Raw genomic sequence first — 55,838 nt, forward strand, 5'->3', positions numbered from 1 at the left:
CGGGCCTATCTGAAGGATCGCGTCTCCGAAACGCTCGGCCTGCTCTATGCCGACCATTTCCCCTATCGCCAGATGGCGACGGCCCGCGGCGTGCGGCGCTCGCCGCTGCATGAGCACCTGAAGGCGCGGGGCGCGGTGTTTGGCGAAGTGGCCGGTTGGGAGCGCGCCAACTGGTTCGCGAAGGAAGGGCAGGAGCGGGAATACCGCTATTCATGGAAGCGGCAGAACTGGTTCGAGAACCAGAAGGACGAGCACCTTGCCGTGCGCAACGGCGTCGGCCTCTTCGACATGACCTCTTTTGGAAAAATCCGCGTCGAGGGCCGCGATGCGCTGGCCTTCCTGCAAAAGCTCTGCGCCAACCAGATGGACGTCGCCCCCGGCAGGATCGTCTATACGCAGATGCTCAACGAACGCGGCGGCATCGAGAGCGACCTGACGGTGACGCGCCTTTCGGAGACGGCGTTCTTCCTCGTCGTGCCCGGCGCGACGTTGCAGCGCGATCTCGCCTGGCTTCGCAAGCACTTGAAGGACGAGTTCGTCGTCATCACCGATGTGACGGCGGCCGAAAGCGTGCTCTGCGTCATGGGGCCGAAGGCGCGCGATCTCATGCGGAAGGTCAGCCCGAACGACTTTTCCAATGCGGCGCATCCCTTCGCCACGGCGCGGGAGATCGAGATCGGCATGGGCCTCGCCCGCGCGCATCGCGTCACCTATGTCGGCGAACTCGGCTGGGAGCTCTACGTCTCCACCGACCAGACCGCCCACGTCTTCGAGGCGCTGGAGGCGGTGGGGGCGGATGTCGGGCTGAAACTGTGCGGGCTGCATACGCTCGACAGTTGCCGCATCGAAAAGGCGTTCCGGCATTTCGGCCATGATATCACAGACGAGGACCATGTGCTCGAGGCCGGCCTCGGCTTTGCGGTGCGCACGAAGAAGGGTGATTTCATCGGCCGCGACGCGGTGCTGCGCAGGCAGGAGTCCGGCCTTAAGCGCCGCATGGTGCAGTTCAGGCTGACCGATCCCGAGCCTGTGCTCTTCCACAACGAAGCGCTGGTGCGTGACGGCAAGATCGTTTCGACCATCACCTCGGGCAATTACGGCCACTTCCTCGGCGGCGCGATCGGCATGGGCTATGTGCCTTCAGCCGGCGAGAGCGAGGCGGATGTGCTCGCCTCGAACTACGAGATCGAGATCGCCGGTATCAGGGTGAAGGCGGAAGCCTCGCTTCAACCCCTGTACGATCCGAAAGCCGAAAGGGTGCGCGCATGAAAAACCTTGCCGACCGTCACCAGCGATTTTTCGATCTGCACCAGTCGGGCTGCTTCGTCATCCCCAATCCCTGGGACATGGGCTCCGCCCGCATGATGGCCGCCTCCGGCGCCGTGGCGCTCGCGACCACCTCGGCCGGCTTCGCCTTCACGCTCGGGCGTCCCGACATGGGCCGCGTGACGCGCGAGGAAGCGCTGAAGCACGCGGAAGACCTGGTGCGCGCCACGCCGCTGCCGGTCTCCGGCGATTTCGAGAACGGCTTTGCCGATGCGCCCGAGGGCGTCGCCGAGACGATCCGGCTTGCCGCAGAGGTCGGGCTTTCCGGCTGCTCGATCGAAGACACGCAGATGGTGGACGGCAACCCCGCCTATGCCTTCGATCTCGCCGTGGACCGTATCCGCGCCGCGGCGGATGCCGCCCGGTCGCTCGGCCGGCCCTTCATCCTCTGCGCCCGGGCCGATGGCGTGATGAACGGCGTCTACGATCTCGACGAGGCCATCCGCCGCATCCAGGCTTACGAGACGGCCGGCGCGGATCTCGTCTACGTGCCCGTGCCGCCGGGCGAGGCGGAACTGCGCCGTGTCGTGCAGTCCGTCTCAAAGCCGGTCAATGCGCTCGCCGCCGGGCCGCTGCGCCAGCTCACCGTGCCGCAGCTTGCCGCTATCGGCGTGCGCCGCATCTCGCTCGGCTCGATGATCGCCCGCGTCACCCATGCCGCCATCGCCGAGCAGATGGACGCCATCGTCAAGGATGGCAGTTTTGCAAAATTGTCGGCCGCCGCGTCGGGGGACCTCATCAACAGAATGCTGGCCGCCGGTGCGGGGGAGACGGATCATGAGTGAACAGGCAGTTTTGTCCCGGCGGTCCGGTGGGCGTGCGGCGCGCGTCGCGATGCGCGCGGCACCCCTTGCGGAAAACGTCCGGCCGGTGCGGCCGGGCCTGCCGGGCGGCCAGTACAAGCCGCTGACGGAGGCGGGCGTGCGCCGCATCCACGAGGCGGCGCTGGATGCGCTCGAAAATATCGGTCTCGCCAATGCGCCGAAATCCGGCATCGAGATCATGACGGGCGCGGGCGCCATTCTCGGTGAGGACGGACGTTTGCGCTTCCCGCGCGCGCTGGTGGAGGACATGCTGGCCCTTGCGGCGCGCGACATCACGCTTTACGGCCGCGATCCGAAATACGATCTCGAACTGTCGGGCACCCGCGTCTATTACGGCACGGCGGGCGCGGCGGTGCATATCGTCGATGTGGAGAAGCGCGAGTACCGCGAATCGACCGCGAAGGACCTCTTCAACGCCGCCCAGCTCGTCCATCATCTCGATAACGTGCATTTCTTCCAGCGGGCGATGGTCTGCCGCGATGTCGCGGACAATTTCCTGATGGACATCAACACGCTCTACGGCTGCTGCGCCGGCACTTCCAAGCACGTCGGCACCAGCTTCTCCGATCCCTCCCATGTTGCCGGCTGCTTCGATCTCATCCACATGATGGCCGGCGGCGAGGACAAGTGGCGGGCGCGGCCCTTCGTGTCGAATTCCAACTGCTTCGTCGTGCCGCCGATGAAATTCGCGGAAGAGAGCTGCATCACCATGGAGGCCTGCATCCGGGCCGGCATGCCGATCCTGTTGCTCTCGGCCGGGCAGGCCGGCGCGACGGCCCCCGCTCCGCTCGCCACCGCCATCGTGCAGGCGGTCGCCGAATGCCTTGCCGGCGTCGTCTACGTCAATGCCATGGCCCCCGGCCACCCGGCGATCTTCGGCACATGGCCCTTCGTTTCGGACCTGCGCACCGGCGCCATGTCCGGCGGCTCCGGCGAGCAGGCATTGCTGACGGCCGGCTGCGCGCAGATGCACCAGTTCTACCGGCTCCCCGGCGGCGCGGCGGCGGGCATTGCCGATTCCAAGCTGCCGGATATGCAGGCGGGCTGGGAACAGGCGATCTCGAATGTCATGGCGGGTCTCTCCGGCCTCAACATGGTCTATGAGGCCGTCGGCATGCATGCCTCGCTGCTCGGCTTCTGCCTTGAAAGCCTCGTGCTCGGCGACGACCTTTTGGGCCAGGTGCAGCGCTGCGTGCGCGGCATCGACGTGACGGAGGATTCCGTCTCGCTGGAGACGATGCGGTCGGTCTGCCTCGAAGGTCCCGGCCATTATCTCGGCGATCCGCAGACGCTGTCGCTGATGCAGACGGAATATATCTATCCCGCCGTCGCCGACCGCACGAGCCCCAAGGAATGGGCCGAGATCGGCCGGCCGGACCTTGTGCAGAAGGCGATCGAGCGCAAGAACCGCATTCTCTCGGAGGCCGGCGGCCCGCTCTTCGATTTTGCGACGGACCAGGCGGTGCGGGAGAAGTTCAAGATCTACTTCTGAAGCAAGTCCATTAAATGCTGGGATTAAACGCCTAGACTCTGCGATCGAAATGGGTGCGCAGCGAGACGTGCGTCTGCACGGTCGCGATGCCGGGCGTCGTCGCGATCTGGCGGCGCACGGTGTCGAGTTCGCCGTTCGAAGTGCATTCGACAAGCAGCATCAGGTCCGTCGGTCCGGCGAGCGACCAGCAGGTCACGACGTTCGGAATGCCGGTGAGATGCGGCACGATATGGTCGCAGTTGCGGCCCTGCTGGAAGCCGACGGCGATCAGCGCCTCGACGCCCGGTCGTTCCCGGTCGATACCGAGCTTCACGGTATAGCCGGCGATGACGCCCTTCGCCTCCAGCCGCCGGATGCGCTCGTGCACCGCGCTTCGGGAAAGCCCCGTGTGGCGCGCAAGCTCCACGAGGCTTTGGCGCGCGTCGGCGCGCAGCGCCGCGAGCAGCAGCCTGTCCTTCTCGTCCAGTTCGTTCATCCGGAAAAACCTCCATCCGGCCGGACGATCGTCCGGCGCTCCGGCTCCTTGCTGCGCGAAACCGGACGGAAAAGCAACTATTCGTCGGTCATCGCTTCATGGAGAAACCGATGCCGACCCTACCTGACAACGCCGTCCTGATCCCGATCGACATGCAGCAAGCCTTCGACGCCGCGCCCTGGCCGCGGCGCTGGAACGAGAAGCTGGACGACAACGGTCTGGCGCTGCTCGCTGCCTGGCGCGCCGCCGGGCGGCCGATCATCCATGTGCGCCACGACAGCGTGGAGCCGGGCTCCACGCTGCGCCCGGAGGCGCCGGGCAACGCGCATCGCCCCGGCTTTGCGCCGCAGGCGGGCGAGCCGCTGGTGACGAAGAGCGTCAACGCCGCCTTCATCGGCACGGATCTCGACTTGCGCCTGCGCCGGCTCGGCGCGGAGACGGTCGTGCTGTTCGGCGTTTCCACGGATATGTGCGTATCGACCAGCGTGCGCGTCGGAGCGAACATGGGCTACCGGGTGATCCTCGTCGAGGATGCCTGCGACTGCTTCGACCTGCCGGACGGCGCAGGCGGGACGATCGCCGCGCGCGACGTGCACCGCGCCCATGTCGCGACGCTGCGCCATGAATTTGCGACGGTGCGCAGTACGGCCGATGTCGTCGCCGCGTTCTGATTTCTCGACTTTGGCGCATTCTCCCACGCCGAAGCGATACCGCTTCGGCTGGAAACGTGTCAGCGGGTCACGGCCCTGACGTCGCGCACGCCAAAATCCCATTCGGGGGCGGTGACGGGGTTGAGATCGATGCCGGGGAAGACGGCGAAGGTCGAGAAAGCGGCGCTTTCGCCCGGCTGGACGCGCAGCACGATCAGCGCGCTGTCGCGGCCGACCTCGCGGCAGGTGCCGCCGGGGCAGTCGGAGAGAACCACGTCGAGGCGGAAAGACTGCATCGGCACGGGGCCCTTGTTGGCGATGCTGCCGGTCACGCGAAAGCTCGTCTTCGTCTGGCCGGCGCTGGCCTGCATTTCGGCAAGCACGACCGTCTCTTCCGAAAGCACCGGTGTCGTTGCGTTGGGGGTGACGGGGGTGCCGGAGGGCGCGCGTTCGTCGACGAACCAGATGAGGAGCGCGCTTGCTAGGCCGATGGCCACCACGATGGTGAGGACGGGTTCGACCCAGCTTTGGAAGCGCCGGAAGCGCAGTGCGAGATAGAGTATGGCCGCTGCCGCGACTGCGAATGCCCAGATCATTCAGGTCCTCCTGGGCATGATATAGCCTGCGGGAGAAGGGACCGAAAGGCCGGTCCCCTCACTTTGCCTTGAGGCTGATCCAATAGGCGCCGTCGAAAGGCACGGCGGCGAAGCGTTCGTTGATTTCCTTCAATGTCGCATCCGGGTCGATGTCGGCAAAGATGTCCGGGCGCAGCCAGTGCGCGAAGGCCTCGGCGGCGAGTACGTTGAGCGGGACGGTGTTGAAGAAGTTCCACAGACCGTGCACGCGGCCGTCCTTCACCGCCTTCAGGTCGGAGAGGATCGGCGCCTTGACGGCGCGGGCGAGCGTTTCGCGCGCCTCTTCAGCGGCAACGCCGGGACCGACCGAGAACGAGCTGTAGGTGCCGCCCGGCGACGCGGTCGCGATGTAGACGTCGGGATTGGCCGCGATGATGAATTCCGAACTGACGATGCCGCCCTGCGCCGGCAGGCTTTCGGCGATGTTGCGGCTGCCGGTGATGGCGATGAAGGCGCCGAGACCGCCCGTGCCATAGGCGTAGCAGCATTTTTCCGGGTTGGGGAAGGCGTCCATCAGCACGGTCGGACCCGGCTCGGGGTGCTGGGCGACCCGGTCGCGGATGCGCTTGACGCGGGCATCATAGAAGTCGGCGAAGGCGTTGGCCTGTTCCTCGCGGTTCAGCACCTTGCCGAGCAGGCGCATGGTCCCGGCGGTGTTCTTCAGCGCGTTGCTGTTGAAGTCGACGACGACGACGGGCACGCCCATCTTTTCCAGGTAGTCGATCGCCTGTTTGCCGAGTTCGGTATCGGCCTGCCAGTTGGCGAGGATGGCAAGGTCCGCCTTCAGCGACAGCATGGTCTCGAAGGAGAGCGCTCCGTTTGCGCCGATGACCGGGACGTCGACGATTTCAGGGAACTTCTCCTTGAACCGTGCATAGATCTCCGGATTGTCGCCCTGCATGTCGCTCGACCAGCCGGCGAGGATGCTGACCGGGTTCGGATGGATCAGCGAGAGCGCGACGAGATCGAAGCCGCTGCCGAGCAGCACTGCCTTGGGCTGGGCCGGAATGGTGATCTCGCGGTCGAAGGCGTCCTTGACCGTCAGCGGATACGTCACCTCGGCACGGGCCGGCAGGATGGCGAGGAACAGGAGGACGACGGCGATGAGGGCGGAAAGGCGTTGGGTCATTGTTTTCTCAGTTCCGGCAGGGCGCACAGCTCGCCGCAGCCTGGAATGCCGGGCAGCATGTAGCGCAGGCAGCAGACCTTGCGACGGCAGTGGATGACACCTGCTTCCATCTCGTGGCGCAGGCATCCGTGGAAGGGGTTGCGGCTGCCGTTCGCCAGCAGCGGGCAATCGAAGAGGGGACGCGAGGGCCAATGGTCGCCGTCTTCGGGCGGCGCATGGTCCGTCGCGTTGAAGGCATAGTCGATGTAGACGGCGGCATTGTTCCAGGCGAGCTTTGGGGCAATGCCGGTCTTTTCCTTGAACAGGGCGACCGCGCGGGAGAGGTGGCAGTCTACCAGCGGCGTGACGAAGTCGACGAGATCGTCTCCCTCGCTCCAGTCGCCTTCATGCGGCAGGCCGAAGGCCCGGGGCAGGCCGTCCTCGCCGATGGCGATGGTCATCGCATCGAGGGCGACGGGCAGGGTCCGCTCCGCGCGGCGCGCCACGACATAGGGGATGGTGAGGGCGGAGAAATAGTAGAGCGACCAGAAGGAGGCGGCGGCACGCCGGTCTGCCTTGTCATGGCTCTCCGCATAGCGGTCGATCGTCCGGGAAAACCCGTCTCCCTCCAGGAACGCGCAGAGCGGCATGGCGCCATCGAGATCCGACGAGAGCATCATCTTCTCGCCGCACCAGGCATGTTCACCGCTGAAGACCGCCTTCAGGCCTTCGGGCCGGAAAGCGGTCTCGCCGTCCTGGGAGGGAAGCGCCGTCAAGCGCTTACCAGGAGTATTTCAGGCTGCCGATGATCGTGCGGCCCTGGTCGCGGTAGCAGAAGCCGGCCGAGCAGACGGCATCCTGGCGGTCGAAGAGGTTCGTCGCGTTAACCTGCAGCTTCAGGCCGGCGAAGTCCTTGTCGATGGCGGCGAAATCGTAGTCGATCGACGCATCGACGAAGGCGCGCGCCTTGTTCTTTATGCTGTTGGCGTCGTTGCCATAGCTTTCCCCGGTGAAGCGAACGCCTGCGCCGAAGCCGAGGCCGGCCAGCGCGCCGTCTTCCGGCATGGTGTAATGCGCCCAGAGCGATGCCATGTGGCGCGGTACGGAGGAGACGTCGTTGTTCACGGTGCCGGCCGGGCCATCGATGATCTTCGCCTGGGTATAGGTATAGGAGGCGATCAGCGAGAGGCCGTTGTCGAGGCTGGTTGAGGCTTCCAGTTCCAGGCCGCGCGAGCGCAGCTTGCCGCGCTGGACCTGGATGTTGGCCGGACCGCTCGGCAGGTCGACGACTTCATAATAAAGTCCGTTCGTCTGGTCGATGTTGAAAAGTGCGGCCGTCAGCAGGGTGTTGCTGTCCGGAAGCAGGTACTTCACGCCGACTTCCTGCTGCTCGCTCTCGGTCGGCTTGAACGGGTTGCCGGTGGCAAGGTTCACGCCGGCATTCGGCGAGAAGGCGGTCGAGTAGCTGGCATAGGGGGTGAAGCCCCATTCGGTCTCATAGGTCACGCCGGCGCGCCAGGTGAAGGCGCGGTCGCTCTGGTTGATCGTGCTGAGGGCGCCGGAGGCGAGGTCCGTGTTGTCGGTGTCGGTGGAGACCCAGTCGTAGCGGCCGCCGAGCGTGAAGGTCAGCGCGTCGTAGCGGATCTGGTCCTGCAGGTAGAGGCCGGTGATGAACTGGTCCTGCACGCTCTTCGTCTGGAAGCCGATCGGGTCCGTTGGGCGACCGCGTGTCGGGTTCTTGGTGTCGAGCGGCGGCGTTGCGCCGTAGCCGTTCAGCGATTTCCAGTAGATCTTGGTGAAGTCGATGCCGGTGAGCAGCGTGTGCTCCAGTGCGCCGGTGTCGAACTTGGCTTCCAGCTGGTTGTCGATCGTGTAGGTGTTCATCCACTCTTCGTACGTGCCGGCGCTGCTGTCGAGCAGCGTCGGGTCGGCCGCGTTCGGCTGGTAGGCGAAGGCCCAGTCGGCGTCGACGTTCAGCCAGGAGGCGCGGGCGTTCTGGCGGAAGGTGAAGACCTCGTTCAGGCGGTGCTCGAACTCGTAGCCGATGCGGCCCTGGTTCTGGATCGAGTCGTTGTAGGCCGGGTTGCCGGCGAAGATGTCGCTGACCTTGCCGGTGGCGGCGTCATAATAGTAGGCTGCGGTGCCGCCCGTCTTGGTGCGGGAATATTCGCCGAGGATCGTCAGCTTGGTATCCTCGTCCGGCTTCCAGGTGAAGGCCGGCGCGATATAGGCGCGGTCGTCGGGAACGCCGACCTGCTCGGTGTCGGCGCTGCGCAGGAGGCCGGTCAGGCGATAGTAGACCGGATCCGCCTCGTTGATCGGGCCGGAGAGGTCGAACTGGCCCTGGTAGCGGTCGTGGCTGCCATACTGCACCTGGATCTCGCGCAGCGCGTCTTCCGTCGGGCGCTTGCTGATGAGGTTGTAGAGGCCGCCGGCGCCGGATGCGCCGTAGAGTGCGGAAGAGGGGCCACGCAGGATCGAGACGCCTTCGAGGCCGTAGGGCTCGGTCTTGAACAACGAGGAGCCCGCGCCCGGCTGGCGCAGGTTGTCGCGGAAAACGCCCGTATAGGTCACGTCGAAGCCGCGCACGGTGAACGAGTCGAAGCGCGGATCGAAACCGTAGCCGCCGACGCGCGTGCCCGGCGTGTAGGCGAGCGTTTCCAGCAGGGTCTGCGGGTTGCGGTCTTCCAGCTGCTGCTGCGTGACCGAGGAGATCGACTGCGGCGTCTGGATGAAGGGCGTATCGACCTTTGCGCCCGTCGCGCTGCTTTTGCCCACATAGCCGTCCGCCGTGATGACGCCGCCGCTGCCGCCGTTGACGACGATGTCTTCGAGAACGGTCGCACCGCCCGCTGCCGTGGCCGCCTGGTCCTGTGCAAGGGCGACCGTGGCGAGCGTGAGGAGAGACGTGCCGGCGAGCGCCAGGCGGGACATCGTGCGGGAGGGCTTGTGCATGCGGGAACTTTCTGACGAAGCGGATCGATAATGTGACCGTTTTTATCAGGATTTGTCCGGCGGCAAGAAATTATATGACTTAAGTGCTCATGATTTAACCGATGTTGCCGATATGCAACGCAGGTTGTGGATGATCTGCACTCAGAAGGCGAGGCTGCCGGCCATCACTGCAAGCACAAGGAAAATCAGGAAGATGATGAGGGCGATGGCGAAGAGCACCTTGGCAATCGTCGCCGTGGCGGCCGACACGCCGGAGAAGCCCAGAAAGCCTGCGATCAGCGAGACGACAAGGAAGATAAGGGCCCATTTCAGCACGGCGATGCCTCCGATTGTGTCGGAGTAAAGACGCGTGACGGACAAAAAAGTTCCGGGGCAGCGGGAGCGCCCCGGAAGGTGGCCGCGCTCTTGGGCGGCTGGGAGGATTAGTCGTGACTGATCATCACGTGGCGCACGGCGGTGTAGTCCTCCAGTGCATAGATCGACATGTCCTTGCCGTAGCCCGACTGCTTGACGCCGCCATGGGGCATTTCGGTGGTCAGCATGAAGTGGGTGTTGATCCAGGTGCAGCCGTATTGCAGGCGGGCGGCGGCTTTCATCGCCTTGCCGATGTCCTTGGTCCAGACGGAGGAGGCGAGGCCGTAGTCGCTGTCATTCGCCCAGGCGACGGCCTGGTCCGCCTCGGAGAAGCGGGTGACGGAGACGACGGGGCCGAACACCTCGCGGCGCACGATCTCGTCGTCCTGGGTCGCGCCGGCCACCACGGTCGGCTGGAAGAAGTAGCCGTCGTCGCTGCCGGCCCGGCCTCCCGTGGTGATCTCGATATGCTTCACCTCGGCGGCGCGCTCGACGAAGCTGGCGACGCGGTCGCGCTGGCGCCTGGAGATCAGCGGGCCGATCTCGTTCTGCGTGTCGTCGGGGTCGTTGTATTTGATGGTCGAGACGGCGGCCGAGAGGTCGGCGACCAGTTTTTCGTAGATGCCGTCCTGCGCGTAGATGCGGCAGGCTGCCGTGCAGTCCTGGCCGGCATTGTAGTAGCCGAAGGCGCGGATGCCCGAGACGACGGCGTCGAGGTCCGCATCGTCGAAGACGACGACGGGGGCCTTGCCGCCGAGTTCCAGATGGGTGCGCTTGACCGTCTTGGCGGCGGCGGCGAGCACCTTCTTGCCGGTCGCCACGTCGCCGGTGATCGACACCATGTTGATCTTCGGATGGTTGATCAGCGCATTGCCGACCGTCTCGCCGCGGCCGAGCACGATGTTGACCACGCCTTCCGGCAGGATGTCGGCAAGCAGCTTCGCCATCTTCAGCGCCGTCAGCGGCGTCTGCTCGGAGGGCTTGAAGACGACGGTGTTGCCGCCGGCAATGGCCGGGGCCAGCTTCCAGGCCATCATCATCAGCGGATAGTTCCATGGCGCGATCGAGCCGACGATGCCGATCGGGTCGCGCCGCACCATGGAGGTGAAGCCGGGCAGGTATTCGGCGGCGACCGGGGCGCTCAGCGAGCGGATGGCGCCGGCAAAGAAGCGCCAGCAATCGACGATGGCGGGCAGTTCGTCATTGCGCGCGGCATTGATCGGCTTGCCGCAATTGAGCGATTCCAGCGCTGCGAAGGCATCGGCGTCCTTCTCGATCGCGTCAGCGATCTTCAGGAGATAGCCGGAGCGTTCGGCGGGCGTGGTGGTCGCCCAGGAGACAAAGGCCCTTTCTGCGGCGTCGACGGCAGCGTCGATCTGGGCGTAGGAGGCTTCCGGCAGGTCGACGATCTTCGCGCCCGTCTTCGGGTTCAGGATGTGCTCCTCGGCCTCGGTGCCGGCTTCGAAACGCGAGCCGATCAGCATCTGGGTGTCCATCGTGGTTCTCCCTTATCGTTGGTTCATTTGCCGGCGCCGGCGACCTGGTCGCCGTCGCGGGTGAGGTAGTAGGCGCCGAGGATCGGCAGGAAGGTGACGAGCACCACGACCATGGCGACGACGTTGGTCACCGGCCGCTGGCGCGGGCGCACCAGTTCCTCCAGCATCCAGATCGGCAGGGTCGATTGCTGGCCGGCGGTGAAGGTGGTGACGATCACCTCGTCAAAGGAGAGGGCGAAGGCGAGCATGCCGCCGGCGAGCAGGGCGGTGCCGATGTTCGGCAGGATGATGTAGCGGAAGGTCTGGAAACTGTCAGCGCCGAGGTCCATCGAGGCCTCGATCAGCGAGCCCGAGACGCGGCGGAAGCGGGCGACGGCATTGTTGTAGACGACCACGACGCAGAAGGTCGCGTGGCCGAGCACGATCGTCCAGAAGGAGAAGGGGATTTCCGCAAACGAGAAGGCCGAGCGCAGTGCGATGCCGGTGATGATGCCGGGCAGGGCGATCGGCAGGATGACGAGCAGCGAGATCGTCTCCCGGCCGAAGAATTTCGTGCGGGAAACGGCGGCGGCGCACAGCGTGCCGAGCACCAGGGCGACGGCGGTCGAGATGGACGCGACGCGAACGGAAAGCCCCATCGCCTCCCAGACATCCGGCCGGTTCCAGGTAACGGCGAACCATTGCAGCGTATAGCCCGGCGGCGGGAACTGGTAGCTCTTCTCCTCCGTCGTGAAGGCATAAAGGAAGATGAGCAGGATCGGCAGGTGCAGGAAGAGAAGGCCGAGGCCAGCGGCGATCTTCAAGCCGAGCGGGGCCGAGGTGTTTTTGTCAGAGCGCATCGAAGGCTCCCTGTCGCTTGGCCATCCAGAGATAGAGGCCCATGATGACGATCGGCACGACGGAGAAGGCGGCGGCGAGCGGGATGTTGCCGGCCGTGCCCTGCTGGGCATAGACCGCCTGGCCGATGAAGAGCCGCGACGAGCCGATGATCTGCGGGATGATGTAGTCGCCCAATGTCAGTGAGAAGGTGAAGATCGAGCCGGCGATGATGCCGGGCAGCGCCAGGGGGAAGAGGACATGGCGGAAGGTCTGCGCCGGGTTGCCGCCGAGATCGGCGGAAGCCTCGATCAGGTTGCCCGGCACGCGCTCCAGCGCCGCCTGGATCGGCAGGATCATGAAGGGCATCCAGACATAGATGAAAACGATGAAGGTGCCGGTATAGCTGATCGACAGCGACGAACCGCCGACGACGGGCAGCGCCAGCCAGGCATCGAGCAGCCAGGAAAGATGCAGCTTGGCGAAGGCCCAGGTGACGATGCCTTCCTTGGCGAGGATGAGCTTCCAGGCATAGACTTTCACGAGATAGCTCGACCACAGCGGCAGCATGACGCCGAGGTAGAAGACGACCTTCCATTTTCCGCGGGCATAGCGCGCCGCGTAATAGGCGATCGGAAAGGCGATGGCGGCGGAGGCGAGCGTCACCAGAACGGCCATCAGCACGGTGCGCAGGATGATGTCGAAATTCGACGGGATGAGCAGCTGCTTGTAGGTGGCGAGCGTGAACTCGTAGTTGATCAGCCCGGAAAAGTCGTCGATCGAGAAGAAGCTCTGCAAGAGGAGCGCGAAGAGCGCGCCGAGATAGATCACGCCGAGCCAGAGGAGCGGTGGCGTCAGCATCAGGAACAGCAGGATCCTCGGGTTGCGCCAGAAGAAATCCGAAAGCCGCCCGGAGGCGCCTTCGCGGCGCGCGAGGATGGAGGTGTCGGCGGCGACGCTCATTGGGCACCGTCCATCGCGTGCAGGTCTTCCGGCAGGAAGGAGAGGGTGACCGTCTCGCCCTGTGCAGGGACCGTGAGGGATGCTGGGATCATCGCTGCGATGCGGGCGCCGGCGGTCTCCACCGTCACGCGGTTTGCCGCGCCGAGGAAGCTCGTCGCTGTCACGCGGCCGGAAAACTGCTTGCGGCCCGGACCGGTGTCACCCAGCGCGATCGCCTCCGGCCTGAGGCTCGCATAGCTCCGGCCGAAGCCGAGCGTCGCCACGAAATCGGGCGGCAGCACATTGGAGGAACCGACGAAATCGGCGACGAAACGCGTCTTCGGCCGCTTGTAGACCTCTTCCGGCGTGCCGAGCTGCTGGATCTTGCCCTCGCTGAAGACGGCGATGCGGTCGGCCATCGACAGGGCCTCGCCCTGGTCGTGGGTGACGAAGACGAAGGTGATGCCCAGCGACTTTTGCAGACTCTTCAGTTCCTCCTGCATCTGCTCGCGCAGCTTGAGATCGAGCGCGCCGAGCGGTTCGTCGAGAAGGAGCACGCGAGGGCGATTGACGAGCGCGCGCGCCAGTGCCACGCGCTGGCGCTGGCCACCGGAGAGCTGGCCGGGTCGGCGTGTGCCGTAGCCCGGCAGTTTTACCATGGCGAGCGCTTCCTCGGCCGCCTTCAGCCGCTCCGCCTTGCCGACGCCCTTGACCATCAGCCCGTAGGCGACGTTTTCGAGGATCGAGAGATGCGGGAAGAGGGCGTAGTCCTGAAAGACCGTATTGACGTTGCGCCGGTAGGGCGGCACGCCCTCCGCCGTCTCGCCAAAGATCTCGATATGGCCCGAGGTCGGCTGCTCGAAACCGGCCATCAGGCGCAGGCACGTCGTCTTGCCGGAACCGGACGGGCCCAGCATGGCGAAGAACTCACCCTCGGTTATTGCGAGGTCCACGCTGTCGACGGCACGCACGGCGCCGAAGTGGCGGGAGACTTGCTGAAACAGGACGGCGGTCATGGGGGCTCCGGGTGTCTTGTGTTCTGCCCCTCGTCCGCCTGCCGGCACCTTCTCCCCGCAAGCGGGGCGAAGGAGGCATGAGGACGCGTTCCCGCTACCGATCAACCGTCGGGGCGAACGAAGTATCTTGGGGCACGTTCCCTCTCCCCGCCTGCGGGGAGAGGGTTAGGGTGAGGGGCTATTGCGGCCTCACCGGCCGCCGATCACGCCGATATAGTCGGAGACCCAGCGGTGGTAGGGCACGCACTCGCCCTGGCTTTCGCACTTGGTCACCGGCGTGCGCCAGAAGGCGATCTTCTCGAAGTTCTCGAACCCGTTGGTCTTGCAGCCTTCGTCGGTCAGCAGCGCATTGCCCTTGCAGGCGGCCGGAACGGAGGGAACTGCGCCGAACCAGGCGGCGGCATCGCCTTGCACCTTGGCGGACAGCGAGTGCTCCATCCACATATAGGCGCAGTTCGGATGCTGGCTTTCGGCATGCAGCATGGTCGTGTCCGACCAGCCCGTCACACCCTCTTCCGGGAAGGTCGAGGCGATCGGCTGCTTTTCGGCCTGCATCAGGTTGACCTGGAACGGCCAGGAGCCGGAGGCGACGACGCCTTCGTTCTTGAAGTCGTCGATCTGGATCATCGCGTCATGCCAGTAGCGGCCGACCAGCGTGCGCTGCACGCGCAGCAGGTCGAGCGCGGCCTTGTACTGGTCTTCGTTGAGTTCGTAGGGATCCTTGATGCCGAGTTCCGGCTTGTGCTTCATCAGGTATTGCGCGGCGTCGGCGATGTGGATCGGGCCGTCATAGGCCTGTACGCGCCCCTTGTTCGACTTGCCGTCCGGCAGCGTCATCTCCTCGAAGACGACGTTCCAGCTTTTCGGGGCTTCGCCCTTGAAGGCCTCGGTGTTGTACATCAGGACGTTCGGCCCCCAGAGGTAGGGTGTGCCGTAGTGCACGCCGTTCACGGTATGCCAGGGCGCGTTCTGCAGGCGCTCGTCGATGGTCTTCCAGCTCGGGATGAGATCGGTGTTGATCGGCTGGACGCGCTTGCCCGCGACGAGGCGGAGCGACGCGTCGCCCGAGGCGGTGACGAGGTCGAAGCCGCCCTCGTTCATCAGCGCCACCATTTCGTCCGAGGTGGCGGCAGTCTTAACGGTGACCTTGCAGCTCGTCTTCTTCTCGAACTCGGTGACCCAGTCATAGTTCTTGTCCGTCTCGCCGCGCTCGATATAGCCGGCCCAGGCGACGATGGAGACTTCGCCTTCGCCGGCGCCAAGTGCCTTCAGCGGTTCCTGGGCGATGGCGGCGGTGGTGAAGGCGAGCGAAAGGGTAAGCGCGGTGCAGGAATGCAGAAGTCGCGTCATGACAGTCTCCCGGTTTGATCCGCTTTGCTGCGGTATTGTTCCCGGATGAAAAGGTGCCGCGATTTCGCCGCTTTCGCAAATTCATTAATCAGAATGTCGCTATCGGAAATTCCGAAATCGTAGGTGTTATCTTCCCCGCCCGCTCCTCAGCGCCTCCGCCAGCCCCACAAAATCCCGCGCCGCCTGCGGCAGGCTGGATCCCTTGCGCCAGACCATGCCGACCTGCACGACCGGTAGCGCGCCGGAGACGTCGCGGCTTTCGATGCGGTCGCCTTCCAGCGACCAGGGACGGTAGACAAGGTCGGGCAGGAGCGCGATGCCTGCCCCGGTGGCCACGAGGCTGCGCACCGCCTCCACCGAGCGGGTGCGGAAGGCGACATGCGGGCGGGCGCCGAGTGCGGTCAGAAGCTTGCCGGTGTTCTCCTCGATTTCATCGACCGTCAGCATGATCAGCGGTTCCTTCGCGATGTCGCTGACCGAGATGATGTCGGCCGCGACGAGCGGGTGGCCGATCGGCAGCCAGAGGCGATAGGGCGAGGTTTCCAGGATTTCCGCCTGCAACGCCATGCGGTCGCGCAGGTTCGAGATGACCATGACGGCAACGTCGAGCTCGCCGCCGACCAGGAGATGCTCGAGATAGGAGCCGTTGTCCTCGATGGCGCTCACCTCGATGCCGGGAAAGGCGCGGCGATAGCGCGAGAGCAGGTCCGACAGCACGTAGCCGGCGACGAGGGACGTGACGCCGAGATTGAGCTGGCCCTTTTCCGCCGTGCGGTTGTCGGAGAAGGAGCGACGGGCGTCCGAGACGTTCGACAGGATTTTTGTGGCGTGACGCAGGAACTGGTGGCCGTTGTGCGTGGTCGTCAACCCGCGCGGATGGCGCTCGAAGAGTTCGACGCCGAGGTCGGATTCGAGCTCCTTGATGGCCTCGGTGATCGAGGATTGCGAGATCGAGAGGATTTGCGCGGCGCGCGTTACGGACCCTTGTTCCGCGACGGCGACGAAATATTGCAGTTGCCGGAAGGTGAATGCCATGGCGGCAGTTAATATGCCCGGCGCGGGCGAAGCAAGCCGCGAAAATTCCTTGGGAAAGCCGCGGATGGGACAGGCGTGCGGGAGGCGCGCTGCTATGATCCCCGCCGCAAGCATCTTCAGCCAGGCGGCACTGTCGTGCCGGCTGATGCTGCGACCGGACAAGCCCCCGCAGCCGTTCCGCCGAGCCGAAACGGTGCCGGCAACGAGGAGCCGCCATGACCGAACGCCCCATGCCGACCGAGGAGGGCATTCTCGCCTTCCACAAGCGCTGCGAGGGTTTTTATCCCGCCGATGCCGTCGATGCGGATATCGGGCAGCAGCGCGGCTGGTACGATGCGCTCTGCGCCGCCTTCGACGCACCGCCGCCTGTGGGCATGACCAAGCAGGACAGTGTCATTGCGGGGCGCATTCCGGTGCGCCGCTACCGCCCGGCGGCGATGACGAGCGCGACACGGCTTTTCTACATTCACGGCGGTGGCTTCGTCGTTGGCTCGCTCGGCAGCCATGACGCGATCTGCGCCGAGCTTTGCGAGGCCGCGGGCGCCGAGCTTGTGTCCGTGGATTACCGCCTGTCGCCGGAGCATGTCTGGCCCGCCGCCTTCGACGATTGCTGGGCCGTGCTGATCGAGCTTCTACTGGAAAATCACCCGGTCGTGGTGATCGGCGACAGCGCGGGGGGAAACCTTGCGGCCGGCATCGTGCTGAAGGCACGCGACGAGGGGCTGAAGGGCATTGCCGGGCAGGCGCTGGTCTATCCGGGTCTCGGCGGTGACCTTGCTTCCGGTTCCTATCTGGAAATGGCCGAGGCGCCGGGCCTTTCAACTGCCGATGTCGCCTATTACCGGGAGGTCTACAAGGCGCCGGAGGAGGCCGCGCACGCCTTCCCGCTGCGGGCGGAAAACCTTGCCGCCCTGCCGTCCACCTTCATTACCGGTGCTTTTTTCGATCCGCTGCGCGACGATGCGCGGGCCTATGCCGCGCGGCTGGCGCTCGCTGGCGTGCCGGTGGAGTTTCGCGAGGAAAAGCAGATGATCCATGCGTGGCTGCGTGCCCGTTTCATGAGCGCGGGGGCGAGGGCCGGTTTTGCGGCGCTGTGCGATGCCGTGCGCCGGATGGCCCAACCATGAGCGGTGTTACCGATCTCGACGAACTGCTCGCGACGATGGAGCCGGCACTGGCCGAAGGCCGCTTCGTCTATGCCTCTGTGCCGGGCGACGAGTTCGCCCGGTGCCTCCTGCGTGCGCCGATCGGCGTCTTCCGGGAGGCGGAGGGCATGACGCTGATCCTGCCTTTCGAGGCGGCGGACGGGCTGGCCACCAGCGCTCCGATGCGCATGATCACGCTCACGGTGCATTCCTCGCTGGAGGCAGTGGGACTGACGGCGGCCTTCGCGACGGCGCTGACGACGGAAGGGATCAGCGCCAACGTGGTTGCCGGTTACCATCACGACCATATATTCGTGCCGGAGCGGGATGCCGAACGGGCACTCGAAACGCTGCGGGCGCTGTCCCGCACGGCGCGTGAAAAGGGAGACAAGTGATGCGATTTTTGCGGCTGGCTAGCGCGGTTCTGGCTTTTGGTCTTTTGGCGGGGGGGCCGTCCGTCTCCTTTGCGGAGGATGCGCCGGCGCCCCTTCCGTCCTGCGCCCTCTCCGGCTCGAAGAGCGTCTTCATCGGCGGCGCGCCGGCGCTTCGGCTTTCCGACGTGGTGAACTGCCCGCCGGAACTTTACGAGATCGTGCCGAGCATCATGATCGAGGGCCAGCCGATGGTGAAATTCCGCTCGGGCGTTGGCGAGAAGGGCAATTGCACCGCGCGGGGCGATGAGACCGTGTCGGTGGAGGGCGAATCGGCGAGCCGTCTCGGGGATGTGACCTGCACGCAGAATTGAATGTTCGGAGGATTTTCCCCTCACCCCAACCCTCTCTCCGCAAAGCGGGGAGAGGGGATCTACCCTGTTAACGGGTGTTGGTTGGGGAAACCGGTGCGGCATATCCCCTTCGCCCCGTTTGCGGGAGAAGGTGGCCGGCAGGCTGGATGAGGGGCGGCTCTTGGAGTTGCCGTAAAAGGAAACGGGCGACCTCCGCCGCCCGCTTTTGTCAGTTGCCGGCGCTTTCCATACGCCGCGTGGTCAGCACCTTCTCCAGCCAGCCGATCTCCATTTCGGGAACGGATTTCAGCAGCAGGTCCGTATAGTCGTCGAAGGGCGGAGAAAGCACCTTCGATTTCGGGCCGAAGCGCACGAGTTTGCCCCGGTGCATCACGGCCACCGAATCGGCGATGGCGCGCACGATGGCGATGTCGTGGGTGATGAACATGTAGGAGACGTGGGTCTCGTCCTGAAGTTTCAGCAGCAGTTTCAGGATGCCTTCGGCCACCAGCGGGTCGAGGGCGGATGTCGGCTCGTCGCAGAGGATGAGTTCCGGCTGGGCCGCCAGCGCCCTTGCGATGGCGACGCGCTGCTTCTGGCCGCCGGAGAGTTCGGCCGGATAGCGGTCGGCGAAGCGGCCGCCCATCTCGATCTGTTCCAGCAGTTCCTTCACCCGCTCGGTCTTCTGCTGGCCGCGCATGCCGTAGTAGAAGGTGAGCGGCCGGCCGATGATGTCGCGCACTGTCTGGCGCGGGTTCATCGCGGTGTCGGCCATCTGGTAGATCATCTGGACGCGGCGAAGCTCGTCGTTCGATCGGCCTTTCAGCGCCTTGGGCAAGGGTTTGCCGTCGAAGCTGATCGTGCCCTCTTGCGGCGGGAGCAGGCCGGTGATGACGCGGGCGAGGGTGGACTTGCCGGAGCCGGATTCGCCCACCACCGCCAGCGTCTGGCCCTTCGGCAGGTGCAGCGAAACGTTCTGCAGCACCTTGAAGCCGTTGGAATAGCCGGCGGTGACGTTTTCGACCTTCAGAAGCGTGTCTGACTGGTCGGGCGCTTCGTCCCGCTTGGTGCCGCGCACGTTGACCAGCGCGCGGGTATAATCCTGCGTCGGCGCCTCGATGATCTGCTTCACCGAGCCGTATTCGATCATCTTGCCGTGGCGGAGCACCAGGATGTCGTCCGTGATCTGCGCCACGACGGCGAGGTCGTGGGTGATGTAGAGCGCAGCGGTGTGGGTCTCCTCGATGGCGTGCTTGATGGCGGCGAGCACGTCGATCTGCGTCGTCACGTCGAGCGCGGTGGTCGGCTCGTCGAAGACGATGAGTTCCGGGTTGGGGCAGAGCGCCATGGCGGTCATGGCGCGCTGGAGCTGGCCGCCGGAGACCTGGTGCGGATAGCGCTGGCCGAAGGTTTCGGGGCTGGGCAGGCCAAGCACCCTGAACAGGTAGAGCGCGCGCTTTTCCGCCTCCGCCCGGCTCATGATGCCGTGTTTCAGCGAAGCCTCGATCACCTGTTCGCCGAGCCGGTGGGCAGGGTTGAAGGCGGCGGCCGCCGATTGCGCGACGTAGCAGACCTTGCAGCCGCGCACCTTGCGGATGCCCGACGGCGAGAGTTTCAGGAGGTCCTCGCCGTTGAGCTTCACCTCGCCGCCGGTGATGCGCACCCCGCCGCGCCCGTAGGCCAGCGCAGTGAGGCCGATGGTCGACTTGCCCGCGCCCGATTCGCCGATGAGGCCGAGCACCTTGCCCTTCTCAACGTCGAAATTCACGCCTTCGACGAGTGTCACGGTTTTTGGCGGTTCGCCCGGCGGATAGCTGGTCGCCTCGATCTTGAGGTTTCTGACGGAAAGCAGGTCAGGCATCGCCGCGGCCCCCCTTGAGGCTGGAGGTACGTTTCATCAGCCAGTCGACCACGAGGTTGACGCAGATGGCGAGCCCGGCAATCGCCCCGCCCGGAATGAGGGCGGCGGAAATGCCGAAGATGATACCGTCCTTGTTGTCCTTCACCATGCCGCCCCAGTCGGCGGCCGGCGGCTGGATGCCGAGGCCGAGGAAGGAGAGCGTGGAGAGGAACAGGATCGAGAAGGCGAAGCGCAGGCCGAACTCGGCAAGCAGCGGCGAGAGCGTGTTGGGCAGGATTTCCCGAAAAATGATCCAGCCGGTGCCTTCGCCGCGCAGCCTTGCCGCCTCCACGAATTCCATGACCGCCACATCGAGCGCGACGGCGCGGCCGATGCGGTAGACGCGGGTTGAGTCGAGGATCGCCATGACGAGGATGAGGATCCAGAGCTGCTGCGGCAGAACCGCGAGCACGACGAGCGCGAAGATCAGCGTCGGGATCGCCATCATCAGGTCGTTGAAGCGGGAAAACGCCTGGTCGACGAGCCCACCCGTCACCGCCGCCGTGAAGGAGAGCAGCATGCCGAGCGAGAAGGAGAGGATCGTTGCCGCCAGCGCCACGAAGATCGTGGTGCGAGCGCCGAAGATCAGTCGCGAGAAGAGGTCGCGGCCGAGATTGTCGGTGCCGAGCAGGAAATCGCCGCCCATCGGCTGCCAGACGGAGCCGACGATCTCGCTTTCGCCATAGGGGGCGATGAGGGGGGCGAAGAGAGCGCAGAAGACGGCGAGCAGGATGCCGATGATGCCGACCCAGGCGCTGATGGGGATGGTGGAAAGTCTCATCGCGGATGCCTCAATCTGGGGTTCGCAACGATCGCAAGGATATCGGCGAACATGTTGAGGAAGATGTAGAAGGCGGCAAAGATCAGCCCGCAGGCCTGCACGACGGGCATGTCGCGCACCGTCACGGCGTCGACCATGTACTGGCCCATGCCGGGATAGACGAAGACGACCTCCACGACGACGACGCCGACCACGAGATAGGCAAGGTTCAGCGCGATGACGTTGATGACGGGCGCGACGGCGTTCGGCGCCGCGTGCTTGGCGATGATGCGCAGGCCGGAAAGGCCCTTGAGTTCCGCCGTTTCGACATAGGCAGACGACATGACATTGAGGATCGCTGCCCGGGTCATGCGCATCATGTGGGCGAGCACGACGAGGACGAGCGTCGCCGTGGGTAGGGCGATGGCGGAGAGGCGTTCGCCGATCGTCATCGATTCATAGACGGTTGCGGGGAAGGTCGCGACACCCATCTGCACGGCGAAGAACAGGATCAGGAGGTAGCCGACGAAGAATTCCGGCAGGGAAATCGCCGCCAGCGAGATGACGTTGATGATCTTGTCGGGCATGCGGTTTCGGTATTGCACCGCGAGCATGCCGAGGCCGACCGCGAGCGGCACCGAGATGATCGCCGCGAAGAAGGCGAGGAACAGCGAATTGCCAAGGCGTTTGCCGATCTGCTCGCCGACCGAGTTTTTCGAGGCCCAGGAATTGCCGAAATCACCCTGGATGGCGCCACCGAGCCAGTTGAAATAGCGTGTGGTGGCGGGCTGGTCGAGACCGAGATCCTTGCGGATGTTCTCGATGGCCTGCGGCGTTGCGGACTGGCCGAGATAGGTCGTCGCAAAATCGCCCGGCAAGGCTTCCACGCCCCCGAAGATCATCAGGGACACGGCGAAGAGCAAGGCCACGCTGAGCGCGAAGCGTTGCGCGATGAGCGCCACCAGGGGGCTGCTCTTGCTGAGTTTCGCCCAGAACGAAGGCGTGCCTTCGTCTATGGGGGCTCCCGTGGACGCAACCGACCCGGCAACGCCGGCAGACTGCGGGGCTTCGCCCGCAGTCGCCGTTGCTGTCAGCTCCGGACCGTGCGCCGGTCCGTTGCCGGTCATCAGGCGTCGAGCCACACGCGGGTTGCGACATAGCCGTTCGACATGTCGTTGCCGATGTCGTGCACGTAGCCTTTCACCTGCTTGGAGGAGGCGTTCACGAAGTCGTTGAACATCGGCAGGATCAGGCCGCCTTCGTCACGCACCATCATGGCCATGGCGCGGTACATTTCCTTGCGCTTGGCTTCGTCGAGTTCCGAGCGGGCCTGGAGCACCATCTTGTCGAAGTCTTCGCGAAGGAAGCGTGTGTCGTTCCAGTCGGCCTTCGAAAGGTAGGCTGTCGAATACATCTGGTCCTGCGTCGGACGGCCACCCCAGTAGGAGGTCGAGAAGGGCTGTACGTTCCAGACGTTCGACCAGTAGCCGTCGCCGGGCTCGCGCTTCACCTCGATCTCGATGCCGGCCTTCTTGGCGCTCTCCTGGTAGAGCACGGCTGCGTCGACGGCGCCCGGGAAGGCGACATCCGACGTGCGCAGCAGGACGGAGCCGCTGTGGCCCGATTTCTTGTAGTGGAAGGCCGCCTTGTCCGGATCGTAGGCGCGCTGTTCGATGCCCTCCGGGAAGAGGGCATAGGTCTCGTTGATCGGGAAGTCGTTGCCGACCTTGCCATAGCCGCCGAGCACCTTTTCCAGCATGGTCTCGCGGTCCATCGCGTATTTCAGCGCAAGGCGCAGGTCGTTGTTGTCGAACGGCGCCGTGTTGCAATGCATGATGAAGACATAGTGGCCGCGGCCGGAGGTGGAGAGCACTTCCACGGTCGGTGCGCGCTTCAGGAGGTCGACGGTCTTCGGATCGACGCGGTTGATATAGTGCACCTGGCCGGAGGAGAGTGCGGCGATGCGGGCCGTCTTGTCGTTCATCGCGATCATTTCGATCGTATCGACGAAGCCGCGGTCCTGACGCCAGTCGTCCTTGTTGCGCTCGAAGGTGGCGCGCACGCCCGCTTCGAAGCTCGTCACCTTGTAGGGGCCGGTGCCGATCATGGCGTTCGGATCGTCAAGGCCGCCATTCGGCTGGATGACGAGGTGGTAGTCGGTGAGCAGCAGCGGCAGGTCGGCATTGCCTTCGGTCAGCACCAGCACCAGCTTGTCGCCGTCGGCCTTGATTTCCTTGATCGACTTCATGACGCCGAGCGCGCCCGATTCCGACTTCTCGTCCGTGTGGCGCTGCAGGGTCTTGATGACGTCGTCGACGGTCAGTTCCTTGCCGTCGTGGAATTTGACGCCCTTGCGGATGGTGAACGTCCAGGTCGAGGCATCGGCGGACGGCTCCCAGGATTCGGCGAGCGCCGGCACGGGCTTGCCGGTCAGCGGCTCGGATTCGACGAGCATGTCGCCCCAGTTGCGACCGACGACGAACATGAACTGCGAGAGCGCCTTGGCGGGATCCTTCGAGTCGGTGGCGGCCGCGCCTTCAAGGCCGAGCTTCAGGTTGCCTCCGCGCTTGGGCTCCTGCGCGCGTGCCGCGGTGTCGAACATCGTGCCGGCGACGGCGAGCGTGACGCCGAAAGCGGCGGCGCGGCCCATGAACTCGCGGCGGTTCATCTTGCCGAGCGAAACCTGGCTGGTGAGATATTTGGTGTAATCAGTCATTCCCCTGTTCCCTTTTGCTGGCCCATTAGGTGGGCATTTGTCGTTATGATTGGCAGAATTTCTGTTTTTCGCCTCTAAGGCAACCTTACGGCCGGCATTTTATGCCGACAGAAGCGCATTTCCGTCCTCCGAAAGCCTCCTCCCTGCGCCGCAATGCGGCTCGTCGTTCCATAAATTTACCCACGCATTAGCCGCGTGTAACGCCCTAAATTATCTATTCCTTCCATAAGTCTTATTTATGGAAGGATACGGATTGCGCCCGATGCAGGGGCGCAGTCCTCATCGTCCCTTCCAGACGGGATCACGTTTTTCCGCGAAGGCGCGGGCGCCCTCGAGCTGATCTTCGCTGGAATAGAGAATATCGACCGTGCGGAACTGCCGCTTGGTGATCTTGTTCATGGTCGCCTGGAAGGTCTCGCCCTCGGCGGCGCGCACCACTTCCTTGATGGCGGCATAGACGAGCGGCGGGCCGCTTTCGAGCAGGCGTGCCAGTTCCCAGGCGCGGTCGAGCAACCTGTCGGCCGGCAGGATCTCGTTGACGAACCCCCAGCGATGCGCCTCCTGCACGTCCAGCCATCGGCCGGTCAAAAGCATGTCCATGGCGATGTGGTAGGGGATGCGCTTCGGCAGTTTGATCGAGGCGGCATCCGCCACGGTGCCGGAGCGGATTTCCGGCAGGGCGAAGGTCGCGTGTTCGGCGGCGAGGATGAGGTCGGTGGAGAGCGCGATTTCGAGGCCCCCGCCGCAGCAGATGCCGTTGACGGCCGAAATGATCGGTTTGTTGAGGTCACGCAGTTCCTGCATGCCGCCGAAACCGCCGACGCCGTAATCGCCATCGACCGCATCGCCGTCGGCGGCAGCCTTCAGGTCCCATCCTGGACAGAAGAATTTCTCCCCCGCGCCGGTGATGATGGCGACACGCAGGCTTTCGTCGTCGCGGAAATCCGCAAAGATCTTGCCCATGATGCGGCTGGTCGCAAGATCGATGGCGTTCGCCTTGGGGCGATCGATGGTGACTTCGAGAATGCCGCCCTCGCGGCGCTGTCTTATCGGTCCGGTCATGGATTTTTCCTCAGACGGATCAGGGCATCGGCTGCGACGACACCGTCGCCTTCCGGCAGCACCATGATGGGATTAACGTCCAGTTCTTCGATTATTGAAGCGTTTGAAACGACATAGGATGCCGCTGATGCGACGGCCGCGACGAGGGCGCCGATATCGCCCTTCGGCGCGCCGCGGTAGCCGGCGAGCAGTTTTGCGATCTTGAGGCTGGCGATCGCCTCCCGGATCGCCTTTTCGTCGGTCGGCAGGGTCAGGATCGCGGTATCCTCGAGCAATTCGACGAGGATACCGCCGGCGCCGATGGTGAGGACAGGCCCGGCGACCGGATCGCGCATCGCTCCGACGATGAGTTCGGCGACGGGTTTTCCCACCATCTTTTCCACGAGGAAACCGGAGGCGACGTCCGCCATGGTTTTTGCCGCGGCCAAAACGGCTGCGCGGTCCGCAAGGTTCAGCTTGACGGCGCCGGCCTCGGTCTTGTGCGCGACGCCGAGGCCCTTCAACACGACCGGGAAGCCGAGTTTTTCCGCGGCATCGGCGGCGGCCTCTGCCGTTTCTGCGGTAAGGCCCTTTGGAACGGCAAGGCCATGGGCGGCGAGCGCCTGCTTGGCCTCGTGTTCGGTGAGCGTGGCGGTTTCTCCTTCGCCGCCTACGGTCTTGAGCAGCGGCGCGGATTGCGGCCGCGCCCAGGCTTCGCCGATGCCGGCGGCGGCGTCGGCGGCGGCAAGCGCCTCTTCGATGCCGTAGAAGGGCACGACGCCGTTCTGCATCAGCATTTCGGCGGTTTCCTCCGGCATGTTCTCGGCCATGCTGGCGACGATGCCGGCATGGGCGCCCGTGGCCTTGGCGGCGTCGATGACGGCGTGGCAGGTGGTGATCCAGTCGCTCGCGTCGCAGCGGTCGAGACGCGGGAAATCGAGAACGACGAGGTTGAGGCCGTAACCCCCCTCCATCATGGTGGTGAAGGCAGCAGTCTGTTTTTCGCGGTTGCCCCAGACGAAGGTGTGGTAGTCGAGCGGGTTGGAGATTGTCACCATCTGGCCGAGCGTTTCGCGCAGCGGCTGGCGCTGGACATCCTTCAGCGCACGGTAATTGACCTTCCGCTTCACGCCGGCGTCAGCCATCAGCGAGGCTTCGCCGCCCGAGCAGCTCATCGAGGAGATGTCGAAGTTCGGCAGCGGACCGGCGACATGCAGCAGCTTCAGCGTTTCCAGGAGTTCCGGCAGCGTCTCGACGCGCCCGATGCCGAGGCGGGCGAGCAGGGCCGAGGAGACGGCGTCGTTGCCGGCAAGCGAGGCGGTGTGCGAGACGGTGGCAAGCTGCGCCTGTTCCGACTTGCCGACCTTCAGTGTGACGACGGGCTTTTTCAAGTCGCGTGCGCGCTGGCCGAGGCGTTCCAGCGCTTCGAGGCTGTCGAAACCTTCGATATGCAGGCCGACGGCGGTGACGCGCGGGTCTTCGAGCACCGCTGAGGCGAGATCGGCAAGACCGGTCTGCGCCTGGTTGCCGGCGGTCAGGATATAGGCGAGCGGCAGGCCGCGCTGCTGCATGGAAATGTTGCAGGCGATGTTGGAGGATTGCGTGAGGACGGCGACGCCCTTTTCGGCCCGCAGCATGCCGTGCTGGTCGGGCCAGAGCAGGGCGCCATCCAGCATGTTGATGAAACCGTAGCAGTTCGGCCCGAGGACCGGCATGTCGCCGGCGGCCGCCACCAGCGCCTTCTGGAGGTCATCGCCATCGGAAAGCTCGCTGACGGCCTCGCGGAAGCCGGAGGCGTAGCAGACGGCCCCGCCGGCGCCGCGCGCCGAAAGATCGCGGATGATGCCGATGGTGAGTTCCCGGTTGACGCCGACGAAGGAGGCGTCCGGCGCGCCAGGCAGGTCGGCGACGGAGCGGTAGCATTTGCGGCCTAAAATTTCGTCCTCGCGCGGGTGCACCGGCCAGATATCGCCGGAAAAGCCCATCTTGTCGCACTGGAAGATGACCCGCCGCGCCTCCTTGCCGCCGAAGACGGCGATGGATTTCGGGCGGATGAGGCGGTCGAGGGGGGTGTTGCGGGCAATGCCTGCCATGCTCACGCCCCCAGCGGCCGCAGCAGGTCGCGGCTGATGATGTGCCGCTGGATTTCCGAGGTGCCGTCCCAGATGCGTTCCACGCGGGCATCGCGCCAGAAGCGGGCGAGGGGCAGGTCGTCCATCAGGCCCATGCCGCCAAAGATCTGGATCGCCTCGTCGGTGACGCGGGCGAGCATTTCCGTGGCGTAGACCTTTGCCGAGGCGATCTCGCGGTTGGACGGCAGGCCCTGGTCGAGCCGCCAGGCGGCCGACAGCGTCAGGAGGTCGGCGGCGTCGATCTCGGTGATCATGTCGGCGAGCTTGAAGGAAACGCCCTGGTTGGCGCCGATCGGCTTGCCGAACTGCTTGCGCTCGGCGGCGTAGTTGAGGGCGTAGTCGAAGGCGCGGCGGGCGCGGCCGACGGAGGTGGCGGCGACCGTCAGGCGTGTCGCGTAGAGCCAGTCGTTGGCGATATCGAACCCCTTGTGCACTTCGCCGAGGATCTGGGCGGAGGGCAGGCGGCATTCGTCGAAATTGAGGATGCAGTTCTTGTAGCCGCGGTGCGAGACGGACGTGTAGCCGTCGCGGATCTCGAAACCCGGCGTGCCGCGGTCGACGAGGAAGCAGGTGATCAGCTTCTTCTTGCCGCGCGGCGTGTCCTCCTCGCCCGTCGCGATGAAGACGATGACGAAATCGGCGATGTTGGCATGGCTGATGAAATGTTTCGTGCCGTTGACGACCCAGTCGTCGCCGTCCTTGCGGGCGAAACATTTCATGCCGCGCACGTCCGAGCCGGCGTCCGGTTCGGTCATGGCCAGCGCGTCGAATTTTTCGCCGCTGACGGCGGGCAGCAGGTATTTTTCGCGCTGCTCGTCGTTGCAGGCCATCAGGATGCCGGAGGGGCGGCCGAAGAAGACGGTCAGTGCCATCGAGCCGCGGCCGAGTTCGCGCTCGACGAGGGTGAAGGAGGTGTGGTCGAGGCCGGCGCCGCCGACCTCTTCGGGCATGTTGCAGCCGAAGAAGCCGATTTCCTTGCACTTGCGCGCGATCTCCTGGCCGAGTTCCGGCGGCACATGGCCGGTGCGCTCTACCTCGTTTTCGTGCGGATAGATTTCCGTTTCGACGAAGGCGCGGACCGTGTCCACGATCATCTGCTGTTCGTCGGTGAGTGCGAAATTCATGGTGTTCCCTCGTTCTTCTTGGTTTGCCCCTCATCCGGCTGCCGCCACCTTCTCCCCGCACGCGGGGAGAAGGATATGCCGCGCCGTTCTCCTCCGTTCCCAAGCCTGCTTGTGGCAGGTCCCCTCTCCCCGCTTGCGGGGAGAGGGCTAGGGTGAGGGGCAGCTTTACTGCGCTTTCTTCTGCCCGACGTGCCGTCCAACCCCTTCCGGCGCCGGCAGCCCGGCATGCGCTTCCATGATCGGCGCGATCTTCGCCAGCACTTCGGCCGGCGCGTCGATGCTCTTGCCGGCCTTGCTATCGACATGCAGCACCATCTGCTCGGCGGTCGCGATGACGTCGCCGGTCGCGGCGCCATGGATGCGGGTGAAGTAGTGCATGCGCTTGTTGTCGAAGGAGAGCAGTTGCAGCGTCGTGTAGAGCGCCTGGCCGAGCTTGGCCTCGCCGAGATGGCGGATGTGGGTCTCCACCGTGTAGTAGCTGTGGCCGGCCTCGACATAGTCGAAATCGACGCCGACCAGCCGCAGCAGCGCGTCGGTCGTATCGCCGAAGAGCTGGAGATAGCGGTGCTCGGTCATGTGGCCGTTGTAATCGACCCAGGCGGCGTTGACCTTGGTATCGACGAGGCGCAGCGGTTCGCTCGTGGAAACCTCGACCTTGGCCTTGCCGGCCTTGGCCCAGAGATGCTTTTCGAACTCGGCGAGCAACTTGCCCGAACCCCAGCCGCGGCCGTCGTCGCCGGCCTTCAGGGCGTGCATGATGCCGACGAGGTTCTGGTCGCGGATGCGCTCCAGTTCGCGGATGCCGCGGGCGCCGGATTGTGCATCGGACTGGTCGGCGATCTTTTCGACCAGCGCGTCGTCGAGGTCGACGACGTCGGTGAGTTTCGTCCAGGGCCAGGAGAGGCAGGGGCCGAACTGGGCGAGGAAGTGGCGCATGCCCGCCTCGCCGCCGGCGATGCGATAGGTCTCGAACATGCCCATCTGCGCCCAGCGCATGCCGAACGAATAGCGGATCACGTCATCGAGCGTTTCCGTGTCGCAGATGTCGTCCTTGATCAGCCAGAGGCCCTCGCGCCAGACGGCTTCCAGCAGACGGTCGCCGACGAAAGCCTCGATCTCCTTGTTGATGATGACGCCCTTCATACCGATCGGCGCAAGCTTGGCCTTGGCGTCTTCGAGCACGGCGCGCGAGGTCTTCTCGCCGCCGACCAGCTCGGCGAGGGGCAGCAGGTAGACGGGATTGTAGGGATGCGCCACGAACAGGCGTTCGGGGTGCTTCATGTCGCGCTGGAGATCGGTCGGCATCAGGCCGGATGTGGAGGAGCCGATCAGCGCGTCGGGTTTTGCCGCCGCGTCGATCTTCGTCAGCACGCCGCGCTTCAGCTCCAGCCGCTCGGGCACGCTTTCCTGAATCCAGTCAGCGTCTTCCACGGCTTCTTCCAAGCTCTTGCAGAAGGTGATTTTGCCCTTCGGCGGCAGCGGCGCCATGGTGAGCATGCCGTAGGCGCGCTCGGCATTGGCCATGACTTCGCCGATGATGCGCTCGGCCTCCGGATGCGGATCGAAAATCTTCACATCGATGCCGGCGAGCGCGAAACGCGCGACCCAGGCGCCGCCGATGACACCGCCGCCGATGCAGGCTGCCTTGTTGATGGTGGTCATGCTGTCCGTTCCCTCATGTTCTTTTCCGTGTGCACGGTTTGCTTGCCCCTCATCCGGCTGCCGCCACCTTCTCCCCGCAAGCGGGGAGAAGGGAAATGCCGCGCCGCGTTCCTCCATCCCGACCGTTCGGTTTGGCAGGTCCCTCTCCCCGCTTGCGGGGAGAGGGCTAGGGTGAGGGGCAGCCCGGTCCGTCAGCCCCGAGGCGCCCGCTTCGTTAGTTTCAGCTTCTCGCGCACTTCCGCCGGGCCGATGACCCGTGCGCCCATGCTTTCGATGATGTTGACCGCCTTGTCGACGAGCTGCGCATTGGTGGCGAGCTGGCCCTTGCCGACATAGAGATTGTCTTCAAGGCCGACGCGGACATTGCCGCCGGCAAGCACGGCTGCAGCCGGATAGGCCATAGCGTTGCGGCCGATCGAGAAGGCGGAGAAGGTCCAGGACGGCGGCACGTTGTTGACCATCGCCATGAAGGTGTTGAGGTCGTCGGGCGCGCCCCACGGAATGCCCATGCAGAGCTGGATGAGCACCGGGTCCTCGATGACGCCTTCCTCGACGAGTTGCTTGGCGAACCAGAGGTGGCCGGTGTCGAAGGCCTCGATCTCCGGGCGCACGCCGAGATCGGTCATCATTTTGCCCATGGCGCGCAGCATGGACGGCGTGTTGGTCATCACGTAGTCGCCGAGCGAAAAGTTCATCGTGCCGCAATCGAGCGTGCAGATTTCCGGCAGGCATTCGGCGACGTGGGACACGCGCTCGGTGGCGCCGACCATGTCGGTGCCGTTGGGGTTAAGCGGCAGCGGCTGCTCGGTGTTACCGAAGATCATGTCGCCGCCCATGCCGGCGGTGAGGTTTAGGACGACGTCGACTTCCGCGTCGCGGATGCGCTCGGTTACTTCGCGGTAGAGGTCGTTGCGGCGGCTCGGCGCGCCGGTTTCCGGATCGCGCACATGGCAGTGCACGACGGCGGCGCCGGCCTTGGCGGCCTCGATCGCCGATTCGGCGATTTGTTTCGGCGAGCGCGGCACATGGGGGGATTTGCCGGCGGTGTCGCCGGAGCCGGTGACGGCGCAGGTGATGAAGACGTCGCGGTTCATCGTAAGGGGCATTGTCGTTCTCCCAGTATTCTCGTTGGGGCCATTACGAGCCAAAAGCAGGCGCAACGCTTTCACTTTTCGGATCCATCCTTGACAATTTGAGAGATCAACGGACAAGCTTCCGCCATGCTCGATTCCTCCGCCGACACACTCGACATCGATATCCTCGTTCTGCCCGAGACAAACCTCATCCTCGTCGCCTCGGTCATCGAGCCGCTGCGCGCCGCCAACCGCATTTCCGGCCAGGCGCTCTACCGCTGGCGGATTTTTTCGCCTGACGGGGCGCCGGTCGAGACGCGCAGCCGCATTCCCGTGCCGGTCGACGGCCTGTTCCGGCCGGAGAAGGAGACGCATCCGCTCTTCGTGCTGTCCTCCTATCAATGGCAGATGAGTGCGACGCCTCTGTTGCGGCGCCAGCTTTCGCAGACGGCGCGCCATCGCAGCATGATGGCCGGCATCGAATCGGGGAGCTGGCTGCTTGCCGAGGCGAGCCTCCTCGACGGTCATTCCGCCACCGCCCACTGGGAGGACATGGAGGATTTCGCCTCGGCCTATCCGCAGATCGGCGTGGTGCGCGAGCGCTACGTCATCGACGGAAAGCGCATCACGACCGGCGGCTCACTGCCGACACTCGACCTGATGCTGGAGATCATCCGCCGCCGGCAGGGCTATTCGCTGGCGCTGGAAGTGTCCCGGCAGTTCATCTACGAGCACGAGCGCACCGGCGGCCTGCTGCAGGTGCCGGCGCTCGGCAACATGCGCGTCGCCGACCAGCGCGTCAGCCAGGCGGTGCGGCTGATGGAGGAGACGGTGGAGGCGCCGCTGACGCTGGCACGGCTGGCAAAACGCGTCGGCATCAGCGCCCGCCATCTGCAGGATCTTTTTCAGGAAACCATGGGCGTCGCGCCGCACCAGCACTATCTGGCGCTGCGCCTCAATGCCGCCCGGCGCAAGGTCATCGAAACGAAAACCGAGTTCGCCGACATCGCGGCGCTCACCGGCTTCAACTCTTCCTCCGCCTTCTCGCGCAGCTACCGCGCGCACTACCATGAAAGCCCGACGGAGACGCGGCGGCGGCTCAGGGCCGGGGCGAAAGGTTAGGGTTTCGTCAGAAGTCCCAGCATCGTCTCCGCGGCCTTGCGGGAGAGGGCGTCGCGCGGCCAGACGAGGCTCAGCGATTGCTGGTAGGCGGCATCGAGCGGCAGCAGCACCGGCGGCGGGTTGATGTTGGCGACCGAATGTTCCGGCAGCACGGAGAGATGGCCGTGGTCGAGCACGAGGTTGATGATGACGGGGATCGAATCCACCTCGACCAGCGTCAGGCGGGCGCGTTCGGCCGGGGAGAGCGTCGCTTCGAGGAAGCGGTCCGTCATCTGGCGCAGGCCGCTGCGCGGGCTCGGCACGGCGATGGGGTAGCGGCCGAGCAGCGTGGAAAAATCCACGGAACCATCAAGTCCGCGCGGGCCGGCGAGCGCCAGTTGCGAGCGGCCGATCAGGCTGCCCTCGAATTCGGCGGGGTAGCGGTCGGTGTCGAGCAGGATCAGGTCGAACCGGCGATTTTTCAGGCCCGAGACCAGTTCGTCCGCCGTCGTCGAGGAGAGGAAGAGCGGCTGGCGCGGCCGCGCCCCGCGCCATTCCACGGTGAGGCGGGCGAGCATGGCGGCGATCTCGCTTTCGTGGCCGAAGGGAATGACCGCGCCGAGCCGCCAGGTGGCGGCGCTGCGGCGGAACCGTTCGGCCGAGGCGGTGAAAAGCAGTTCCCAGGCTGCGCCGATGCGTTCAGCGAGCGCCAGCGCCTCAAGGCCGGCGGGCGTGCAGCTTATGCCCGTCGCCGAACGGTCGAGCAGCTTGCAGCCGATCGCGGCTTCGAGATGGCTGAGCTGCCGGGTGAGCTGCGGCTGGCCGAGGCCGAGGCTTTTGGCGGCGGCGTTGATGCTGCCGGCCCGGGCTGTGGCCGTGAAGCGGGCGAGGGCGGAAAGCGAGATGGCCGGCGTGGTCTGCACGCCGCCGAGGGCGGCGAGCGCTACGGCGGCGGCGGCAATCTCGGCAAAACGCGGCAGGCGGGCTTCGGCGTCGAGCGTCGGCACCAGCGCCTGCCCGTCGCGCCGCACCAGCGGCACGGAAAGCACGGCCTCGACACGGCGCAGCGCCGCGCTGGCGCTGGAGGCGGGACGCCCCATCGCGGCGGCTGCCCTGCGGATGCCGCGTTCTTCGAGAATGCTGTGCACAAGGCAAAGGGTGGATAGATCCACGGGCGGGTCCTTCAGTCTGTTCCGTCTGTTCGACCTATAGCATGAACCGTACGGATTTTGGGATATGGGTTCGGCCCGCGTTCCGCATAACATCCGTATTCAGTTTTTCCGCATTCCGGACAGGCCCTTTTCCTGGAATCGCTTTCGAAACAGGCTTTTTGAAAATGCTCGCTTCCGCCGACATGCTCTATCTCACCGGCCAACCGCTCGACTTCGCGACGCTCGAGGCGATCGGCACCGGCGCGCGACGGCCGGTCGCCTGCGAGATCGGCATGGGCCGCGTCGGCACCGCCCGCCGCATCGTCACCGACCGCCTCGCCACCGGCCTGCCGATCTACGGCGCCAATACCGGCGTCGGCTCGATGAAGGACAAGCTGTGGACGGCCGACGATCTCGTCGAGTTCAACAATAACCTGGTAAAAGCCCATCATTTCGGCACGGGCGAACCCTTCTCGCTGCCGATCGTGCGCAAGGCGATGGGCATCCGCGTCAACACGGCGCTCGGCGGCTATTCCGGTTGCAGCCCGGAGCTGATCGACGCCTTCCTTTCGCTGCTTGAACGGGATGTCGTGCCCGTCGTGCGCCGGCATGGCTCGATGGGCTGCGCCGATATCGGCCTGATGGGCCAGATCGCGGCGGTGCTGACGGGCGAGGGCGAGGCTTGGTATGGCGGCGTGCGCCTGCCGGCCGCCGAAGCCTTGAAGCGCGCCGGCCTGACGCCCTATCGCATGCAGCCGCGCGATGCGCTGGCCGCCCTCAGCGTCAACGCTATTTCGCATGCCGCCGCCGCCAATGTGGTGCGCGAGGCGGCCAAGGCGATCCGCAACCTCATGGTGACGGGCCTGCTGTCGTCGCTGGCGCTCGGTGCCTCGGCTGATCCGTGGCGGGTCGCCGCACGGTTGTCCGCCCACGGCGAGGCGCTGGCCGGCACCTGGTTCGAGGCGCAGGCCTCCTCCGGCCATTGGCCGAAACCCTCGGCGATCCACGATCCGCTCAGCTTGCGCATGACCGCGCAGGTGTTCGGCGCCTGCCTCGATACGCTGATGAACGCTGCCGAGCGCATCGTCGAGGCGACGGCGCAGTCCGACGACAATCCTGTCGTGCTCGACAATGTCGTGATGGCCTCCGGCGGCTCGCTGCCGCTGTCGACGACGCTCTATGTCGAGGCGGCGCAGACGGGGTTCGCCCATCTCGCCCGCAACGTCCTGAACCGCTGCGTGCTGCTGGCCAACGGCGTTCGGCGCAACCTGCCGGTCAATCTCGTGGCGCCCGGGGAGACCGCGACCGGCTTCGGGCCGCTCCTGAAACTCGCCGTCGAACTCTACATGCGCATTCAGTCGCTGGCGGTGCCGATCTCGGCGCAGTCCATCGTCGTTGCCGGCGGGCTGGAGGAGGAGGCGACCTTCCTGCCGCTGATCGTCGAGCGCATGGAAAGCCAGGTGCGGGATCTGCGCCAGCTCGCTGCGCTCGAAGCCATGCTGTCCGCCCAGGCGATCGACCTTGCCGGCGACAATGTCGAGGGCGTCGTCGCCATCGCCTATCAGCGCACGCGGGCGATCAGCCCATTCTACCGCAAGGACCGGCCGCTTTCGGCCGAAATCGAGGCGCTCGACCGCGATCTCGCCAGCCCCGAGGCGCTCGCCGCCTTTGTCGAGGCGGCGCCCATGGCGCAGTTCGACGGCTTCTTCGCCCTCAAACCCTGACGGAGATTTTTGATATGGCCGATTTCGATCTCGTTCTCAAAGGCACCGTCGTTCTCGCCGACCGTATCCTCGAGGGCGGCCATGTCGCGGTGCGTGACGGCAAGGTGGCGCATGTCGGCCAGGGCGCAATGCCGGCGGCGAAGGAGCGGCACGATCTCTCCGGCGCGCTGATCCTGCCCGGGGCGATCGACGCGCAGGTGCATTCGCTCTCGCAGAAGAACCAGGAGGATTTTGTCTGGTCGACGCGCTCGGCGGCGGCCGGCGGCGTCACCACCATCGTCGACATGCCCTATGACGAGGGCAATCTCGTCTGCTCGGCGGAGGCCGTGAAGATCAAGATCGACCATGCCTCACCGCAGGCGCGTGTCGATTTCGCGCTTTACGGCACGGTCGATCCGGAAGAGGGGCCGGCGCGCATCGCCGAAATGGTCGAGGCAGGTGTCGCCGCCTTCAAGTTCTCCACCTTCGGCACCGACCCAAAACGTTTTCCGCGCATTCCCGCCGCGCTTCTCGAAGATTGTTTCCGCGCCATCGCCCCGACGGGCCTGACGGCCGGCGTGCACAACGAGGACGACGAGGCGGTGCGTGCGGCGATCGCCAAGGTGAAGGCCATGGGCATCACCGATTACCGCGCCCACGGCCTGTCGCGCCCGCCGCTGACGGAACTGCTCGCCTCCAACCAGATTTACGAGACCGGCGCCGAGACTGGCTGCCCGGCCCATGTGGTGCATTGCTCGCTCGGCCGCGGCTACGAGATTGCCGCCGCCTACCGGGCCCAAGGGCACCGCGCGACCATCGAATGCTGCATCCACTACCTGACGCTCGACGAGGAGAACGACGTCGCGCGGCTCGGCGGCAAGGCGAAGATCAACCCGCCGATCCGCCCGCGCGCCGAGGTGGAAAAGCTCTGGCGGCATGTCGCGGAGGGCAATGTCACACTGGTCTCCACCGACCATGTGAGCTGGTCGGAGGACCGCAAGACCAATCCGGATATGCTGGCGAATGCGTCGGGCGTGCCGGGGCTGGAGGTCATGGTGCCGCTCTTCGTCAAGGGCGCGCTGGAGCGCGGCATTCCGCTGACGCGCGCGGCCGAACTGATGACTCTGAACCCGGCCCGGCATTTCCGGCTGGACCATGTGAAGGGCGCGCTGGAGGCCGGCAAGGATGCCGACATCACCGTGCTGACGCCGGAACCCTACAGCTATGACGCGGCGGCAAGCGGCCACAACGTCGTCGGCTGGTCGCCCTATAACGGCATCCGCCTGCCGTGGCGCGTCTCCGCAACCTATCTGCGCGGCAAACTCGCCTTCGACGGCAAGGCCGTGCTTGCCGAGCCCGGCGCCGGCGCCTTCGTGCGGCCGCTGCCGACGCTCGTTTCCGCGAGGGCCTGACCATGGCCCGCGCCACCAATCTGCCGGTCGATCCCGCCCGTATTGCGGATGTGATCGACGGGCTCGCCCGGCTTACCGAGCCCGGCCGGCCCTATACGCGGCGTGCCTTTACCGCTCTGTTCCCGGCGGGGCGGGATTTTCTTGACGAAACGTTTCGGGCGGCCGGGCTCGAAACGCGTATCGATGCCGCGGGCAACCTGATCGCCCGGCGGCCGGGCAGAAAACCCGGCCTCGGTACGATCATGCTCGGCTCGCATTCGGACACGGTGCCGGACGGCGGGCGCTATGACGGCATTGCCGGCGTGGCGGTGGCGCTGGAAGTGGCGCGGGCGCTCGCCGATCAGGGCATCGACCTGGACCATGATCTTGAGGTCGTCGATTTCCTCGCCGAGGAGGTCTCGATCTTCGGCGTCTCCTGCATCGGCAGCCGCGGCATGGCCGGCGTGCTGCCGCAGGACTGGTTCTCGCGCGAGAGCGGCGGGCTGACGCTGGAACAGGGCATTCGCGATGCCGGCGGCGATCCGGCGCGCCTGCAGGCGGAGGCGCGCAAGGATATCGCGGCCTTCCTCGAACTGCATATCGAGCAGGGGCCGGTGCTGGAGACCGAAAAGCTCGATATCGGCGTGGTGACGGCAATCGCCGGCATCACGCGCATCGAGATCGTCGTCGAGGGCCGGGCGGATCACGCCGGCACCACGCCGATGGGCAGTCGCGCCGATGCGCTGGCCGCGGCCGCGCGGCTGGTCACGGATATCGAGGCGTTGGCGAAATCGCTTTCCGCGGGGCCGGGCCATTTCACGGCGACGGTCGGCGAATTCTCCATCGAGCCGAACGCCGCCAATGTGGTGCCCTCCCGCGCGCGCCTCCTGATCGACGCGCGGGCGGAGCACCGCACGGCGATGGATCTTTTTGCCGCCTCCGTCGACCAATTGGCCGAGCAGGTCGCGCGGGAGACGGGCGTGACGATCGCTGCGCCCCGCCGCATCTCCGACAACATGCCGACGCCGGGCGACCCGCTGCTGCTCGATGTTCTCGACGCGGCCTGCGAGGCGGCGGGGGCAAGCCATCGGCGCATGGCCTCAGGCGCGGGGCATGATACGGCCTTCATGGCGAAGATTACGCGCGCGGCGATGATCTTTGTGCCGTGCCTTGGCGGGCGCAGCCATGCGCCGGAAGAGTTCGCTGAGACGGACGATATCGCACTCGGCGCCGCGGTGCTTTTTAACGCAGTGATTCATCTGGATAAGACATTGAGTCAGGAGGACGTCTGATGGGCCGGATTCTAAAGGAAAAAGACGTCGAGGCCGCGGTCAAGGGCGGCTCGGTCTATGCCGCCGGCGGCGGCGGCTGGGCGGACCATGGCCGCATGCTCGGCTATGCCGCGGTCTCGATCGGCAAGCCGGAGCTGGTCTCCATCGACGAATTGTCAGACGACGACTGGGTGGCGACGGCGGCCGCCATCGGCGCGCCGGCTTCCACCACGCCCTGGGAAATGCGCGGCGTCGACTATGTGAAGGCGGTGGAGCTTTTGCAGGAGGCGCTCGGCGAAAAGGTTTCCGCGCTGATGGTCGGGCAGAACGGCAAGTCCTCGACGCTGAACGGCTGGCTGCCCTCCGCGATCCTCGGCACAAAGGTGCTGGATGCCGTCGGTGATATGCGCGCGCACCCGACCGGTGACATGGGCTCGATCGGCATGGCGGGCTCGCCCGAACAGATGATCCAGACGGCTGTCGGCGGCAACCGCGACGAGAACCGCTATATCGAGCTCGTCGTGCGCGGCGCGACGGCAAAGGTCTCGCCGATCCTGCGCACCGCCTCCGACATGTCCGGCGGCTTCATCGCCTCCTGCCGCAATCCGCTGCGCGCTTCCTACGTGCGCAAAAATGCGGCACTCGGCGGTATCTCGCTGGCGCTGGAACTCGGCGAGGCGATCATCGCGGCGGAAGGCAAGGGCGGTTCGGCGATCATCGATGCCATCGTCAGGACGACGGGCGGTTCGATCCTTTCCGAAGGGGTGATCACGGACAAATCGGTGGTCTATACCAAGGAAGCCTTCGACATCGGCACGGTGACGATCGGCAAGGGCGACAGCGCGTCGGTGCTGCATGTGATGAACGAGTACATGGCGGTGGAATCGGCCGGAGGCAAACGCCTCGCCACCTTCCCCGATGTCATCACCACGCTTTCGCCGGAGGGCGAACCGCTCAGCGTCGGGCAGCTCGATGTCGGCATGAGGGTTTTCGTGTTGCACGTGCCCAAGACGATCATCCCGCTCGCCTCCAGCGTGCTCGATCCGACGGTCTATCCGTCGGTGGAGAAGGCGATGGGGATCGATCTTGTGAGCTATGCGCTGGGTGGCTGACTCGAATTGCCCCTCACCCTAACCCTCTCCCCGCAGGCGGGGAGAGGGGACGTGCCATACGAGGTGTCGGGTTCAGGGGAAAACGGTGCAGCATATCCCTTTGCCCCGCTTGCGGGGAGAAGGTGCCGGCAGGCGGATGAGGGGCAGTGCCCCATGAACGAGTAGGAGACACCCATGCCCAAACCCAATCCGCGCCATCCGAACTACCCGATCCCCGGCGGCGACGTGTTGCGCGCCAAGGGCTGGCGGCAGGAGGGGCTGCTCAGGCTCCTCGAAAACGTGCTGTCGGTTGGTGAGGATCCGGACAATCTCATCGTCTATGCCGCGCTCGGCAAGGCGGCGCGCAACTGGGCGGCGCATCGGGCGATCGTCAAGGCGCTGACGGAGATGGATGAGGACCAGACGCTGGTCATCCAGTCCGGCAAGCCGGTCGGGCTCTTGAAGACCCATGCGAAGGCGCCGCTTGTCATCATGGCGAACTGCAACATCGTCGGGCAATGGGCGAAGGCTGAGGTGTTCTATGAGCTTCAGCGCAAGGGGCTGATCTGCTGGGGTGGCCTGACGGCCGGGGCCTGGCAATATATCGGCAGCCAGGGCGTCATCCAGGGCACCTATGAAATCTTCATGCGCATCGCGGAAAAGCGTTTTGACGGCAGCCTCGCCGGCCGCTTCATCCTCACCGCCGGGCTCGGCGGCATGGGTGGCGCGCAGCCGCTCGCGGGCCGCATGGCGGGCGCGGCCATCCTCTGCGTCGATATCGACCCGGCGCGCGCGGCGGCGCGCAAGGCCGTCGGTTATCTCGAACATGTCGCGCCGGATCTCGATACGGCGCTTGCGATGATTGATGAGGCGGTCCGCGAGAAGCGGGCGACCTCCATCGGCCTCGTCGGCAATGCGGCGGAGATTTATCCTGACATCGCGCGGCGCGGCATCGTGCCCGACATCGTCACCGACCAGACCTCGGCGCACGATCTCGTCTACGGCTATGTGCCGAAGGGCATGAACCTCGACCAGGTCAAGGGCCTGCGCGACGACGGGCAGGGGCAGTTGATGGCGGCAAGCCGCGCCTCGATCGTCGAGCATGTCTCGGCCATGCTGGAGTTCCAGAAAAGCGGCTCTGAAGTGTTCGACAACGGCAACCTCATCCGCACGCAGGCGCGGGAGGGGGGCGTCGCCAATGCCTTCGACATTCCGATTTTCACCGAAGCCTATCTCAGGCCGCTTTTTGCGCGGGCCATCGGGCCGTTCCGCTGGATGGCGCTGTCCGGCGAGGAGAGCGACATCGCGCGGATCGACGATCTCGTTTTGAAAATGTTCCCGGACAACCAGATCGTCACCAACTGGATCCGGCTGGCGCGGGAAAACGTGCCGTTCGAGGGCCTGCCGGCGCGCATCGCCTGGCTTGGCCATGGCGAGCGCACGGAACTGGCGCTGGCGGTAAACCGGTTGGTCGCCGAAGGGGAGTTGAAGGGGCCGATCGCCTTTTCGCGCGACCATCTCGATGCCGGGGCCATGGCGCATCCGAACATCATGACCGAGCGCATGAAGGACGGCTCGGACGCCATCGCCGACTGGCCGCTGCTCGATGCCATGCTGCTCTCGTCGTCGATGGCCGATCTCGTCGTCATCCACTCCGGCGGCGGCGGGTATGCGGGCTACATGACGAGCTGCGGCGTGACGCTGGTCGCCGATGGCACGGCTGACGGCGCGGAGCGGCTGGAGCACGCCTTGACGAACGACACATCGCTGGGTGTCATCCGCTATGCCGATGCCGGCTATGACGAGTCGCTTGACGAGATCGAAAAGAAGGGCATCGGCTATGTGACGGTGGGGTAATGTCGGCGAGGGGCGATGCTGTTCAAGGCGGGTGTGCTGGAGAAGATCGGCAGGGGTGAGGTGACGCTCGCCTTTCGCCGCTGGTCGAAACCGACGGTTAGGGCCGGCGGTTCGCTGCGCACTGCCGCGGGTGTGCTTACCATCGAGAGCGTCGAGGCCGTCGATATCGACACCGTCTCGGACGCGGATGTGCAGGCGGCGGGCTATGCCTTGCGTGCCGAACTGCTCCGGGACCTTCGGCCGGAGGGTGTGCTCTACCGGATCGCATTCCGTGTCGCGGGTGCGGACCCGCGAAAGGGCCTGCGTGAAAATGAGACGCTCGATGCGGCCGACTTCGCGACGCTGAACGCCCGGCTCGATGCGCTCGACTGTGCCGCGCCGTGGACGCGCACCGTGCTTGCCATGATCGCGGAAGAGGACGGGCGCACCGCCGCCACCATGGCGGAACGGCTCGGCATGGAGAAGCTGGCGCTCAAGCGAAAGATCCGGCAGCTCAAGGAACTCGGGCTGACGGAAAGCCTTGCCGTCGGGTACCGGCTTTCGCCGCGTGGACACGCTTTTGTGAACGCAAACCGGCGTTAAGCGTAAGGCGGGCGGGCTAATTGCCTGAAATGTCACGGTCGCCGTAAACCTTGCATTTAACATTTCGCGGTAATCTTCCGTTAGTAATTCCGTCCGTGTGTCGAAAGGGCGGGGCTTCGGTTTGTTTAGCGTGCGAGTGCCTATGCGTCTTTCGGTCCTTACAACGGTCCTCCTTGCCTGTGCCGCCATGACGGGTTGTGCGTCGAGCTCCAACCCCGTGTCGGCGCTCGCCATCAAGCCATCCGCGGAGACGACAGCCTCTGTTTCGAAGGCGAGCGGGCCGGTGCCCGAAGTCGCTGTCGGCGAAAGCAAGGTGACGGCTGACGGGGCGGATATGCTCGCCTGGGCCGGTCCGGTACCGGGAACCCGCGTCTTCGAAAGCGTGACGAACCAGTCGGCCATTCCCGCCGAGCGGCCGGCGGAGGCCGTGACGGCGGAAGAGCCGTCGGAAGGCGTTTCGAAAAAACGCTCGCGCGTCTACGGCCAGCAGTTCCGCGATGCCCATCCGATCAATTTCGGCAAGCGTGCGCCAAGAAATTACCAGGTGCACGGCGTCGACGTGTCGCGCTGGCAGGGCGATATCGACTGGGTGAAGCTGCGCACGCAGGGCGCCAACTTCGCCTTCATCAAGGCGACGGACGGCGGCGATCACCTCGACCCGATGTTCCAGAAGAACTGGCGCAAGGCCAAGGAAGCCGGCATCAAGCGCGGCGCCTATCACTTCTTCTACTGGTGCCGCGTCGCAAGCTCGCAGGCCGAATGGTTCATCCGCAACGTGCCGAAGGATCCGGACGCGCTGCCGCCGGTCATCGACGCCGAATACAACGGCGAATCGAGCTGCAAGAAGCGTCTCACGCGGGCGCAATATGTCGAGAAGATCCGGGTCTTCTCGGAAATGCTGGAGCGCCATTACGGCAAGCGGCCGATCATTTACACGGCGCCGGATTTCTATGAGGACAACCTCTCCGGCGAGCTGACGAACCATCCGTTCTGGCTGCGTTCGGTCGCCGCCCACCCGTCGAAGCGCTATCCGAACCGCCGTTGGGTGTTCTGGCAGTATTCCGGTTCGGGCCTGTCGCATGGCGTCACCGGCAAGATCGACCTCAACGTCTTCTACGGCAGCGTGAACGATTGGCACAACTGGCTTTCCGGCCAGCGGTCGGCAAGCCGCGACTGATCCTTCTCGATGGCGAGGGGGGCGGCGATCCAGAGCGTTTCCTGTGAACCTGTGTCCGCCGGAAATGCCCTATCTCTCTGTTTTTCTGCACTGTCCGATGCCGAAGCGATCTCGCTTCGGCTGGAAATGCTCTATCTCTGCTTCTGCGGATAGATCGTCTCGCCGCGCGCCAGCATCTCCACGAAGGTCTCGATCTTCCGCTTGCGGCCGGCCTCGGTCTTCATGGTGTGGACGCGGAAGGCGAGCGCGAAGCGGTTCTGCTCCGTCAGTCTGCCGAGCATCGCCTTTGCCGCCGGTTCGGCGTCGATCGCCGCCTGCAGGTCCGGCGGGATCTTCATGTCCTTGCCGCTGCCATAGGCCTTGTCCCAGCGGCCATCCGCCTTTGCGGCCTCGACCTGTTTCAGACCGTGTTCCGTCATGCGCCCGTCCTCGATCAGCCGGCTGACGGTCTCGACATTCTTCTTGCTCCACACGCTCTTCCTGCCGCGCGGGCAGTAGCGCTGGAAGAAGCTCTTCTCGTCATGGCTTTTGCGGATGCCGTCGATCCAGCCCCAGCAGAGCACCACCTCGATCGCCTGTTCGGGGTTGATGGAGGCAAGACCGGAGGCGCGCTTGTGGATCCTGATCCAGATTTCCGGCGCTGTGGCGTGGTTTTCCGCCAGCCAGCGGTAGAAATCCTCCTGTCCGGGAAACTCGCGGACATGGGCGGGATTGATTTCCACAGGCGCCATCGTGTTTCCCCCGTTTTCCGGCGAGCGTGTCCTTCATGCACTGGCCGTGCAGCCGGGCAGGGACTAATGCCGAAGAAGTGATCCTGATGTTTCTTGCCAGCCCACCTGCGGTTTGGCTAGCCATCTGATAAACCTCCCCCTTCTTCCCAAGGAGATCGTAAAGAGAATGCCTACGGTGTGCACATTGTCGCGCAGAGCCTTTTTCCTGGGCGCCGCCGCGACGCTTGCGGGATGCGCAACCACGGAAACGTCGGTCAAGAACGCCCCGATTCCGCAGAAGGTCAGCTATCCGATCGTGCCGGCGACCAACGACGAACTGGCGGCCCGCTATGCCGCCGTCGAGGATGGCGGCCATCTCATTCCCGCCATTCCCTATACGGAAATCGATCCGAAGTACTACCGCCAGCGCGTGAAGGACCCGACCGGCGAGGCGCCGGGCACCGTGGTCGTCGATACGCCCGGCCGCTTCCTCTATGTGGTGGAGCAGGGCGGCACGGCGATGCGTTACGGCGTCGGCATCGGCCGCGAGGGCTTCGCGTGGCAGGGCGAGGGCATCATCCACTGGCGCCAGCCCTGGCCGCGCTGGAAGGTGCCGGCGGACATGATCGCCCGCACGCCGAGCCTTGCCAAATATTCCGTCGAGAACGGCGGCATGGAGCCGGGCATCAAGAACCCGCTCGGCGCACGCGCGCTCTATATCTTCCAGAACGGCAAGGACACGCTCTACCGCCTGCACGGCTCGCCGGACTGGAAGTCGATCGGCAAGGCGACGTCGTCGGGCTGCGTCAGGCTGATCAACCAGGATGTGCTCGACCTCTACAAGCGCGTGCCCTATCACGCGCGCATCGTCGTGTATCAGGGTCCGATGAGCGCAGCCGTCGGGGTATAAGGGGCTCCGCCGTTTTCGCTGGAATGCCCTAGGTCACGGTCTCGCCGCCGTCGACCACGAGAATCTGGCCGGTCATGTAGCTTGACCGGTCGGAGACGAGGAAGAGGATCGGTTCGGCGATCTCCTCCACATCGGCCCACCGGCCCATCGGCACTTTCTCCTTGATATAGCCTTCGATCGCTTCGCGCCCGCCCATCTGCGAGATGAAGGGGGCGTTGAAGGGCGTATCCACCCAGCCGGGGCAGAGCGCGTTGACGCGGATGCCGTGGCGGGCATAGTCGCCGGCCATCTGCTTGGTCATGGCGATGACGGCGTGTTTCGTCGTCGTATAGGCGATCATCTCGCGATCGTAGAGCACGCCCGAAGAGGACGCGGTGTTGAGGATGACGCCCTTTCCCTGCGCCTTCATGGCGGGCATGACGAGCCGGGCGGCCATCAGGTGGGCGCGCACATTGAGGTTCCAGGAGAGATCGAGGCCGTCGAGCGGCACGCTTTCGAGGTCGCCGGCGACCTGCGCGCCGGCATGGTTGTGCAGGATGTCGATGCGGCCATGGCGCGACAGCACCGCGGCGACGGCCATCTTCAGTTCCACGTCGTCGGTGACATCGACGATGACGGCTTCAGCCTTGCCGCCGTCGGCGCGGATGAAGTCCACCGTCTCGGCGGCGCGGGTCTCGTTGAGATCGGCGACGCAGACGGTGGCGCCCTCACGCGCCATGATGCGCGCGCCGGCCCGGCCGATGCCGGAGCCCGCTCCGGTGACGATGGCGACACGGTTCTTCAGGATCATCGGTCTCACTCCCCGGCAGGCGATTTTCTGGTTTTTTCCCGCATCAGAAGGCGGGCGATGAGGATCAGCATGAGCGAGGCGACGAGCACCATCGTCGCGATGGCGTTCACTTCGGGCGTCACGCCGCGGCGGATCGAGGCGAAGACGTAGATCGGCAGCGTCGTCTTCGAGCCCGCGACGAAGAAAGCCACGATGAAGTCGTCGAAAGAGAAGGTGAAGGCGAGCAGGAACCCGGCGAGCACCGAGGGCAGGATCTGCGGCAGCACGATATCGCGGAAGGTGGTCAGCGGTGTCGCATAGAGATCGGCCGAGGCCTCGACGATGTCCCGGCCGAGCGTCGCGATGCGGGCCTTCACGATCATGGTGACGAGCGCCATGGTGAAGAGGCCGTGCGCGGCGATGATCGAGCCGTAGCCAAGGCCGAGTTGCGGCGGCGTTTCGCCGGGCCAGATGGCGGCGATCGCCGGATTGATCGCGCCGAAGACGGCGACGAGGGCGACGAGGGTCGCGATGCCGATGACGACGCCCGGCACGACAATGGCGGCGGCGAGCAGGCCGTCGAAGACCGCGCGCGTCCGCGCGCCGAGCCGCTCGAGGCCGAGGGCGGCCATGGTGCCGAAGACGGCGGCGAGCGTGGCGCTGACGAGGGCGATGATCAGGCTGTTCTGCAGCGCCGTGATGAGGAACGGATTGGCGAGCGCCTTGCCGTACCATGCGACGGAGAAACCGGTGAACTCGCTCGCATTGCGGCCGGCATTGAAGGAGAACAGCACGACGAGCGCGATCGGCGCATAGAGGAAGAGATAGACGCAGGTGATCAGCGCGCGCATCAGACGAGATCCACCTGTCTTGTGCCTGATATCCGCCAGGCGATGCGCATGGCGACCATCAGCACCACGACGACGACGGCGACGAGGGTGACGGCAATAGCCGAGCCGAAGGGCCAGTTGCGCGATTGCAGGAAGAGATCGACCAGCGCATTGCCGATGAAGAAGACCTTGCCGCCGCCGAGGAGCTGCGGGATGAGATATTCGCCGAGCAAGAGGATGGTGACGAGCGCGACGCCCGTCATGACGCCCGGCAGCGACAGCGGCAGGGTCACGGAGAAGAAGGTCGAGACGGGTTTCGCGCCGAGGTCGGCGGAGGCTTCGAGCAGGCGCCGGTCGAGTTTTTCCAGGCTGACATAGATCGGCATGATCATCAGCGGCAGGTAGCCATAGACGATGCCGAGCAGGACGGCGCCCGAGGTGTTGAGCAGGCGCACGTCTTCGATGCCGATCATGTCGAGCAGATTGGGAATGCCGCGCGAGCCGAGGATGTACATCCAGGCATATGTGCGCACGAGAAGGCTCGTCCAGAACGGCACCACGACCAGCGAGACGAGCAGCAGCCGGTGGCGCGGGCTCGCCTTGACGGCGAGGTAGTAGGCCGTCGGATAGGCGACGATGAGGCAGAGGAAGGCGCCGACGGGCGCCAGCAGGAGAGTGTTCCAGTAAGCGGCGGAACGGGCCGGCAGGTTGGCATACTGCGCGAAGGTGAACGCCGCCTGGTAGCCGCCCGCCGGTCCCCGCTCGCCGACGGAGAAGACCATCATGGCGATGAAGGGCAGCACGAGGAAGACGAACAGCCAGGCGGAAGCCGGCGCCAGCAGCGCCGCCGTCACTAGCCGTCTTTTCGTCGTCATCGTCAGAGGCATGCGATTGATCCTGTTGCGTATCGGTGGATTGCCCCTCATCCGGCTGCCGCCACCTTCTCCCCGCAAGCGGGGCGAAGGGGGTATGCGGCGCCGTGTCGTTCCGTTCGAGAGGAAACAGCACGCAGCCACACATTTCCTTCTCCCCGCTTGCGGGGAGAAGGTGGCCGGCAGGCCGGATGAGGGGCGAGACGGCTATGCCGACTTGAACCGTGCCATCAGCTCCGCCCGAGCCGGGTCCGTCAGCGTCACGGCGGCGCCGAACTCGAGCGGGGTCAGGGCGGCCTCGTCGGGATAGACGATCTTGTTGCCGGTGATTTCGGCCGGCAGCAGCGAAAGCACGCGGCTGTCCGTCGTCGGCGCACCGTTGGCGATGTGCTCCTTCACCGCGTTTTGCGGGTCCATCAGGAAGTTGAGCAGGGCATAGCCGGCCGGCTTGTTGGTGGCGCTCTTCGGCACCGCGTAGAAATCCGACCAGATCTCGCCGCCGTCGGAGCCGAGGACGAACCGGATTTCCGGAATGTCGCGGTTGAGCTGGGCACCGTCATTCGTCCAGCACATGGTCATCCAGGCATCGGAGGCGCGCATGGAGGGCTGATAGTCGCTGTTGATGGCGTAGAGGTGCGGCTTGACCTTGATCAGCAGCTCCTCCGCCTTGGCGAGTTCCTCGGGCTTGATCGAATTGAACGAGAAGCCGAGCGAGACGAGGGCGTTGCCGATCGTGGTGAGCTGGTAGTCGTGCACCATGGCGCGGCCGTCCGCCTCGGTCATGGCGACCTCGAAGAACTCCTTCCAGCTCGTCACCTTCGATTTCACCTTGTCGGAATTGACGGCGATGCCCGTCGTGCCCCAGTTCTTCGGCAGCGCATAGACCTTGCCGCCGACCGTGCCTTCGTTGGTGAAGCGGGTGTTCTGGGTCTTGGCGTCGAAATTCGGCACCTTGGCAAGGTCGAGCGGGTCGATCAGGCCGAGGCCGGCATAGGTGGAGATCGTGTAGTTGGTGGGCACGAAAAGATCCCAGCCGGTGCCGCCGGCCTGGAGTTTTGCCAGCATCTCCTCGTTGGAGCCGAAGACATTCACCTCGACGGCGACGCCCGTTGCGGCGGTGAAGGCCTCGAAGGTCGCCGGGTCATGGTAGTTCGGCCAGGTGGCCAGCGACATGGTGGAGCCGAGGTCCTCCTGCGCATGGGCCTCGGAGGTGAAGAGCCCGGGCTGGCGGGCCAATACGGCGGCGGCAAGGCCAAGGCCGGTGACGGCAAGGAAGTGGCGGCGCGACACGGATCCACGCTTCAGCCGCATGAACTCGTCCGTTAAATCCCGAGCACTGATCGGGGCATTCTCTCTGAACCATTTCGACATGATACTGTTCCCCTGTTGGGCCTGTTTCCCTCAGGCCGGAAAGATATGCGTCTGGCCGGGGTCGAAGCTTATGGCGACCCGTTCGCCCGGCGCGACGAGGTCGTTTTGTGATTGGCTGTGGCGTTCGGCGGTGACGAGCAGGTCGCCGAGCCCGTCGACGGCGACGGAGTACTCGGCTGCCGAACCAAGGAAGATGCGGTGCGTGACCGTGCCTTCCAGCGTGGTCGTGCCGGCCGCTCCGCGCGACAGGCGGATCGCCTCCGGGCGGAGCGCGACCGTGACCGCGCCCGGCACGAGGTCGGCGCGCGGGGCCGGCAGGGCCGAGCCGTTGCCGAGGCGCACGGTGCCGCCGGCCTCCAGCGTACCGGAAAAGCGGTTCGTCTTGCCGACGAAGTCGGCGACGAAAAGATCGGCAGGCCGGTCGTAGACCTCCTGGGGCGTCGCGAGCTGACGGATGCGGCCGGCGCTCATCACACAGACGAGGTCGCTCATTGACAGCGCTTCCTCCTGGTCGTGCGTGACGAGCACGAAGGTGATGCCGAGATCGCGCTGCAACGTCTGCAACTCGATCTGCATGGCGGTGCGCAGCTTCTTGTCGAGTGCGGCGAGCGGCTCGTCGAGAAGGAGGACGGAGGGCTTGTTGACGAGCGCGCGGGCGAGCGCCACGCGCTGCTGCTGGCCGCCGGACATTTCATGGATGCGGCGCCTGGCAAAGCCGGTGAGACGTACCATCTCCAGCGCCTCGCCGACGCGGCGGGCGATCTCTGCCGCCGGTAGCCTCGGGCGCAGCTGTTTCAGCCCGTAGGCGACGTTCTTCTCCACGTCGAAATGCGGGAAGAGGGCGTATTGCTGGAAAACCATGTTGACCGGGCGGCGATAGGCCGGAACGCCGTTGGCGATACTGCCGGCGATCAGCACCTCGCCCTCGCTCGGCTGTTCGAAGCCGCCGATCATCCTGAGGCACGTGGTCTTGCCGCAGCCGGACGGGCCGAGAAGCGCGACGAAGGCGCCCTTCGGCACGGAGAGATTAATGTCGGAGACCGCGGTCACCGCGCCATAGCGCTTGGTCACCGAACGGAACTCGATGTCGTTCGTTGGGGCGGATGTCACGTCTGTTCCCTGCGGTTGTTGGTCTCTTGGCGATCTCTGTCGCCTTGGCCACCGTCGGGAGGAATGCTAGTCAGCGGCCGGTGGGTGGTATATACCCCGAGAGAGGTATTTTATCCGCAAATCGGCTGTGGAAGGAGTATATCCAGCGGCGGCCCATTTCGGTTGCCGCGGGAGGATCGGGGGAGCGGCGGCGTCATGCGGGTGGATTTCACTGCACTTTTTCACACGCTTGCGGACTGGACCGGTGCGCCGGAAAACGCCGACCGGCAGACCAGCGACCGGCAGACCGGCGAGACCCTGCTTGCGATGATGCGGGCCCTGGTGCGTTTCGACGACATCGTCATCTTCGCCTATCACGAGAAGGCGCGGCCGATCGATCTCTTCAGTACCTTCGATGCGGATGACCACCACGTCTTCGTGACGCTCTACCAGGCCGGACCCTACCTGCTCGATCCGTTCTACCGCACGACGCGGGCCGGCCGCGCCGGCATCTTCCGCATGCGGGAGCTGGCGCCGGACCGGTTCTTCTCGAGCGAGTATTTCCGCACCTATTATTCGCAGACGCGGCTTGCCGAAGAGCTCGGCTTCTTCGTTCCGGTGGAAGGTGGCGTGACCGTTGTGGTCTCGCTGATGCGGCGGGAGAAGACCGGTGTCTTTCCGGTGCAGGAATTTGCGCTGCTCAGCGATACCGAACCCTTCGTCGCCGCTCTCGTGCGGCGCGCCTGGAGTGGCCTTGGCGAGCGCTTTGCGGAAACGGGGCAGGGACGAGGCCGCCGGAGCGAACCCGTGAGCGCGGCCGACCGGGTGTGGCGCAAGCTGAACCTGACGGATCGCGAGGCCTCGATCATCGAACTCGTCCTGCAGGGGCACTCGTCGGAATCGATCGGCCTGAAGCTCGATATCTCCACCGGCACGGTGAAAGTCCATCGCCGCAACGTCTACCGCAAACTCGGCATCTCCTCGCAGATCCAGCTGCTGTCGATCTATCTGAAGAACCTTCAGGGGTAGACGGGGCGGCAGGCATGTCGACTGGAAAGAGCAGAGGCGGTTCTCCTCCCTCCGTCATCCTCGGGCTTGACCTGGGGATCCATGCCGCGGGTGGGGCGTGGATTGCAGTTCGAACCCGACCATGACGAAGAGGTTAGGGAGAAGGGCGCAGGCGTGCGAAGGAAAACATAGTGACTGGCCTGACCGTGGCGCTTCCAGGGGGGCGACGGGCATGCAGGGCGTGATGGGGGTAGTCCACGCAAAAGGCCCGGCATCGCTGCCGGGCCCCGTCTAGTCTTTTCAACGGTTTGCGGGCCCGTCCTGACAGATCGATTCCGCGCCTTCAAACTTTGATTCAGGCGACCGTCGCCAGCGCCACCTGCGCCCGGGCATCGATGATCTGCCGGGCCGCGTTGGCGGCTTCCTTGCCCTTTATGACGAAATGGTCGCGGAAGAAGGCGATGTGGGCGTCCGATTCCTGGAAATTGTGCGGCGTCAGCACGGCCGAGAGCACCGGCACGTTGGTGTCGAGCCCGACGCGCACGATCGCGTCCACCACGGTGCCGGCGACGAAATCGTGGCGGTAGATGCCGCCATCGACGACGAGGGCGACGCCGAGAATGGCGGAGTAACGGCCCGTGCGGGCGAGAAGCTGGGCATGCAGCGGGATTTCGAGGGCGCCGGGCACGTCGATGATATCGACCTCTTCGGCGCGGCCGCCGAGTGCGGTCCATTCGGCGACGAAGGAATCGACCGCCTGATCGACGATGCCGGCGTGCCAGCGGGCACGGATGACGGCGATGCGGGCGGAGGGGGTGGCATTCACATTCATGTCTAGGCCTTTCAAGGGTTGAGCCATTTTGCAACGGTCCCCTTGGGCGAACACGCAGGACGCGGCCCACCAGTGACGGCGGGTTTCTCCTGCTTGCTCTCTTCCATCCGGACTGTGACCGTCGGCTCCGGCATCGCACCGGATCTGCTGACCCTTCCGTTTTGCGGAAGGCGCTTGCGGGCTCCGGGTTTTGACGCCCGATACCGCCGGTGGGGAGTTTCGCCCCGCCCTGAGAACGGGTGAAGACTAACCGGCGAGCGCCCGCAGATCAAATCCGCGGGCGACGCAAAAGACGCAAATCACGACAGATTTTTCCAAAGCGTGGCCGAAGCTTGGAAAAGTGCTTCACGGCCGCGCCGGACTGCTCAGTCGCGGATGACCAGGAGATCGCCGGCCGTGAAGCGCAGCGTGACCGTGTCGCCGACGGTCGGCGGCACGAGGCCCGGGCTGTTGAACATGTCGAAGGAGATGACGCTGCCGCCGACCTTCATGCGGGTGCGAATGACCGAGCCGAGGAAGTTCGAGGAGACGACCTCGCCCGTCAGCGCCGTGTCGCCCTTGGCATCGGGCGCGATGGAGCCGGCTTCCGGGCGCAGTGCCAGCGAGACGGTGTCGCCGGCCTTCGCATTGCCGAGCGGCTCGCGCAGCGTCACGCCCTGATCGCCGATCGAGACGCGGTTGGCGGTGGGGTCGACGACTTTCGCCTCGATGAGGTTCAGCGTGCCGACAAAACTGGCGACGAAGCGGGTGGCCGGCCGGTTGTAGATATCGGCCGGTTTGCCGATCTGGTCCGCCTTGCCGGCATTCATCACGACGATGCGGTCGGAGATCGACAGGGCTTCTTCCTGGTCATGGGTGACGAAGACCGTGGTGATGCCGAGCTGCTGCTGGATCTGCCGGATTTCCTCGCGCAGCGACACGCGGATCTTGGCGTCGAGGGCGGAGAGCGGCTCGTCGAGCAGGAGAACCTGGGGCTTGGGCGCCAGCGCGCGAGCGAGCGCCACACGCTGCTGCTGGCCGCCGGACATCTGGTAGGGGTAGCGGTCGGCGAGATGGTCGAGCTTGATCAGCCCGAGCATTTCCTTGACGCGGGCGTCGATCTCCGCCTTGGGCCGGCCGGCGACCTTGAGGCCGAAGGCGACGTTTTCCGCGACGTTCATGTTCGGGAAGAGGGCGTAGGCCTGGAACACCATGCCGATGTTGCGCTGGTTGGGACGCAGGTTCACCTGGCTCTTGCCATCGATGGTGATCGCCCCGCCCGACGGCGTCTCGAAGCCGGCGATCATGCGCAGCACGGTGGTCTTGCCGCAGCCCGACGGGCCGAGGAACGAGACGAACTCGCCCTTTTCGATCGACATGTTGAAATCCTTGACGACCTGAACGGGGCCGAAGGACTTCTGGAGGCTGGTAAGAGTGAGAAAGCTCATGGAAAATCCTTAAGTCGCGCTCTGCGCGCCCTTCTGGAAACGGGAAACAAGCTGGATCAGGCCGAGGCAGCCCCAGGTCAGCGCGAAGGACATCACCGCAAGCGCCGCCGGCTCGTAGGCGCGGTTGGCGCCGAGAAGCTGCATGTACGGGCCGAAAGCCGGGCGGTTGAGCAGGGCGGCCATGGTGAACTCGCCGATGACGATGGCGAAGGTCAGGAACGCGCCCGACAGCACGGCGACCAGAACGTTCGGCAGGATGATCTTGGCGAGGATCGTCGTCCAGCCGGCGCCGAGGCTCTGCGCGGCCTCCGTCAGCGTGGCGATGTCGATGGAGCGAAGGCCCGTATCGACGGAGCGATACATGTAGGGCAGCGCCAGCGTCGCATAGCCGAACATCAGGAGGATGTTCGTGCCGGTGATCGAACCCGTCAGCGGCAGCCAGCTCGAGGTGTTGTAGAGCCTGATATAGCCGAAGACGATGACGATGGCCGGGATGACCAGCGGCAAGAGCGTGATGAACTCGATATAGGGACGAAGGCCCGGCAGCTTCAGGCGCACCCAGTAGGCGGTCGGTACCACCAGCAGCACGCCGAAGACGATGGTCGCGAGCGCCATCAGGATCGAATAGGTGAAGGTTTCCTGGAAGCGCGGATCGCCGAGCACGACGGCATAGGCATCCAACGAATAGACGCCGCGGCGCATCTTCAGCGAGAAGTTGGTCATGCCGAGGAGCGGCAGGATGAAATAGAGCAGCCCGAAGATGAGGGCGCCCCAGGCCCAGAACTTCTTCATTTCAGCCACCTTTCACTGCGGGCGCGCAGCCAGATGTAGATCGTGTTGGCGATGCCCGTCACGACGATCATGCCGAAGGCAAGGGCATAACCGAGATGCGGATTGCCGAGCACGTCGCCGCGGATCTGCGCGAAAAGCAGGATCGGCACGATGGAGAGCGAGGAGCCCGTGAGCGCGATGGCGGTGGCCACGGCCCCGAAGGCGTTGGCGAAGAGCAGCGCCAGCGTGCCGAGGAAGGAGGGCAGCAGGATCGGGAAGGCGACCATGCGCCAGTACTGCGCGTTCGTCGCGCCGAGGATCTGCGCCGCCTCCCGCCACTCGCGCTTCAGACCGTCGAGCGCAGGCGTGATGATGAGGATCATCAGCGGGATCTGGAAGAAGAGATAGGTGACCGTGAGACCCCAGAAGGACAGGATGTTGAAGCCGAGGGCACGCAGGTCGATGCCGAGCTGGGTCTTCAGGAACACCGTCAGGAGACCGACGGGGCCGAGCGTCGCAAGGAAGGCGAAGGCGAGCGGCACGCCGGCGAAGTTGGAGGCGACGCCGGAAAAGGTCAGCAGCGGGCCGCGGATCCATTTCGGCAGGCCGCCGAGCACCGCGGCGGCCGCGACGGAAAAGCCGATCAGGCAGCCGAGCAGGGCGGAGGCGATGGAGATCTTGATCGAGATCCAGTAGGCCGAGAGGATGGATGTGGTGAACAGGCCCCGGATGTTGTCCAGGGTGAAGCTGCCGTCCGGCGTCTGAAAGGCGCCGATGACGATGCGCATCGTCGGCATGATCAGGAACAACAGGACGAAGATCGCGAACGGCACGGCGCCGAGCCAGTGCAGCGGGAGGCGGAAGGGCGCCCGCGCGGGCGGCGGTGCGGCTGAGCTGTCTGATGACATTAAGTTGGCCTCAAGGGGTTGCCGTCATTGGCATACCGCAATCGTCGCCCCGGCCTTGCAGTCGGGGCGACGGGGGATGTCGTTTACTGCACGTTCGCGCCGACGACGCTGTCCCAGGCGCCGGTCACGGCAGCCTTGTTGGCATCGACTTCCTCGAGCGTCGGGAAGTAGGCCTTTTCATAGGATTCTGCCGGCGGCAGGGCGTCGATCAGGTCCTGCGGAACCTTGCCGGCCTTGACCATGGCGTTGAAGCGTGCCGGATGGCAATAGCCCTTCAGCCAGCCGAGCTGACCTTCGTCGGAGTACAGGTGCTCCATCCACAGCTTGGCGGCGTTCGGGTGCGGCGCATAGGCCGAGATGCCCTGAACGTAGACGCCGGCGAGAACGCCCGTCGCGGGAACGACGACTTCGGTCGGCGGGTTGCCGTTGAGGGTCTTTGCCCAGCCGAGCGCGTTGTAGTCCCAGGCAATCACGATCGGGGTGGAACCCTGTGCCAGCGTGCCGGACTTGCCGATAACAGGGACGAAGTTGCCGGCCTTGTTCATTTCGGCGAAGTAGGCAAGGCCTGCCTCACCGGCTTCCTTGCCGGACTTTGCACCCTTGCCGAGACCGGCGGCGAGAACGCCGAGGATAGCCTGGTTGGACGCACGCGGGTCGCCGGCGAGCGCGACCTGACCGGCATATTCCGGCTTCAGGAGGTCGGCCCAGTCCTTCGGCGTGTTGGCGACGAGGTCCTTGTTCACGAGAAGGGACATCACGCCGTAATAGTCGCCGTACCAGTAGCCTTCGGCGTCCTTGATGGTGTCCGGGATTTCGTCCCAGGTGGAGACCTTGTAGGGCTGCAGCAGGCCTTCGGCCTTGGCGGACGGACCGAAGGCGAGACCGACGTCGATCACGTCGGGCGACTGCGGGCCCTTGTTGTCCTTGTTGGCCTTGATGGCTTCGATTTCGTCAGCCGAACCGGCATCCGGGTTCAGTTCGTTGACCTGGATTTCCGGATACTTTGCCTTGAAGGAGGCGATGACGTCACCATAACCGCACCAGTCGTGCGGCAGCGCGATCGTCGTCAGCATGCCTTCCTTCTTCGCCGCTTCGATGAGCTCGGCGCTCGGCTCGGCGAAGGCGAGCGAGGGAATGGCAATTGCCAGCGCGGTGGAGAGCGAAAGCAGACGTTTCGTATGTGACATCACGGGTGTTCTCCTTTTGTGAGTCAGTCAACTTCGGCGAAGCTGATACTGGCGGCAGATGAAGCTTATGTGACAGTTTTATTTCGTTTTTTTCTGATGTCTATCAGGTCTTGCCGGGAACCTCCGACCGGGGTTTGCGAAAAAGCCGGCTGGCCTCGAAGAGACCCTCCAGCGTTTTCATTCGGCCGCTGGTTTCCTCCCAGCCCGAACTCTGGACGGCTTCGATCAGCGCCTCCACGATGAACAGCGTCACGACGGACGAGTCCCAGGCGGAAGGCACCTCGATATGCACGCGAAAGACCTTCGCCGCGACCTTGGCGACGGGCGAAGCCCACTGGTCGGTGAAGAGAACGATTTCCACGCCGCGCTCGCGGGCGGCGCGGCCGAGCGTCTCCATCTCCTGCTCGTAGCGGCGGATATCGAAGATGACGAGCACGTCGCCGGCCTTCATGTTCAGCACATAATGCGGCCAGGAACTGGGATTGGCGGCGATCTGCGTGACGTTCGGGCGGATGACCTGGAGATGGGTGAAGAGGTAGTCGGCGAGCGCCTTCGTGATGCGCCCGCCGATGATGTAGATGCTGCGCTGGCGATCGGCGAGAAGGGCGGCGGCACTGTCGAATTCGGCGGTTTCCACCTGTGAGAGCGTCTGGCGCAGGTTGGTCATGATCGCGTCGGCGAAGCGGTTGAGGATGTGCGTGCCCGGTGCCTTGGTCGCCCAGCGGTCGTGTTTGCTGATCGGGTTCGACAGGGTGGCTTCCAGCTCGTGGTGGAGGCGTGCCTGGAAATCCGGGAAGCCCCGGAAACCGAGCTTCTGCACCATGCGGGCGACGGTCGGCGTCGACACGCCGGCGTTTTCCGCCACCGTGGTGATGCTGCCGAGGCCGGAGACGGGATAGTTGTCGAGCAGCGACGTGGCCAGCTGCTTTTCGGCGCGGGTCAACGCGTCGAAATGGGCACTGATCACATCCGACACCGTCATGGATGCTTGGTTGAGCGTCAAATTGTTCCCCTGCGCTTCGGTCTTTGCCGAAGTTTCGGAAATAAAGCGCGCTGTCACAATTCGAGTCAAATGTTTT

51 protein-coding genes and 1 riboswitch (1 of these 52 running past the window's edge) are annotated in these 55,838 nt (G+C 65.2%); of the genes, 17 read left to right on the plus strand and 34 right to left on the minus strand.

The genetic code is table 11. The annotated features are described in order from the left end of the window. The 3 genes in view from EXZ48_RS07980 to EXZ48_RS07990 are tightly spaced (each overlapping or abutting the next) and all read left to right on the plus strand, a layout consistent with a single transcriptional unit that may run on beyond the window. On the plus strand, positions 1-1,269 hold the 3' portion of the coding sequence (locus EXZ48_RS07980) for an FAD-dependent oxidoreductase (RefSeq protein ID WP_130515232.1). Its footprint begins 1,179 nt before the window's first position; 1,269 of the gene's 2,448 nt are visible here — the last part of the coding sequence; its start codon lies beyond the left edge, outside the window; the stop codon is at positions 1,267-1,269. Further along, positions 1,266-2,111 (plus strand): oxaloacetate decarboxylase, encoded by an 846-nt coding sequence (locus EXZ48_RS07985; RefSeq protein WP_130515234.1) that lies wholly within the window; start codon positions 1,266-1,268, stop codon positions 2,109-2,111. Before EXZ48_RS07980 ends, EXZ48_RS07985 begins: the two co-directional genes overlap by 4 nt. Continuing rightward, positions 2,104-3,642 carry a trimethylamine methyltransferase family protein gene (locus EXZ48_RS07990; RefSeq protein ID WP_023512353.1) on the plus strand — a complete coding sequence of 513 codons (1,539 nt, stop codon included), beginning with the start codon at positions 2,104-2,106 and terminating at the stop codon, positions 3,640-3,642. The genes EXZ48_RS07985 and EXZ48_RS07990 overlap by 8 nt, the downstream gene beginning before the upstream one ends. Positions 3,643-3,673: 31 nt before the next feature. Here the strand turns inward: EXZ48_RS07990 and EXZ48_RS07995 are convergent, their stop codons facing one another. Then, complete coding sequence (locus EXZ48_RS07995; RefSeq protein ID WP_130515236.1) at positions 3,674-4,117, minus strand: Lrp/AsnC family transcriptional regulator; 444 nt, start codon at positions 4,115-4,117, stop codon at positions 3,674-3,676. Between the two features lie 110 nt (positions 4,118-4,227). On the opposite strand from EXZ48_RS07995, the gene EXZ48_RS08000 reads away from it, so the two are divergent. After that, on the plus strand, positions 4,228-4,788 hold the full coding sequence (locus tag EXZ48_RS08000) for an isochorismatase family protein (RefSeq protein ID WP_130515238.1): 561 nt from the start codon (positions 4,228-4,230) through the stop codon (positions 4,786-4,788). 59 nt (positions 4,789-4,847) lie between these two features. On the opposite strand, the gene EXZ48_RS08005 is transcribed toward EXZ48_RS08000, so the two are convergent. From EXZ48_RS08005 to EXZ48_RS08055, 11 genes are all read right to left on the minus strand, one after another. Further along, a complete protein-coding gene (locus EXZ48_RS08005) occupies positions 4,848-5,363 on the minus strand; it encodes a hypothetical protein (RefSeq protein WP_130515240.1) in 516 nt (171 codons plus the stop codon). A gap of 58 nt (positions 5,364-5,421) precedes the next feature. Then, positions 5,422-6,531, minus strand: a complete 1,110-nt coding sequence (locus EXZ48_RS08010; RefSeq protein WP_023512357.1) for an ABC transporter substrate-binding protein — start codon at positions 6,529-6,531, stop codon at positions 5,422-5,424. Further along, positions 6,528-7,190 (minus strand): siderophore-iron reductase FhuF, encoded by a 663-nt coding sequence (gene fhuF, locus EXZ48_RS08015; protein ID WP_081870585.1) that lies wholly within the window; start codon positions 7,188-7,190, stop codon positions 6,528-6,530. The genes EXZ48_RS08010 and fhuF overlap by 4 nt, the downstream gene beginning before the upstream one ends. A 100-nt stretch (positions 7,191-7,290) precedes the next feature. Then, positions 7,291-9,465 carry a TonB-dependent siderophore receptor gene (locus tag EXZ48_RS08020; protein ID WP_130515242.1) on the minus strand — a complete coding sequence of 725 codons (2,175 nt, stop codon included), beginning with the start codon at positions 9,463-9,465 and terminating at the stop codon, positions 7,291-7,293. Between the two features lie 141 nt (positions 9,466-9,606). After that, on the minus strand, positions 9,607-9,780 hold the full coding sequence (locus EXZ48_RS08025) for a DUF1328 domain-containing protein (protein WP_023515812.1): 174 nt from the start codon (positions 9,778-9,780) through the stop codon (positions 9,607-9,609). Between the two features lie 107 nt (positions 9,781-9,887). Beyond that, the gene (locus EXZ48_RS08030; protein ID WP_130515244.1) at positions 9,888-11,315 is read right to left on the minus strand and encodes a gamma-aminobutyraldehyde dehydrogenase; all 1,428 of its coding nucleotides are present in this window, start codon (positions 11,313-11,315) and stop codon (positions 9,888-9,890) included. Between the two features lie 23 nt (positions 11,316-11,338). Next, a complete protein-coding gene (locus EXZ48_RS08035; RefSeq protein WP_023515814.1) occupies positions 11,339-12,154 on the minus strand; it encodes an ABC transporter permease in 816 nt (271 codons plus the stop codon). Continuing rightward, on the minus strand, positions 12,144-13,094 hold the full coding sequence (locus EXZ48_RS08040) for an ABC transporter permease (protein ID WP_130515245.1): 951 nt from the start codon (positions 13,092-13,094) through the stop codon (positions 12,144-12,146). Before EXZ48_RS08040 ends, EXZ48_RS08035 begins: the two co-directional genes overlap by 11 nt. Next, a complete protein-coding gene (locus EXZ48_RS08045; RefSeq protein WP_050744482.1) occupies positions 13,091-14,089 on the minus strand; it encodes an ABC transporter ATP-binding protein in 999 nt (332 codons plus the stop codon). The genes EXZ48_RS08040 and EXZ48_RS08045 overlap by 4 nt, the downstream gene beginning before the upstream one ends. Positions 14,090-14,278: 189 nt before the next feature. Next, complete coding sequence (locus EXZ48_RS08050) at positions 14,279-15,439, minus strand: ABC transporter substrate-binding protein (protein WP_023515817.1); 1,161 nt, start codon at positions 15,437-15,439, stop codon at positions 14,279-14,281. 126 nt (positions 15,440-15,565) lie between these two features. Next, positions 15,566-16,474: a LysR family transcriptional regulator gene (locus EXZ48_RS08055; RefSeq protein ID WP_023515818.1), complete on the minus strand. Its 909-nt coding sequence runs from the start codon at positions 16,472-16,474 to the stop codon at positions 15,566-15,568. A gap of 215 nt (positions 16,475-16,689) precedes the next feature. On the opposite strand from EXZ48_RS08055, the gene EXZ48_RS08060 reads away from it, so the two are divergent. From EXZ48_RS08060 to EXZ48_RS08070, 3 genes are read left to right on the plus strand one after another with little or no spacing between them, the layout of a single operon-like run. Beyond that, complete coding sequence (locus EXZ48_RS08060; protein ID WP_245461972.1) at positions 16,690-17,601, plus strand: alpha/beta hydrolase; 912 nt, start codon at positions 16,690-16,692, stop codon at positions 17,599-17,601. After that, positions 17,598-18,014, plus strand: a complete 417-nt coding sequence (locus tag EXZ48_RS08065) for an ACT domain-containing protein (RefSeq protein ID WP_130515248.1) — start codon at positions 17,598-17,600, stop codon at positions 18,012-18,014. Before EXZ48_RS08060 ends, EXZ48_RS08065 begins: the two co-directional genes overlap by 4 nt. Then, entirely contained in the window at positions 18,014-18,364 is a 351-nt protein-coding gene (locus EXZ48_RS08070; RefSeq protein WP_050744485.1) for a PAAR domain-containing protein, read from the plus strand. Before EXZ48_RS08065 ends, EXZ48_RS08070 begins: the two co-directional genes overlap by 1 nt. 208 nt (positions 18,365-18,572) lie before the next feature. Here EXZ48_RS08070 and EXZ48_RS08075 read toward each other — a convergent pair whose 3' ends face one another. The 9 genes from EXZ48_RS08075 to EXZ48_RS08115 all read right to left on the minus strand — a co-directional run bounded on the left by EXZ48_RS08075 (position 18,573) and on the right by EXZ48_RS08115 (position 30,784). Continuing rightward, positions 18,573-20,204: an ABC transporter ATP-binding protein gene (locus EXZ48_RS08075; RefSeq protein ID WP_130515250.1), complete on the minus strand. Its 1,632-nt coding sequence runs from the start codon at positions 20,202-20,204 to the stop codon at positions 18,573-18,575. After that, the gene (locus EXZ48_RS08080; protein WP_050744487.1) at positions 20,197-21,024 is read right to left on the minus strand and encodes an ABC transporter permease; all 828 of its coding nucleotides are present in this window, start codon (positions 21,022-21,024) and stop codon (positions 20,197-20,199) included. Before EXZ48_RS08080 ends, EXZ48_RS08075 begins: the two co-directional genes overlap by 8 nt. Beyond that, positions 21,021-22,130, minus strand: coding sequence for an ABC transporter permease (locus tag EXZ48_RS08085; RefSeq protein ID WP_023515824.1), 1,110 nt, complete (start codon positions 22,128-22,130; stop codon positions 21,021-21,023). Before EXZ48_RS08085 ends, EXZ48_RS08080 begins: the two co-directional genes overlap by 4 nt. Further along, complete coding sequence (locus EXZ48_RS08090) at positions 22,130-23,719, minus strand: ABC transporter substrate-binding protein (protein WP_023515825.1); 1,590 nt, start codon at positions 23,717-23,719, stop codon at positions 22,130-22,132. Before EXZ48_RS08090 ends, EXZ48_RS08085 begins: the two co-directional genes overlap by 1 nt. Before the next feature lie 279 nt (positions 23,720-23,998). Beyond that, on the minus strand, positions 23,999-24,781 hold the full coding sequence (locus tag EXZ48_RS08095; protein WP_050744488.1) for a carnitinyl-CoA dehydratase: 783 nt from the start codon (positions 24,779-24,781) through the stop codon (positions 23,999-24,001). Further along, positions 24,778-26,853: an acetate--CoA ligase family protein gene (locus EXZ48_RS08100; protein ID WP_130515251.1), complete on the minus strand. Its 2,076-nt coding sequence runs from the start codon at positions 26,851-26,853 to the stop codon at positions 24,778-24,780. Before EXZ48_RS08100 ends, EXZ48_RS08095 begins: the two co-directional genes overlap by 4 nt. A gap of 2 nt (positions 26,854-26,855) precedes the next feature. Further along, positions 26,856-28,016, minus strand: coding sequence for an acyl-CoA dehydrogenase family protein (locus tag EXZ48_RS08105; RefSeq protein WP_130515253.1), 1,161 nt, complete (start codon positions 28,014-28,016; stop codon positions 26,856-26,858). A gap of 165 nt (positions 28,017-28,181) precedes the next feature. After that, positions 28,182-29,678 (minus strand): carnitine 3-dehydrogenase, encoded by a 1,497-nt coding sequence (locus EXZ48_RS08110; RefSeq protein WP_130515255.1) that lies wholly within the window; start codon positions 29,676-29,678, stop codon positions 28,182-28,184. Between the two features lie 191 nt (positions 29,679-29,869). Next, positions 29,870-30,784, minus strand: coding sequence for a 3-keto-5-aminohexanoate cleavage protein (locus EXZ48_RS08115; RefSeq protein ID WP_130515257.1), 915 nt, complete (start codon positions 30,782-30,784; stop codon positions 29,870-29,872). Positions 30,785-30,898: 114 nt separating this feature from the next. Here EXZ48_RS08115 and EXZ48_RS08120 point away from each other — a divergent pair, with 114 nt between their 5' ends. Further along, the gene (locus tag EXZ48_RS08120) at positions 30,899-31,873 is read left to right on the plus strand and encodes a GlxA family transcriptional regulator (RefSeq protein WP_130515259.1); all 975 of its coding nucleotides are present in this window, start codon (positions 30,899-30,901) and stop codon (positions 31,871-31,873) included. On the opposite strand, the gene EXZ48_RS08125 is transcribed toward EXZ48_RS08120, so the two are convergent. Continuing rightward, positions 31,870-33,024, minus strand: a complete 1,155-nt coding sequence (locus EXZ48_RS08125) for a LysR family transcriptional regulator (RefSeq protein ID WP_165909310.1) — start codon at positions 33,022-33,024, stop codon at positions 31,870-31,872. The two genes, EXZ48_RS08120 and EXZ48_RS08125, sit on opposite strands and share 4 nt — an antisense overlap. Before the next feature lie 164 nt (positions 33,025-33,188). Between EXZ48_RS08125 and EXZ48_RS08130 the strand changes: the two genes are divergently transcribed. From EXZ48_RS08130 to EXZ48_RS08160, 7 genes are all read left to right on the plus strand, one after another. Next, positions 33,189-34,727 carry an aromatic amino acid lyase gene (locus EXZ48_RS08130; RefSeq protein WP_130515263.1) on the plus strand — a complete coding sequence of 513 codons (1,539 nt, stop codon included), beginning with the start codon at positions 33,189-33,191 and terminating at the stop codon, positions 34,725-34,727. 14 nt (positions 34,728-34,741) lie between these two features. Next, entirely contained in the window at positions 34,742-36,118 is a 1,377-nt protein-coding gene (locus EXZ48_RS08135; RefSeq protein ID WP_130515265.1) for a dihydroorotase family protein, read from the plus strand. A gap of 2 nt (positions 36,119-36,120) precedes the next feature. Next, complete coding sequence (locus EXZ48_RS08140; RefSeq protein ID WP_130515268.1) at positions 36,121-37,389, plus strand: Zn-dependent hydrolase; 1,269 nt, start codon at positions 36,121-36,123, stop codon at positions 37,387-37,389. After that, positions 37,389-38,480 carry a DUF917 domain-containing protein gene (locus EXZ48_RS08145; RefSeq protein ID WP_050744498.1) on the plus strand — a complete coding sequence of 364 codons (1,092 nt, stop codon included), beginning with the start codon at positions 37,389-37,391 and terminating at the stop codon, positions 38,478-38,480. The genes EXZ48_RS08140 and EXZ48_RS08145 overlap by 1 nt, the downstream gene beginning before the upstream one ends. A 174-nt stretch (positions 38,481-38,654) precedes the next feature. After that, the gene (locus tag EXZ48_RS08150) at positions 38,655-40,316 is read left to right on the plus strand and encodes a urocanate hydratase (protein WP_130515270.1); all 1,662 of its coding nucleotides are present in this window, start codon (positions 38,655-38,657) and stop codon (positions 40,314-40,316) included. A gap of 15 nt (positions 40,317-40,331) precedes the next feature. Further along, positions 40,332-40,898 (plus strand): hypothetical protein, encoded by a 567-nt coding sequence (locus tag EXZ48_RS08155; protein ID WP_130515272.1) that lies wholly within the window; start codon positions 40,332-40,334, stop codon positions 40,896-40,898. Between the two features lie 142 nt (positions 40,899-41,040). Then, a complete protein-coding gene (locus EXZ48_RS08160; protein ID WP_023515548.1) occupies positions 41,041-42,075 on the plus strand; it encodes a GH25 family lysozyme in 1,035 nt (344 codons plus the stop codon). A 131-nt stretch (positions 42,076-42,206) separates the two neighbouring features. Here EXZ48_RS08160 and EXZ48_RS08165 read toward each other — a convergent pair whose 3' ends face one another. Further along, positions 42,207-42,806: a YdeI family protein gene (locus EXZ48_RS08165; RefSeq protein ID WP_130515274.1), complete on the minus strand. Its 600-nt coding sequence runs from the start codon at positions 42,804-42,806 to the stop codon at positions 42,207-42,209. A 166-nt stretch (positions 42,807-42,972) separates the two neighbouring features. Between EXZ48_RS08165 and EXZ48_RS08170 the strand changes: the two genes are divergently transcribed. Beyond that, complete coding sequence (locus EXZ48_RS08170) at positions 42,973-43,695, plus strand: L,D-transpeptidase (RefSeq protein ID WP_023514153.1); 723 nt, start codon at positions 42,973-42,975, stop codon at positions 43,693-43,695. A gap of 28 nt (positions 43,696-43,723) precedes the next feature. Here EXZ48_RS08170 and EXZ48_RS08175 read toward each other — a convergent pair whose 3' ends face one another. From EXZ48_RS08175 to EXZ48_RS08195, 5 genes are all read right to left on the minus strand, one after another. After that, positions 43,724-44,485: an SDR family NAD(P)-dependent oxidoreductase gene (locus EXZ48_RS08175; RefSeq protein WP_023514154.1), complete on the minus strand. Its 762-nt coding sequence runs from the start codon at positions 44,483-44,485 to the stop codon at positions 43,724-43,726. A 5-nt stretch (positions 44,486-44,490) separates the two neighbouring features. Next, on the minus strand, positions 44,491-45,315 hold the full coding sequence (locus EXZ48_RS08180; protein WP_050744504.1) for an ABC transporter permease: 825 nt from the start codon (positions 45,313-45,315) through the stop codon (positions 44,491-44,493). Further along, entirely contained in the window at positions 45,315-46,181 is an 867-nt protein-coding gene (locus EXZ48_RS08185; RefSeq protein ID WP_165909311.1) for an ABC transporter permease, read from the minus strand. The genes EXZ48_RS08180 and EXZ48_RS08185 overlap by 1 nt, the downstream gene beginning before the upstream one ends. 192 nt (positions 46,182-46,373) lie before the next feature. Then, entirely contained in the window at positions 46,374-47,537 is a 1,164-nt protein-coding gene (locus tag EXZ48_RS08190) for a spermidine/putrescine ABC transporter substrate-binding protein (protein ID WP_130515278.1), read from the minus strand. Between the two features lie 30 nt (positions 47,538-47,567). After that, positions 47,568-48,647, minus strand: coding sequence for an ABC transporter ATP-binding protein (locus tag EXZ48_RS08195; RefSeq protein ID WP_130515280.1), 1,080 nt, complete (start codon positions 48,645-48,647; stop codon positions 47,568-47,570). Between the two features lie 195 nt (positions 48,648-48,842). Between EXZ48_RS08195 and EXZ48_RS08200 the strand changes: the two genes are divergently transcribed. Continuing rightward, positions 48,843-49,655 carry a LuxR family transcriptional regulator gene (locus EXZ48_RS08200; RefSeq protein ID WP_130515282.1) on the plus strand — a complete coding sequence of 271 codons (813 nt, stop codon included), beginning with the start codon at positions 48,843-48,845 and terminating at the stop codon, positions 49,653-49,655. 334 nt (positions 49,656-49,989) lie between these two features. On the opposite strand, the gene EXZ48_RS08205 is transcribed toward EXZ48_RS08200, so the two are convergent. The 6 genes from EXZ48_RS08205 to EXZ48_RS08230 form a co-directional block, all read right to left on the minus strand. Then, the gene (locus tag EXZ48_RS08205; protein WP_023516609.1) at positions 49,990-50,466 is read right to left on the minus strand and encodes a 6,7-dimethyl-8-ribityllumazine synthase; all 477 of its coding nucleotides are present in this window, start codon (positions 50,464-50,466) and stop codon (positions 49,990-49,992) included. 91 nt (positions 50,467-50,557) lie between these two features. Then, positions 50,558-50,707, minus strand: a riboswitch (FMN riboswitch). A 124-nt stretch (positions 50,708-50,831) separates the two neighbouring features. Continuing rightward, on the minus strand, positions 50,832-51,893 hold the full coding sequence (locus EXZ48_RS08210; RefSeq protein ID WP_023516610.1) for an ABC transporter ATP-binding protein: 1,062 nt from the start codon (positions 51,891-51,893) through the stop codon (positions 50,832-50,834). A gap of 9 nt (positions 51,894-51,902) precedes the next feature. Then, positions 51,903-52,685 carry an iron ABC transporter permease gene (locus EXZ48_RS08215; RefSeq protein WP_023516611.1) on the minus strand — a complete coding sequence of 261 codons (783 nt, stop codon included), beginning with the start codon at positions 52,683-52,685 and terminating at the stop codon, positions 51,903-51,905. Beyond that, the gene (locus tag EXZ48_RS08220; RefSeq protein WP_023516612.1) at positions 52,682-53,572 is read right to left on the minus strand and encodes an ABC transporter permease subunit; all 891 of its coding nucleotides are present in this window, start codon (positions 53,570-53,572) and stop codon (positions 52,682-52,684) included. The genes EXZ48_RS08215 and EXZ48_RS08220 overlap by 4 nt, the downstream gene beginning before the upstream one ends. Positions 53,573-53,655: 83 nt before the next feature. Beyond that, a complete protein-coding gene (locus tag EXZ48_RS08225) occupies positions 53,656-54,762 on the minus strand; it encodes an ABC transporter substrate-binding protein (protein WP_037409453.1) in 1,107 nt (368 codons plus the stop codon). Positions 54,763-54,862: 100 nt separating this feature from the next. Then, a complete protein-coding gene (locus EXZ48_RS08230) occupies positions 54,863-55,741 on the minus strand; it encodes a MurR/RpiR family transcriptional regulator (RefSeq protein WP_024271536.1) in 879 nt (292 codons plus the stop codon). Between the last annotated feature and the right edge of the window lie 97 nt (positions 55,742-55,838).

The organism is Shinella sp. JR1-6, from assembly GCF_004284735.1.
Classification (GTDB): domain Bacteria; phylum Pseudomonadota; class Alphaproteobacteria; order Rhizobiales; family Rhizobiaceae; genus Shinella.

Coding starts and splice junctions, on each gene's coding strand:
- EXZ48_RS07985 (WP_130515234.1), top strand. CDS start 1,266: ATGAAAAACCTTGCCGACCGTCACCAGCGATTTTTCGATCTGCACCAG.
- EXZ48_RS07990 (WP_023512353.1), top strand. CDS start 2,104: ATGAGTGAACAGGCAGTTTTGTCCCGGCGGTCCGGTGGGCGTGCGGCG.
- EXZ48_RS07995 (WP_130515236.1), bottom strand. CDS start 4,117: ATGAACGAACTGGACGAGAAGGACAGGCTGCTGCTCGCGGCGCTGCGC.
- EXZ48_RS08000 (WP_130515238.1), top strand. CDS start 4,228: ATGCCGACCCTACCTGACAACGCCGTCCTGATCCCGATCGACATGCAG.
- EXZ48_RS08005 (WP_130515240.1), bottom strand. CDS start 5,363: ATGATCTGGGCATTCGCAGTCGCGGCAGCGGCCATACTCTATCTCGCA.
- EXZ48_RS08010 (WP_023512357.1), bottom strand. CDS start 6,531: ATGACCCAACGCCTTTCCGCCCTCATCGCCGTCGTCCTCCTGTTCCTC.
- fhuF (WP_081870585.1), bottom strand. CDS start 7,190: ATGATGCTCTCGTCGGATCTCGATGGCGCCATGCCGCTCTGCGCGTTC.
- EXZ48_RS08020 (WP_130515242.1), bottom strand. CDS start 9,465: ATGCACAAGCCCTCCCGCACGATGTCCCGCCTGGCGCTCGCCGGCACG.
- EXZ48_RS08030 (WP_130515244.1), bottom strand. CDS start 11,315: ATGGACACCCAGATGCTGATCGGCTCGCGTTTCGAAGCCGGCACCGAG.
- EXZ48_RS08035 (WP_023515814.1), bottom strand. CDS start 12,154: ATGCGCTCTGACAAAAACACCTCGGCCCCGCTCGGCTTGAAGATCGCC.
- EXZ48_RS08040 (WP_130515245.1), bottom strand. CDS start 13,094: ATGAGCGTCGCCGCCGACACCTCCATCCTCGCGCGCCGCGAAGGCGCC.
- EXZ48_RS08045 (WP_050744482.1), bottom strand. CDS start 14,089: ATGACCGCCGTCCTGTTTCAGCAAGTCTCCCGCCACTTCGGCGCCGTG.
- EXZ48_RS08050 (WP_023515817.1), bottom strand. CDS start 15,439: ATGACGCGACTTCTGCATTCCTGCACCGCGCTTACCCTTTCGCTCGCC.
- EXZ48_RS08055 (WP_023515818.1), bottom strand. CDS start 16,474: ATGGCATTCACCTTCCGGCAACTGCAATATTTCGTCGCCGTCGCGGAA.
- EXZ48_RS08060 (WP_245461972.1), top strand. CDS start 16,690: ATGACCGAACGCCCCATGCCGACCGAGGAGGGCATTCTCGCCTTCCAC.
- EXZ48_RS08065 (WP_130515248.1), top strand. CDS start 17,598: ATGAGCGGTGTTACCGATCTCGACGAACTGCTCGCGACGATGGAGCCG.
- EXZ48_RS08070 (WP_050744485.1), top strand. CDS start 18,014: ATGCGATTTTTGCGGCTGGCTAGCGCGGTTCTGGCTTTTGGTCTTTTG.
- EXZ48_RS08075 (WP_130515250.1), bottom strand. CDS start 20,204: ATGCCTGACCTGCTTTCCGTCAGAAACCTCAAGATCGAGGCGACCAGC.
- EXZ48_RS08080 (WP_050744487.1), bottom strand. CDS start 21,024: ATGAGACTTTCCACCATCCCCATCAGCGCCTGGGTCGGCATCATCGGC.
- EXZ48_RS08085 (WP_023515824.1), bottom strand. CDS start 22,130: ATGACCGGCAACGGACCGGCGCACGGTCCGGAGCTGACAGCAACGGCG.
- EXZ48_RS08090 (WP_023515825.1), bottom strand. CDS start 23,719: ATGACTGATTACACCAAATATCTCACCAGCCAGGTTTCGCTCGGCAAG.
- EXZ48_RS08095 (WP_050744488.1), bottom strand. CDS start 24,781: ATGACCGGACCGATAAGACAGCGCCGCGAGGGCGGCATTCTCGAAGTC.
- EXZ48_RS08100 (WP_130515251.1), bottom strand. CDS start 26,853: ATGGCAGGCATTGCCCGCAACACCCCCCTCGACCGCCTCATCCGCCCG.
- EXZ48_RS08105 (WP_130515253.1), bottom strand. CDS start 28,016: ATGAATTTCGCACTCACCGACGAACAGCAGATGATCGTGGACACGGTC.
- EXZ48_RS08110 (WP_130515255.1), bottom strand. CDS start 29,678: ATGACCACCATCAACAAGGCAGCCTGCATCGGCGGCGGTGTCATCGGC.
- EXZ48_RS08115 (WP_130515257.1), bottom strand. CDS start 30,784: ATGCCCCTTACGATGAACCGCGACGTCTTCATCACCTGCGCCGTCACC.
- EXZ48_RS08120 (WP_130515259.1), top strand. CDS start 30,899: ATGCTCGATTCCTCCGCCGACACACTCGACATCGATATCCTCGTTCTG.
- EXZ48_RS08130 (WP_130515263.1), top strand. CDS start 33,189: ATGCTCGCTTCCGCCGACATGCTCTATCTCACCGGCCAACCGCTCGAC.
- EXZ48_RS08135 (WP_130515265.1), top strand. CDS start 34,742: ATGGCCGATTTCGATCTCGTTCTCAAAGGCACCGTCGTTCTCGCCGAC.
- EXZ48_RS08140 (WP_130515268.1), top strand. CDS start 36,121: ATGGCCCGCGCCACCAATCTGCCGGTCGATCCCGCCCGTATTGCGGAT.
- EXZ48_RS08145 (WP_050744498.1), top strand. CDS start 37,389: ATGGGCCGGATTCTAAAGGAAAAAGACGTCGAGGCCGCGGTCAAGGGC.
- EXZ48_RS08150 (WP_130515270.1), top strand. CDS start 38,655: ATGCCCAAACCCAATCCGCGCCATCCGAACTACCCGATCCCCGGCGGC.
- EXZ48_RS08155 (WP_130515272.1), top strand. CDS start 40,332: ATGCTGTTCAAGGCGGGTGTGCTGGAGAAGATCGGCAGGGGTGAGGTG.
- EXZ48_RS08160 (WP_023515548.1), top strand. CDS start 41,041: ATGCGTCTTTCGGTCCTTACAACGGTCCTCCTTGCCTGTGCCGCCATG.
- EXZ48_RS08165 (WP_130515274.1), bottom strand. CDS start 42,806: ATGGCGCCTGTGGAAATCAATCCCGCCCATGTCCGCGAGTTTCCCGGA.
- EXZ48_RS08170 (WP_023514153.1), top strand. CDS start 42,973: ATGCCTACGGTGTGCACATTGTCGCGCAGAGCCTTTTTCCTGGGCGCC.
- EXZ48_RS08175 (WP_023514154.1), bottom strand. CDS start 44,485: ATGATCCTGAAGAACCGTGTCGCCATCGTCACCGGAGCGGGCTCCGGC.
- EXZ48_RS08180 (WP_050744504.1), bottom strand. CDS start 45,315: ATGCGCGCGCTGATCACCTGCGTCTATCTCTTCCTCTATGCGCCGATC.
- EXZ48_RS08185 (WP_165909311.1), bottom strand. CDS start 46,181: ATGCCTCTGACGATGACGACGAAAAGACGGCTAGTGACGGCGGCGCTG.
- EXZ48_RS08190 (WP_130515278.1), bottom strand. CDS start 47,537: ATGTCGAAATGGTTCAGAGAGAATGCCCCGATCAGTGCTCGGGATTTA.
- EXZ48_RS08200 (WP_130515282.1), top strand. CDS start 48,843: ATGCGGGTGGATTTCACTGCACTTTTTCACACGCTTGCGGACTGGACC.
- EXZ48_RS08205 (WP_023516609.1), bottom strand. CDS start 50,466: ATGAATGTGAATGCCACCCCCTCCGCCCGCATCGCCGTCATCCGTGCC.
- EXZ48_RS08210 (WP_023516610.1), bottom strand. CDS start 51,893: ATGAGCTTTCTCACTCTTACCAGCCTCCAGAAGTCCTTCGGCCCCGTT.
- EXZ48_RS08215 (WP_023516611.1), bottom strand. CDS start 52,685: ATGAAGAAGTTCTGGGCCTGGGGCGCCCTCATCTTCGGGCTGCTCTAT.
- EXZ48_RS08220 (WP_023516612.1), bottom strand. CDS start 53,572: ATGTCATCAGACAGCTCAGCCGCACCGCCGCCCGCGCGGGCGCCCTTC.
- EXZ48_RS08230 (WP_024271536.1), bottom strand. CDS start 55,741: ATGACGGTGTCGGATGTGATCAGTGCCCATTTCGACGCGTTGACCCGC.